This is a genomic window from Pseudanabaena sp. CCNP1317 (genome assembly GCF_034931345.1).
GTDB lineage: Bacteria > Cyanobacteriota > Cyanobacteriia > Pseudanabaenales > Pseudanabaenaceae > Pseudanabaena > Pseudanabaena galeata.
On record NZ_JAYGIF010000016.1, the window covers coordinates 1 to 48,113 of the forward strand.

51 protein-coding genes, 3 tRNA genes, 2 pseudogenes and 1 riboswitch are annotated in these 48,113 nt (G+C 42.7%); of the genes and pseudogenes, 30 read left to right on the plus strand and 26 right to left on the minus strand.

Translation table 11 applies throughout. From position 1 onward, the window contains the following. Positions 1 to 99 precede the first annotated feature (99 nt). From VB775_RS07395 to VB775_RS07410, 4 genes are all read left to right on the plus strand, one after another. Positions 100 to 243: a DUF4276 family protein gene (locus VB775_RS07395; RefSeq protein ID WP_281009401.1), complete on the plus strand. Its 144-nt coding sequence runs from the start codon at positions 100 to 102 to the stop codon at positions 241 to 243. Positions 244 to 353: 110 nt separating this feature from the next. Continuing rightward, positions 354 to 590: a 50S ribosomal protein L31 gene (gene rpmE, locus VB775_RS07400; RefSeq protein ID WP_281005337.1), complete on the plus strand. Its 237-nt coding sequence runs from the start codon at positions 354 to 356 to the stop codon at positions 588 to 590. A gap of 81 nt (positions 591 to 671) precedes the next feature. Further along, on the plus strand, positions 672 to 1,778 hold the full coding sequence (prfA, locus tag VB775_RS07405; protein ID WP_281005338.1) for a peptide chain release factor 1: 1,107 nt from the start codon (positions 672 to 674) through the stop codon (positions 1,776 to 1,778). Between the two features lie 95 nt (positions 1,779 to 1,873). Beyond that, positions 1,874 to 3,373 (plus strand): isochorismate synthase, encoded by a 1,500-nt coding sequence (locus VB775_RS07410; protein WP_281005339.1) that lies wholly within the window; start codon positions 1,874 to 1,876, stop codon positions 3,371 to 3,373. Between the two features lies 1 nt (position 3,374). On the opposite strand, the pseudogene VB775_RS07420 reads toward VB775_RS07410, so the two are convergent. From VB775_RS07420 to VB775_RS07435, 4 genes and pseudogenes are all read right to left on the minus strand, one after another. Then, positions 3,375 to 3,744, minus strand: a pseudogene (locus VB775_RS07420) (clan AA aspartic protease). Then, entirely contained in the window at positions 3,741 to 4,016 is a 276-nt protein-coding gene (locus VB775_RS07425; RefSeq protein ID WP_281005340.1) for a hypothetical protein, read from the minus strand. The pseudogene VB775_RS07420 and the gene VB775_RS07425 overlap by 4 nt, the downstream one beginning before the upstream one ends. An 80-nt stretch (positions 4,017 to 4,096) precedes the next feature. Continuing rightward, positions 4,097 to 4,582: a hypothetical protein gene (locus tag VB775_RS07430; protein ID WP_281005341.1), complete on the minus strand. Its 486-nt coding sequence runs from the start codon at positions 4,580 to 4,582 to the stop codon at positions 4,097 to 4,099. Positions 4,583 to 4,584: 2 nt separating this feature from the next. Beyond that, a complete protein-coding gene (locus tag VB775_RS07435; RefSeq protein WP_281005342.1) occupies positions 4,585 to 5,904 on the minus strand; it encodes a DUF3696 domain-containing protein in 1,320 nt (439 codons plus the stop codon). Positions 5,905 to 6,009: 105 nt separating this feature from the next. Here VB775_RS07435 and VB775_RS07440 point away from each other — a divergent pair, with 105 nt between their 5' ends. The 3 genes from VB775_RS07440 to VB775_RS07450 are packed head-to-tail and all read left to right on the plus strand — an operon-like array spanning position 6,010 to position 7,674. Next, on the plus strand, positions 6,010 to 6,825 hold the full coding sequence (locus VB775_RS07440; RefSeq protein ID WP_281005343.1) for a cytochrome P450: 816 nt from the start codon (positions 6,010 to 6,012) through the stop codon (positions 6,823 to 6,825). Further along, the gene (locus VB775_RS07445; RefSeq protein WP_281005344.1) at positions 6,741 to 7,067 is read left to right on the plus strand and encodes a cytochrome P450; all 327 of its coding nucleotides are present in this window, start codon (positions 6,741 to 6,743) and stop codon (positions 7,065 to 7,067) included. The genes VB775_RS07440 and VB775_RS07445 overlap by 85 nt, the downstream gene beginning before the upstream one ends. Continuing rightward, entirely contained in the window at positions 7,051 to 7,674 is a 624-nt protein-coding gene (locus tag VB775_RS07450; protein WP_281005345.1) for a cytochrome P450, read from the plus strand. Before VB775_RS07445 ends, VB775_RS07450 begins: the two co-directional genes overlap by 17 nt. Before the next feature lie 79 nt (positions 7,675 to 7,753). Here the strand turns inward: VB775_RS07450 and VB775_RS07455 are convergent. Then, positions 7,754 to 7,825 (minus strand) — tRNA-Ile (locus tag VB775_RS07455). A 92-nt stretch (positions 7,826 to 7,917) separates the two neighbouring features. Between VB775_RS07455 and VB775_RS07460 the strand changes: the two genes are divergently transcribed. Beyond that, the gene (locus VB775_RS07460; RefSeq protein WP_281005346.1) at positions 7,918 to 8,673 is read left to right on the plus strand and encodes a hypothetical protein; all 756 of its coding nucleotides are present in this window, start codon (positions 7,918 to 7,920) and stop codon (positions 8,671 to 8,673) included. Between the two features lie 181 nt (positions 8,674 to 8,854). On the opposite strand, the gene VB775_RS07465 is transcribed toward VB775_RS07460, so the two are convergent. From VB775_RS07465 to map, 3 genes are all read right to left on the minus strand, one after another. After that, positions 8,855 to 10,039: a LysM peptidoglycan-binding domain-containing protein gene (locus VB775_RS07465; RefSeq protein WP_281005347.1), complete on the minus strand. Its 1,185-nt coding sequence runs from the start codon at positions 10,037 to 10,039 to the stop codon at positions 8,855 to 8,857. Beyond that, positions 10,020 to 10,694, minus strand: coding sequence for an SDR family oxidoreductase (locus tag VB775_RS07470; protein WP_281005348.1), 675 nt, complete (start codon positions 10,692 to 10,694; stop codon positions 10,020 to 10,022). Before VB775_RS07470 ends, VB775_RS07465 begins: the two co-directional genes overlap by 20 nt. A gap of 88 nt (positions 10,695 to 10,782) precedes the next feature. Then, positions 10,783 to 11,628: a type I methionyl aminopeptidase gene (gene map / locus VB775_RS07475; RefSeq protein ID WP_281005349.1), complete on the minus strand. Its 846-nt coding sequence runs from the start codon at positions 11,626 to 11,628 to the stop codon at positions 10,783 to 10,785. Positions 11,629 to 11,885: 257 nt separating this feature from the next. On the opposite strand from map, the gene VB775_RS07480 reads away from it, so the two are divergent. Then, on the plus strand, positions 11,886 to 13,322 hold the full coding sequence (locus VB775_RS07480; RefSeq protein ID WP_281005350.1) for a type IV pilus twitching motility protein PilT: 1,437 nt from the start codon (positions 11,886 to 11,888) through the stop codon (positions 13,320 to 13,322). 39 nt (positions 13,323 to 13,361) lie between these two features. Here the strand turns inward: VB775_RS07480 and VB775_RS07485 are convergent, their stop codons facing one another. The 3 genes from VB775_RS07485 to ndhL form a co-directional block, all read right to left on the minus strand. Next, the gene (locus VB775_RS07485; RefSeq protein ID WP_281005351.1) at positions 13,362 to 15,041 is read right to left on the minus strand and encodes a hypothetical protein; all 1,680 of its coding nucleotides are present in this window, start codon (positions 15,039 to 15,041) and stop codon (positions 13,362 to 13,364) included. After that, positions 15,038 to 15,367 carry a DUF3007 family protein gene (locus VB775_RS07490; protein ID WP_190576837.1) on the minus strand — a complete coding sequence of 110 codons (330 nt, stop codon included), beginning with the start codon at positions 15,365 to 15,367 and terminating at the stop codon, positions 15,038 to 15,040. The genes VB775_RS07485 and VB775_RS07490 overlap by 4 nt, the downstream gene beginning before the upstream one ends. Positions 15,368 to 15,429: 62 nt before the next feature. Continuing rightward, positions 15,430 to 15,660 (minus strand): NAD(P)H-quinone oxidoreductase subunit L, encoded by a 231-nt coding sequence (ndhL, locus tag VB775_RS07495; RefSeq protein ID WP_281005352.1) that lies wholly within the window; start codon positions 15,658 to 15,660, stop codon positions 15,430 to 15,432. 274 nt (positions 15,661 to 15,934) lie between these two features. On the opposite strand from ndhL, the gene rpsJ reads away from it, so the two are divergent. The 7 genes from rpsJ to VB775_RS07530 all read left to right on the plus strand — a co-directional run bounded on the left by rpsJ (position 15,935) and on the right by VB775_RS07530 (position 21,264). Further along, positions 15,935 to 16,249: a 30S ribosomal protein S10 gene (rpsJ, locus tag VB775_RS07500; RefSeq protein WP_009625825.1), complete on the plus strand. Its 315-nt coding sequence runs from the start codon at positions 15,935 to 15,937 to the stop codon at positions 16,247 to 16,249. A gap of 229 nt (positions 16,250 to 16,478) precedes the next feature. Beyond that, positions 16,479 to 17,492 carry an MBL fold metallo-hydrolase gene (locus VB775_RS07505; protein ID WP_281005353.1) on the plus strand — a complete coding sequence of 338 codons (1,014 nt, stop codon included), beginning with the start codon at positions 16,479 to 16,481 and terminating at the stop codon, positions 17,490 to 17,492. Between the two features lie 363 nt (positions 17,493 to 17,855). Next, complete coding sequence (locus VB775_RS07510) at positions 17,856 to 18,095, plus strand: DUF433 domain-containing protein (protein ID WP_281005354.1); 240 nt, start codon at positions 17,856 to 17,858, stop codon at positions 18,093 to 18,095. Then, positions 18,092 to 18,442, plus strand: a complete 351-nt coding sequence (locus VB775_RS07515) for a DUF5615 family PIN-like protein (RefSeq protein WP_281005355.1) — start codon at positions 18,092 to 18,094, stop codon at positions 18,440 to 18,442. Before VB775_RS07510 ends, VB775_RS07515 begins: the two co-directional genes overlap by 4 nt. Positions 18,443 to 18,576: 134 nt before the next feature. Next, positions 18,577 to 19,458 (plus strand): M23 family metallopeptidase, encoded by an 882-nt coding sequence (locus VB775_RS07520; RefSeq protein ID WP_281005356.1) that lies wholly within the window; start codon positions 18,577 to 18,579, stop codon positions 19,456 to 19,458. A 166-nt stretch (positions 19,459 to 19,624) separates the two neighbouring features. Continuing rightward, complete coding sequence (locus tag VB775_RS07525; protein WP_281005357.1) at positions 19,625 to 20,923, plus strand: TldD/PmbA family protein; 1,299 nt, start codon at positions 19,625 to 19,627, stop codon at positions 20,921 to 20,923. Positions 20,924 to 21,190: 267 nt separating this feature from the next. After that, positions 21,191 to 21,264 (plus strand) — tRNA-Arg (locus VB775_RS07530). A 122-nt stretch (positions 21,265 to 21,386) separates the two neighbouring features. On the opposite strand, the gene VB775_RS07535 is transcribed toward VB775_RS07530, so the two are convergent. Then, a complete protein-coding gene (locus VB775_RS07535; protein WP_281005358.1) occupies positions 21,387 to 22,169 on the minus strand; it encodes a rhodanese-related sulfurtransferase in 783 nt (260 codons plus the stop codon). A gap of 286 nt (positions 22,170 to 22,455) precedes the next feature. Between VB775_RS07535 and VB775_RS07540 the strand changes: the two genes are divergently transcribed. Then, a complete protein-coding gene (locus VB775_RS07540; RefSeq protein WP_281005359.1) occupies positions 22,456 to 23,319 on the plus strand; it encodes an alpha/beta fold hydrolase in 864 nt (287 codons plus the stop codon). A 77-nt stretch (positions 23,320 to 23,396) separates the two neighbouring features. On the opposite strand, the gene VB775_RS07545 is transcribed toward VB775_RS07540, so the two are convergent. Then, positions 23,397 to 25,034, minus strand: a complete 1,638-nt coding sequence (locus VB775_RS07545; protein ID WP_281005360.1) for a cation:proton antiporter — start codon at positions 25,032 to 25,034, stop codon at positions 23,397 to 23,399. Between the two features lie 92 nt (positions 25,035 to 25,126). Further along, a riboswitch (Fluoride riboswitch) is annotated at positions 25,127 to 25,212 on the minus strand. A 496-nt stretch (positions 25,213 to 25,708) separates the two neighbouring features. Between VB775_RS07545 and VB775_RS07550 the strand changes: the two genes are divergently transcribed. Continuing rightward, the gene (locus VB775_RS07550; RefSeq protein WP_281005361.1) at positions 25,709 to 26,602 is read left to right on the plus strand and encodes a bestrophin family protein; all 894 of its coding nucleotides are present in this window, start codon (positions 25,709 to 25,711) and stop codon (positions 26,600 to 26,602) included. A gap of 59 nt (positions 26,603 to 26,661) precedes the next feature. On the opposite strand, the gene VB775_RS07555 is transcribed toward VB775_RS07550, so the two are convergent. Next, positions 26,662 to 27,558 carry an alpha/beta fold hydrolase gene (locus tag VB775_RS07555; RefSeq protein ID WP_281005362.1) on the minus strand — a complete coding sequence of 299 codons (897 nt, stop codon included), beginning with the start codon at positions 27,556 to 27,558 and terminating at the stop codon, positions 26,662 to 26,664. Between the two features lie 226 nt (positions 27,559 to 27,784). Here VB775_RS07555 and VB775_RS07560 point away from each other — a divergent pair, with 226 nt between their 5' ends. The 8 genes from VB775_RS07560 to VB775_RS07595 all read left to right on the plus strand — a co-directional run bounded on the left by VB775_RS07560 (position 27,785) and on the right by VB775_RS07595 (position 34,995). Beyond that, positions 27,785 to 28,534 carry a phycobilisome rod-core linker polypeptide gene (locus tag VB775_RS07560; RefSeq protein ID WP_281005364.1) on the plus strand — a complete coding sequence of 250 codons (750 nt, stop codon included), beginning with the start codon at positions 27,785 to 27,787 and terminating at the stop codon, positions 28,532 to 28,534. A gap of 152 nt (positions 28,535 to 28,686) precedes the next feature. After that, positions 28,687 to 29,208 (plus strand): phycobiliprotein lyase, encoded by a 522-nt coding sequence (locus VB775_RS07565; RefSeq protein WP_281005365.1) that lies wholly within the window; start codon positions 28,687 to 28,689, stop codon positions 29,206 to 29,208. A 514-nt stretch (positions 29,209 to 29,722) separates the two neighbouring features. Further along, positions 29,723 to 30,817 (plus strand): hypothetical protein, encoded by a 1,095-nt coding sequence (locus VB775_RS07570; RefSeq protein WP_281005366.1) that lies wholly within the window; start codon positions 29,723 to 29,725, stop codon positions 30,815 to 30,817. 2 nt (positions 30,818 to 30,819) lie between these two features. Next, positions 30,820 to 31,725, plus strand: coding sequence for an ABC transporter permease (locus VB775_RS07575; RefSeq protein ID WP_281005367.1), 906 nt, complete (start codon positions 30,820 to 30,822; stop codon positions 31,723 to 31,725). Beyond that, a complete protein-coding gene (locus VB775_RS07580) occupies positions 31,718 to 32,518 on the plus strand; it encodes an ABC transporter permease (protein ID WP_281005368.1) in 801 nt (266 codons plus the stop codon). Before VB775_RS07575 ends, VB775_RS07580 begins: the two co-directional genes overlap by 8 nt. 240 nt (positions 32,519 to 32,758) lie before the next feature. Then, on the plus strand, positions 32,759 to 33,202 hold the full coding sequence (locus tag VB775_RS07585; RefSeq protein WP_103669241.1) for an ATP-binding protein: 444 nt from the start codon (positions 32,759 to 32,761) through the stop codon (positions 33,200 to 33,202). Further along, positions 33,199 to 33,549: an STAS domain-containing protein gene (locus VB775_RS07590; protein WP_094536281.1), complete on the plus strand. Its 351-nt coding sequence runs from the start codon at positions 33,199 to 33,201 to the stop codon at positions 33,547 to 33,549. Before VB775_RS07585 ends, VB775_RS07590 begins: the two co-directional genes overlap by 4 nt. Positions 33,550 to 33,618: 69 nt before the next feature. Next, positions 33,619 to 34,995 carry an OB-fold nucleic acid binding domain-containing protein gene (locus tag VB775_RS07595; protein ID WP_281005369.1) on the plus strand — a complete coding sequence of 459 codons (1,377 nt, stop codon included), beginning with the start codon at positions 33,619 to 33,621 and terminating at the stop codon, positions 34,993 to 34,995. Positions 34,996 to 35,118: 123 nt separating this feature from the next. Here VB775_RS07595 and VB775_RS07600 read toward each other — a convergent pair whose 3' ends face one another. From VB775_RS07600 to VB775_RS07610, 3 genes are all read right to left on the minus strand, one after another. After that, a complete protein-coding gene (locus VB775_RS07600; protein WP_281005370.1) occupies positions 35,119 to 35,565 on the minus strand; it encodes a tRNA (cytidine(34)-2'-O)-methyltransferase in 447 nt (148 codons plus the stop codon). An 87-nt stretch (positions 35,566 to 35,652) separates the two neighbouring features. Continuing rightward, positions 35,653 to 36,048 (minus strand): hypothetical protein, encoded by a 396-nt coding sequence (locus VB775_RS07605; RefSeq protein WP_281005371.1) that lies wholly within the window; start codon positions 36,046 to 36,048, stop codon positions 35,653 to 35,655. Next, positions 36,008 to 36,169 (minus strand): hypothetical protein, encoded by a 162-nt coding sequence (locus VB775_RS07610; RefSeq protein ID WP_281005372.1) that lies wholly within the window; start codon positions 36,167 to 36,169, stop codon positions 36,008 to 36,010. Before VB775_RS07610 ends, VB775_RS07605 begins: the two co-directional genes overlap by 41 nt. Before the next feature lie 319 nt (positions 36,170 to 36,488). On the opposite strand from VB775_RS07610, the gene VB775_RS07615 reads away from it, so the two are divergent. Continuing rightward, a tRNA-Leu gene (locus VB775_RS07615) sits at positions 36,489 to 36,570 on the plus strand. A 212-nt stretch (positions 36,571 to 36,782) separates the two neighbouring features. On the opposite strand, the gene VB775_RS07620 is transcribed toward VB775_RS07615, so the two are convergent. The 7 genes from VB775_RS07620 to VB775_RS07650 all read right to left on the minus strand — a co-directional run bounded on the left by VB775_RS07620 (position 36,783) and on the right by VB775_RS07650 (position 43,681). After that, on the minus strand, positions 36,783 to 37,715 hold the full coding sequence (locus VB775_RS07620; protein ID WP_281005373.1) for a Uma2 family endonuclease: 933 nt from the start codon (positions 37,713 to 37,715) through the stop codon (positions 36,783 to 36,785). 134 nt (positions 37,716 to 37,849) lie between these two features. Further along, positions 37,850 to 38,749 carry a CoB--CoM heterodisulfide reductase iron-sulfur subunit B family protein gene (locus VB775_RS07625; protein WP_281005374.1) on the minus strand — a complete coding sequence of 300 codons (900 nt, stop codon included), beginning with the start codon at positions 38,747 to 38,749 and terminating at the stop codon, positions 37,850 to 37,852. A gap of 101 nt (positions 38,750 to 38,850) precedes the next feature. Continuing rightward, positions 38,851 to 39,540: a ribulose-phosphate 3-epimerase gene (rpe, locus tag VB775_RS07630; protein WP_190576877.1), complete on the minus strand. Its 690-nt coding sequence runs from the start codon at positions 39,538 to 39,540 to the stop codon at positions 38,851 to 38,853. Positions 39,541 to 39,702: 162 nt separating this feature from the next. After that, entirely contained in the window at positions 39,703 to 41,202 is a 1,500-nt protein-coding gene (locus VB775_RS07635; protein WP_281005375.1) for an inorganic phosphate transporter, read from the minus strand. 132 nt (positions 41,203 to 41,334) lie between these two features. Then, positions 41,335 to 41,880, minus strand: coding sequence for a rod shape-determining protein MreD (mreD, locus tag VB775_RS07640; protein ID WP_323216720.1), 546 nt, complete (start codon positions 41,878 to 41,880; stop codon positions 41,335 to 41,337). A gap of 17 nt (positions 41,881 to 41,897) precedes the next feature. After that, on the minus strand, positions 41,898 to 42,644 hold the full coding sequence (gene mreC, locus VB775_RS07645; protein WP_190576883.1) for a rod shape-determining protein MreC: 747 nt from the start codon (positions 42,642 to 42,644) through the stop codon (positions 41,898 to 41,900). Between the two features lie 11 nt (positions 42,645 to 42,655). After that, entirely contained in the window at positions 42,656 to 43,681 is a 1,026-nt protein-coding gene (locus VB775_RS07650) for a rod shape-determining protein (protein ID WP_094534891.1), read from the minus strand. Positions 43,682 to 43,931: 250 nt separating this feature from the next. Between VB775_RS07650 and VB775_RS07655 the strand changes: the two genes are divergently transcribed. Together VB775_RS07655 and VB775_RS07660 are read left to right on the plus strand one after the other, a co-directional pair. Further along, positions 43,932 to 44,375 carry an SRPBCC family protein gene (locus VB775_RS07655; protein WP_281005377.1) on the plus strand — a complete coding sequence of 148 codons (444 nt, stop codon included), beginning with the start codon at positions 43,932 to 43,934 and terminating at the stop codon, positions 44,373 to 44,375. Positions 44,376 to 44,455: 80 nt separating this feature from the next. Next, a complete protein-coding gene (locus tag VB775_RS07660) occupies positions 44,456 to 46,036 on the plus strand; it encodes an adenylate/guanylate cyclase domain-containing protein (protein ID WP_281005378.1) in 1,581 nt (526 codons plus the stop codon). An 87-nt stretch (positions 46,037 to 46,123) separates the two neighbouring features. Here the strand turns inward: VB775_RS07660 and VB775_RS07665 are convergent, their stop codons facing one another. Then, positions 46,124 to 46,585 carry a Fur family transcriptional regulator gene (locus VB775_RS07665; RefSeq protein ID WP_094534887.1) on the minus strand — a complete coding sequence of 154 codons (462 nt, stop codon included), beginning with the start codon at positions 46,583 to 46,585 and terminating at the stop codon, positions 46,124 to 46,126. A gap of 203 nt (positions 46,586 to 46,788) precedes the next feature. Between VB775_RS07665 and VB775_RS07670 the strand changes: the two genes are divergently transcribed. Beyond that, positions 46,789 to 47,988 (plus strand): class I SAM-dependent rRNA methyltransferase, encoded by a 1,200-nt coding sequence (locus VB775_RS07670; protein WP_281005379.1) that lies wholly within the window; start codon positions 46,789 to 46,791, stop codon positions 47,986 to 47,988. 8 nt (positions 47,989 to 47,996) lie between these two features. On the opposite strand, the pseudogene VB775_RS07675 reads toward VB775_RS07670, so the two are convergent. Next, positions 47,997 to 48,113 (minus strand): annotated as a pseudogene (locus VB775_RS07675) (transposase); the annotation flags it as partial.

The following is a 48,113-nucleotide window of genomic DNA, read 5'->3' on the forward strand; positions in this document are numbered from 1 at the left end:
AATTGTAAGTTCGATTTTTACTTTTGTGCCTTCTACACTTATTAACTTTGCCGACATTTTCTTTCTTGATCTCCTTCGTTATTCTTTCATTGTTCTACAATCTTCGTATTATGTCAAGGTCGCACCCAATACGATAAGGTTTTACATGGCTCATTAGTGGCTCTAGATATTGGATTAGAAACTATTCGCCGCGAATGTCAAATGTTTAATAGGTGGATTGAACGCCTTGAAAGTCTTGCTTGAACTCAAAAAATCACTCAAAAAATTAAGAGAGGGCAAATCGTCTTTTCTTATTTGCGTAATTCTGTGATAGTCTAGAAAAGCTTAATTTTTGATTTTTTATAGCTAAGACTATGCCTAAAGCTGGAATTCACCCGAAGTGGTATCCCGAAGCAAAAGTAATTTGCAACGGTGAAGTGGTAGCAACCATTGGTTCTACACATCCTGAGATTAATGTTGATGTATGGTCGGGCAATCACCCCTTCTACACAGGCACACAAAAGATTATCGATACCGAAGGTCGCGTAGAACGCTTCTTGCGTAAGTACGGCATGTTTGACGAAAATACTGCTGTGGAAAATCAGGTATAGCCAGCCTTGGATTAATTCAAGATTCAAGGTTTCTTTCTGGCTTACTAACTTTTCACTTTCTTTTGCGGTAACTCAAATTCCATGCCTGCTGCTTACTTAATCAAAAAGCTCGAATCTGTTGAACAAACCTTCAATGAACTGACTCGTCGGATGGGTGATCCTGACGTGGCGACCGATCACGGCGAGTTTCAGCGCATTGCCAAGGTGCGTGCTTCGTTAGAAGAGACGGTGCTGACTTACGAGACTTTTCGTAAGGCGGAGCAAGATTATAAAGAGTCGCAAGAAATCCTCAAGGAGTCTAACGACCCCGATCTCAAGGAAATGGCGGCTCTGGAGGTCGAAGAATTATCGACAAAGCTAGAAGATCTTGAAAAGAAGTTACAGGTTCTACTGCTGCCCCAAGATCCTAATGATGACAAGAACATCATGTTGGAAATCCGTGCGGGTACGGGTGGCGATGAAGCGGGAATCTGGGCGGGAGATTTGGTGCGGCTATATACACGCTATGCTGAGCGTCAAGGCTGGCGGGTGAAGATGGTCAGTGAGACTTTGGCTGAAATGGGCGGCTTTAAAGAAGCAATCATTGAAGTTCAGGGCGATCGCGTTTATAGCAAACTCAAATTTGAGTCAGGTGTGCATCGAGTGCAGCGTGTTCCTGCTACAGAATCACAGGGGCGGGTACATACTTCAACAGCAACAGTGGCGATTATGCCTGAGGTTGATGAAGTCGAGGTTCATATCGATCCCAAGGATATTGAAATGTCCACAGCAAGATCAGGCGGTGCTGGTGGTCAAAACGTTAACAAGGTTGAGACTGCTGCTGACTTGTTTCACAAACCGACGGGGATCAGAATATTTTGTACAGAGGAGCGATCACAGCTCCAAAACAAAGAGCGAGCCATGCAGATCTTACGGGCTAAGCTCTATGAAATAAAGTTGCGCGAACAACAAGCCGAAATTACATCAATGCGGCGATCGCAAGTTGGTACTGGTTCACGATCTGAAAAAATTCGGACTTATAATTACAAAGACAGTCGCCTCACCGAGCATCGTTTGGGTCAGAACTTTACTTTGCCACCAATTTTAGAAGGGGATCTAGAGGAAGTAATCCAAAGCTGCATTTCTAAGGATCAACAAGAACGTTTACAGGAATTAGCGATCGCTACAGGTGACGATCTCGTTTCATAGAACGATTTAAGTCGTGGCTTTGCCGCGCCTTAAATCGTTCTATGAAACGGTGGATTTGCGTAGGCTGAATGACCTTGTATAGTTAAAATATAATCATGCAAGTTCGTCAGAGTGTCTCCTATAGCAACATCGATTCTAAATCTCTGCACGATTGGATTGTTAAAGCGATCGCTCAAGCGCAGATCACAGGGTCACCGATTTTATTTAGTTACTCTCAAAATTGGGAGTGCATTAATCCTTTATTGTTGTTGGCAAGTAAGTCCGAAGCTCAGCAACAAAAATTTTATTGGGAACAGCCGAATGCCGATTTGGTATTAGCGGCGGCGGGTTCGGTAGCGGAAGTTTCAGTCCCTAATCATGATTTAAGCGATCGCTTTGATTGTGCCAAGAAATTTATCAAAAATCATTTAACTAATGCGATCATTGCCAAGATTGCTGATCTCGAATCTTCAGAACTTCAAATTCCTGTACATTTTTTTGGTGCATTTTCGTTTTATCGCAATGGGAGTGATGCGAGTGACTATCTGGATTTAGCAGAACCTAACGATTATCAACCAGCGATCGAATTTCCAACTTTACTCTTTTTTATTCCGCGTTGGATGGTACGACTCAAAGGTAAAAGTTGTACTTTAACTCTAAATCATTACATTCAGTCTTGGGATAAGCCCGATGAAGTATTAGAGCGTATAGAGAATTTGCGATCGCATTTACAAGAAAGCTCCCACTATGAAGCACCAACAGTGCATGAAGTGAGCAAAATTGTCGAGGTGCAGGGTCAGCAAATCTGGACAGAGATCGTCGAACGCGCCTTGGCTTTAATTCATCAAGGACATTTTGAGAAAGTGGTATTGGCTAGAGCCTTGGATGTGTTAGCCGATCGCAATTTTGATCCGTTTCAGGTACTGCATGTTTTGCGGTGTGAATATCCTGAATGCATTTCCTTTTTGTTAGATTATGGCGTGGGCAAAACCTTTTTGGGCGCGACTCCTGAAGTGGTGTTGCAATTTAAAGCTCAAAGCGATCGCCTTTGGTTACGCAGTGATGCGGTGGCAGGTTCGATTGAGCGTGGCAAAACTGTCCAACAAGATCAAATGCTGGGCAATCGCTTGCTCAATAGCGAAAAAGATATGCGCGAACATCAGATTGTGATTCGTTCGATCTGCGATCGCTTGCAAAGTATGGGCGCAGCGATCGATCCACAAGCGGAGACTAGTTTGCTAAGGCTTTCTAATGTGCAGCATTTATATACACCGATTACTGCCCAAATTGATGATCCTGATTGGTTGATTGCTCTTGATATTTTGCAGCAGCTACATCCAACTGCCGCCGTTGGAGGTGAGCCAAGGGATCGCGCAGTGTGTTTTATGCAGCAATGGGAAGCCTGCGATCGCGGTTGGTATGCTGCGCCCATCGGTTGGCTAAATGGTAATGGCGAAGGGACTTTTGGTGTCGGGATTAGGGCAGGATATATTCAAGGCGATCGGGCGAGAATTTTTGCGGGTGCAGGGATTGTGGCAAATTCGCAGGTGGAAAATGAGCAAAGTGAAACCACGATTAAGTTTGCAGCATTGTTAAAGGCTTTGGGCGCTATTTGATTTAAGGCAAGGCATCAACTCTAACTAGTCCGCCTTTGATTGTTTCAATCTGTAACTTATATCCGTAGAGTAGCGCCATGCCAATTAGAGGTTCAGTTTCTGATTCGGCAACATCAATTTCACGGTATTGACCGTCCCAAACAATCGTCGCTGCATACAAGTAATAGAGTTTCACTACCATCACCTAAAGTGACGATATCCGACGCATTCCAAGGTAGTTTGAGGTTATTAATAATCTCTGACGGTAATGTAAGAAACCCATTAAATCCAGTATCGATTACAGCATCCGTAGACTGCCAACCTCCAGTTTGACCACCTATAATAATTGGCAGAATTGCTTCAGAGCGTGCATTAACAAATCCAACCATCATGGCTTTTTCGCAAGACTCCGTGATCCGAAGTGATAGACAGCCCGATGTCCAATGCGAATAACCCAAGGTTGGGCATCAGGATATTTTGTAAATAATGTATTAGTTGCAGTCAAAACATTATCGGCAACTTCAAAAGCTCCTGTTTCAATATCGATCGCCACAATTCTATTCAAATTTTCCGCCTCAATTTTGGCGCGGATCTGAGCCTCATAGAGTTCTTGACCTCGACGAGCTATTTCTTCTTTGCTATAACGGCGTTGTCGTACTGTCATAATTTTTGCGATCGCGAATTTCTGTTAAGCCTATCCTAACCTTTCTCTCAGTTAATTTTAGAGAAGAAGAAATGAAAATCTTAGACTTTGGCGACTAACTCAGGACAGAGAAAATTGAGACTAACACCATGATTTGCCAGAGCTTCTTCGTAGTTACGCCAATCAGAATCAACGGCATTAGCGATCGCAGGTTTTGCGGGATGGGTTAAAGCCACAGCAACAAATTTGCGATCGGATAGATCAAATTTTGCGAGATCAGGCGATCTTGGAAACTCAGCAAAATCATTTTCAGCAATTTGCGTAATAGTGGCTTTTTCGCAGCGATTCGTATTTGTGTGATTCAGTAAAACCCATTTGAGAAATTTATCCCCAGCATTTGGTTGTCCACTTTGAGAATTTTTGTTCATGTATTCTTTGATGATTAACCAATGGCTATCAATTACTAAAACTCCTGTGTGCATAAGATTTTGAAGATATTTTTCACAGGATAATTCGCAGGTTTCAGAAGCTTGAGGGGCTTTTTTGCTGGCTACAAGCAGGACATTTGTATCGACAATTTGATACATTCTCACGCTCCAACATTCATCTGGCGATTGATTGCTGCCTCGGTCATAGCGACTAGATCACCCATTTCATCACCAAAGAATCCTTCGGGATAGTTGCAAATATTTCCATAGTCATCAATATCGAGAGTAACTAACTCTGAATCCCCTTGATCGTTCATTTTGCAAAAATAAAGTGCAGCATCATCATTAGTAAATCCATCTTTTTCTTCAGCCATGCGGCGTTGCAATCGTCTTAGTAAATGTTCACTATGACTTTCAATGATGATTTGAATATTGCGAGTTTTGATGACTTCGATAAATATATCAGCGAGTCCTGCTTGGGCTGAGGGATGTAAATGGGTTTCTGGTTCTTCAAATATGAGGGTTGCGCCTTTGGGTGCGTAGTAGCATAAAACTAAAATTGGCAATACTTGCGAGACTCCAAACCCAACATCAGTAATCCCTACTTCTGCGGAATTAGGCGACTTCTGAACCAATATTTCATAATCACCACGATTAGGCATAATTCTATTTAATCTAAATCCATAAATTAAGCCCAAATCTTTTAGAGATTTTGCTACTGAAATTTCAACTTCTGCATCTTTTTTGCGAGAAGCAAGTAGTGCAGCAACAGTTAATTCTCCATATTTCCCAACATTCTGAGGTCTCTCACCAGACCACTGATAAGTTCTTTTAGGATATTCTCTCAAGGGAGAAAGATAGTAAGTATTGTGAAACAGATCCTCATAAGCGCCTGTCAATATAGGAGATATAGCTAACCCATAGTTCTTAAAACTTTCTTTGCTATTTTGGGAGAGGTGTTCAGACAAAAGCTTCATCATAAAACCTCCGTCCATGGACAAATGATAAGAAATTGGTGTTATATCTTTTTGCTGTACTTGCCAAGTAATACTTTCACCATGTTTAATTGACGAATATTTAAATAAATTTATATCAATCTGATCTCTATCGATATCAATTTCGGATTCAAAGGAAATTACTGAACTAAGATTTCCGAATGAAATTCCAACTAATCCTACATTAGACTGAGAAATTAGTTTAGGCATCCACTCGAAAGCAAATTTTATTTTTTCTGGTAATTGATGTCTGTGACTAATATCGTAATTAGTACCCAGATCAACATAGCTATATTGATCGCCGCCTAAATGCAAAATACGATTGCGATCGCTTGACTCGACAGTTTGCTTTAGCATCAACAAAAATTGCAAGATCGCCGTTTTACCAGAGCTATTCGTACCAAAAAAGCCAGTCAAAGGAGCCATCCGAAACTCACCTGTATCTGCCCAAGACTTAAAATTCTGAATGCGTAGTTGCGTAAACATCGTGAGTCTATAGTTGGGTAAAGATTATTCGCATTTTTATCTTAGCGCGATTATAGATAGTAAGATGAAGCGATAGTGATATCTACATGAGTTCTAGGCGAGTCTATGACCCTATTCAGTACTATACAGATTTCTTTTGCTGCATTGCTCCCTTATACCAGCATAATTGCGATCGCGATTATAGGCATTCTTAGCTGGCGTTCTTGGCAAAAAAGACAGCGCTATCAATCGCTAAAATCATTGCCATCACCAGCAAGGCATTGGCTACTAGGTAACATTCCGCAAATATTAGAAGCAGTCAAAAAGAGACAATTCTTTAAACTCATATTTGACTGGAGTAAACAATACGGTTCTATCTATGTTTATTGGGTCGGCTATCCCGTTCTCATATTAAGCAAACCGTCAGTCATTGAAAGCACTATTGTCAATGGGATGAAAGATGGTAGCTTAATTCGCTCAAAACAAGTAGTTCGGGCTTGGAATGATATCAGTGGACCAATCTTATTAGGACAAAGCGGAACCGAGTGGCAATGGCGACGGAAAGCTTGGAATCCAGAATTCACATCTAGTGGACTTTCGGAATATATGGACATGGTACATCAAGCCTGTTCACAAATCACCACCACCATTAAAACTGCTGCCCCTGACGCAAGCATTCAAGTTGATGGACTGTTTGTAGAATTAACCATGCGGGTGATTTCCTGTTTACTGTTAGGTATTCCGATTGATCGCGAAGCTAATAGTCCAGAAGGTTCGCCTCTTGATGTGGAAAAAATTTACAAGGAGATGTCAGTGATTGGTTATCGACTTTTGCGCGTAGCAACTAGCGAAAAACCTTGGATGAATACTTACCCACACAATCATCCCGTGACTATTGGGCGGCAAGAGGCTATCTTGAAAAATTTCTCTCGCCACGTATAGATCTCGCTCTGCAACTCAGAGACAAAAAACAGATTGAGGCTGATTCAATCAGTCCTTTATTCCAAAAATCAATGCTGGTCAAAATTGCCGAGAGAGAACCTCGCTACACCAGAGAAACTCTGATTGCCGAATCAATTGAACTATTGATTGCTGGTACTGATACTACCGCGCATACTTTAACGTCAGTTCGATATCGCCATTTGCGGCGTGCTTCGCACGCCGCAAATGGCGAAAAATGGTAAGAATCGCTTAGCGATTCTTACCATTTTTCGCTGTCGTCGAACTGACGTTACTTTATCCTTTGCGGTCGGTGAGCTTGCCTTACATCCAGACATTTTTGAAAAAGCGCAAGGAATTGTCGATCAAGTATGGCAAAAGCATGGATCGTTGTCGCTAGAAAGCCTGAAAGAACTCAACTATCTTCGTGCGATCGTCAAAGAAACTATTCGTCTTTACTCTATTGCATCTGGTTCGACTTCGTTACAGGTTGTCAAACCCATTGTTGTTGAGGGAATTACTGTTCCTGAAGGCACTAAATTATTTTGGTCAATTTTAGGTGCAGGTAGAGATGCTGAGACATACGACCAGCCTAACGAATTTCAGCCAGAGCGTTGGCTTGACGAACATAAAGGTAGTCTTCCACTACCAATGGTGGGATTTGGTTCAGGCTATCATCGTTGTCTGGGCGAGCATTTAGCAATGTTAGAGGCAACAATTATGTTGGCACAACTGCTACGACACTTTAATTGGACATTGGTCAACGGTCGTTCGTCCCTAGAAAATTTGCAGCAAAATTTATTGATTTATCCACCCGATGGTATGCCAGTGCGGTTTCAGTTAAGGTCGTAAATTGCTGTACGATTTTTTGTTTCGAACCCCGCAAAGATTGTCACCTGCTTAGCAGGCAACAATCTCTGGCTTTGACTAATCCAAGGTGTCGGAATCGAACCGACATATCAACGATTATGAGTCGTTTGCTTTACCAGTCAGCCAACCTTGGGCATATTGTGATTATAGACGTAAGTATTATATGCTATCAGGCAAGCACCTTGCAGGTTGCCTAATAGCAATTATTAGCTAAAAAAGTTTGTGATGGCAACACCCCAACCCCAAAAGCGTCTCCGCAAGAAAAAAAAGCCACCTGAAAAATTTAGGCTAAGTTATAGTCTGGTGCTGCTATTTGCCATGATTGTTGTCGGTTCTGTCGCTGGGCTAGTAGCTTATAGCTTTGGTAAACAAGCACTGGAGGGCGTTAACCCTTCACCTGCGGGGATAAAATTACCTAAGCCAAGCCCAGCCTCCAAGCCCAAAGAGTCGCCAAAAGCTTCGCCCCAAAGTCAAACTGATGGTAAAACTTCTTTTTTTTTGGATGAAGCTGAAGTTATTGCGGAAATGCAAGCCCGATCGCAGCAAGAGTTAGGAGGACTGACTCGACCAGCTTTTGTAGCCAAGGCAAACATTAGCGATCGCAAAAGAATATACAAAAGGGTTGACCGCGCCTATAAATCAATGCGCGATCCTCTAGCGATTTCCGCCGATGCTGATGCAAGGATTGCGGCGAGAATTGCAGCTTTACGTCAGAGGGTTTATGCCAGCAGTCGCAGTACTTCCGATAATTTCGATCGCCCTGTTGCGAATAATGCTAATAGTTCGTCCGTATCTTTATCATCTGCCCCAGTCGAACTAACACCTATCCGCGATCGCTGGGAAGATCGGGACGCAGCTTTAGGAGGCAATCCTAGACAAGTTACTGTCGAGATTATTGAGGTTGCGCCAGAGCCGCCATCTGGCAGCATGTTTATGCCCCGTCAAACAACATCTAACGACGTTGAACTCAATCGACGCTGACATAGGCTTTCTACACTTTTCTTCTCAATATAGCTGTCGCCACCTATATCAAGTGTGAGGCGGCGCGAAGCGCCGCCTCACACTCTTTGGGCTTACAAGAATGGCGACAGCAATAAATGAAGGCGGCGCTTTGCGCCGCCTTCATTTATTTTGCAATGGTTTACTTTGCAAGCCATTTATTTTATGTAAATCTTACTTGGCGGTTCGAGCGAAATGAAAATCTCTGGGGAGAAAGATTATTAGTCGCGATCGCCTGTCTGGCTAGTTCGGCACGTTCACGTGATTTAGTCATAGCGCTTGAGCCACCAAAGGTTTCGCGCAGAGTTAAATAGTTTTGAATAATCAGGGCTTCATTATCGATAGAGCCTTGAGCCACTTGAGCAGGCGTTAAACGCGATCGCGCGATCGCATCGGCAACACAGGGAATCACATGGCTAGGACGATTGACATGGTGATCAAGCAGCAGCGCCACTGCAAATTCTGAGCTTAATAGTTGGGAAAGGGTAAAGCCTTGCAAAGTTTGGGTAGGCGTAAAATAAAAGCGATCAAGTCGGGAAATCGCGTGCAGTACCTGTACCGATTGCACTAGTGCATCCATCCCTGCGATCGCAAACCGCAGCGCCCAAAGTGGTTGCCGCATCAGGTTTTTATCGGCGGCATTAACTAGACGATTGCCATTGAGGGACATCCAACCCGTGATGCCATCTAGAGAAGTAACATCCAATCCAAATTGTCCAAAATAATATTGAAACTCTGACGGATAACGCCTTTTTAAATTATTGAGTAATGCAGGTAATTCGCCCTGTTGTCCTGCGCTACCTAATGTCCATTGAAATATCCCAAAACTGAGATATTGACTATCCCAAGTATTAATCGCGTCAAGGCTACCTTCATTAGCCGAAGTTACCAACATTACCTTAATTTCTGATGGACTCATTTGCACCTGTTGCAGCAACCCTGAGCCATAGGCGATAAAATCGCGCAGCTTAAAAATCCCTAAGCGATATAGCCCCAGATCCCTAGTTTTGGCAAATGGTTCTTGTTGTCCTGTATTTAGCAGCTTAGCAATCACATCACTGCCAACGGTGGTAAAAGAAATTGCAATTTTATTGGGGGGATAAACTCCCTGCAATGTGTTCCTGACCATCGCAACTTCAGGATTTTGGGCGATAGGTGGTCTTGCGACTATAGGAATGAGCAATCTTTGACCAATTTGTAGGCTTGCAGGGTTAGTAATTTTATTAATGCGGGCAATCTCGCGCCAATCACCATTAGCACCCAAAAAGCGTCTCGCGATCGCTGATAGTGTATCTCCAGCTCTAACAATATATTCCTGCATAGCTGTCTCACAAATCGAACGTTTCAAACTCTACAGGTTTAAACAGCATATTCCGATCAATTGCTGAAAAAACTTTATTATTTGCTCTGTCAGAAGTTATGGAACCACAAACTAACTTGGCGACATCAGCTCGATGGATAATTCCCGCAACCGTAGGATCTTCCGTCAGCACAGCGTTACCTGTCGCAACTTCGGACTTCAATCCTCCTGGGCGAATAATTGTGTAGGTTAAGCCACTAGCAACTAGATGCTGTTCAGCTTTTTCTTTTTCTTTGAGAATTGGCCCCAATGTTAGCAACACCTGCGGTGCAAGGGCGACAATACTATTCCCTGCGCCAATGGATGAAACAAGGATAAATCGCTGTACCCCAAATTTGACCGCCGCATCAATTAAATTTTTATTACCTTCACAGTCGGCACGTTCACCGCGATCGCTGGGCAAACCACCCATCGTCGTAATTACTACATCGATTGCACGACCATGTAGAGCCGATTCGATGTCAGCAGAATTTAAGCCATCACCAAGTACAACCTTTGCGCCTAGAGCTTCTAGCTCAACTGCATAGGTAGGGTTGCGAAGCAATACGGTGAGATTTACAGATGGCGGCTCATTTTCTAGTAACAGCTTGGCAATTTCGCGCCCAACCCCACGACTAGAACCAGCTAAAAAAATATTTTGCATAAATGTATTTTTATCAAAGTATTTTTATCAAAGTATTTTTTATCAAAAAGCTTTGCTAAGCAAAGCTTTTTGACCTTGATTAACTTGATTAAACTTTAGAGCGATCGGTAAAAATTTCATAACCAGTTTCAGTCACTAAAACTGTATGTTCAAACTGTGCTGAAAGCTGATTGTCTACAGTTACTGCTGTCCACTTATCCGCCAAAATCCTGACGCGCTTTGAACCAGCATTCAAAATTGGCTCGATCGCTAAAGTCATTCCTGGACGAAAGCGTACATTTGGTAACTGATGCGTCCGAAAGTTAAATACCGAGGGTTCCTCATGTAGATTCCGCCCCACCCCATGACCTGTAAAATCTTCAACAATCGCAAAACCATTAGCCTTAACGTGATCCTCGATCGCCCCAGCCAAATCGAGCATACAATTACCTGGCTTCACTTGCTCAATCCCCTTAAATAGGGCTTCTTCAGCCACACGCATTAACTTAGCAGCTTTCTCGCTAACATGGCCAACTGCTACGGTAATACAAGAATCCCCATGAAACCCATTTTTAAATGCGCCAGTATCAACCTTAACTAGATCGCCGAGCTTAATCACTTTTCTTGCATTGGGTATGCCATGCACAACTTCATTATTAATGCTAGTGCAAAGACTTGCAGGAAACCCACAATATCCCTTAAAACTAGGAACAGCACCCATTTCCCGAATTCGTTTCTCAGCATGGGCATCTAGATCCATGGTTGTCATCCCTGGGGCAATGATCTCCGAAATTTCTTTGAGTACCGTTGCCACAATGCGAGATGATTCACGCATATAGTCCAACTCACGTTGAGACTTAATTTCAATACCTTTGGTTTGTTTAGGAGTTGATTGCTTAGCAGGTTTTTTGCTTTCTGCGCTCGGTTTAGATCGCAGGGCACTGAGAATATTCATTAATTATTTGAGGATAGTATTTACAAGGGCTAATATATTTTTAGCCTATTAAGTAACAGGATTGGTTATTTTTAGGTCAAATAGCAGAATTTGAATAAGTAACTCGACATAATTAAAAAAACAAAACCAAAAACTGCACCGCCCGCAGCGCGGGCGGTGCAGTTTTTGAGGTTTTATATTTAATCAGATATAGTTACTTAGCAAAAAGCTCCTCATCAAACCTGATCTCCAACTACAGCACTTTTCGAGGTTCAACTATGACGCAATCTGGGATACCTCCCGTACCACCACCTTCCTCTGGTGGTGGTGTGCCACAGCCACGTACAAACCCCGCCGCAACCGCCCAGCAGCGTGTCGCACCTCCCACCAATCCTCAAGCACCTCCTAACCCTCAAGCGCAGGCTGCGCAGCAAGCCCGTGTGGGACTAACTCCCGCCCAACAGCAACAAGCAATGGCCGCACAACAAGCCCGTGCTGCTGCTGCTGCTCGCCAAGCTCAGATGTCAATTCCCACAGACACTCAAGTTACGAGTGTGCCACCACCACCAAATCCCCGTCCGCCAATTCGTCCAGGTCCACCGCCAAACTTACCAGGACTAGGTGTACCCGCGATTTTGCAGCGTAGTACAGGGCAACCCACCCTTGCCCAGATCGTCAAAGATGCCCATGAACAAGGGTGTTCTGATATCCATGCTGGTGTGAATGAACCAGTCCGTTTTCGGAGTCGCGGCTTAATGGTGACACAGGAACAGTATCCAGTCCCAGACAAGCAGACCTTTGACACTTGGTTGACGGAAATTATGGATGACAAGCAAATCCAGCAATTTCGGGACACCCTAGAGTTTGACGGAGCCACTCAGTACGAATTTGCCCGTTGTCGGATCAATGTTTTTGATTCGTTACGTGGCTCAGCGATGGTGTTGCGACTGATTCCCCTCAAGATTTTGTCGATTGACCAGCTTGGTTTGCCAGAGGTATTCCGTGAGCTTTGCTATACGCACAAAGGTTTGATTCTGGTAACTGGCCCTACGGGTTCAGGTAAATCAACTACCTTGGCGGCGATGGTGGACTTCATCAATACGGAAATGCAGAAGCATTTAATTTCCATTGAAGATCCGATTGAATTTGTGCATCAAAGTAAAAAAGCGCTGATTAAACAACGGGAAGTTGGTATCCATACCCTCAAGTTTGACAATGCTCTGAAAGCTGCTTTGCGCGAAGATCCCGACATCATTCTGATTGGGGAAATGCGTGACAAAGAAACCGTGAACACAGCGCTAAAGGCTGCTCAAACAGGACACTTAGTATTTGGAACATTACACACCAATAGTGCTGTGAAAACGATTGAGCGGATTCTCAACCTTTATGAACCTGAACAGCAAGGTCCGATGCGGATTCAAGTCTCAGAATCTTTGGTGGGAGTTATTGCTCAATCATTGGTGCGTACTACCGATGGGAAGCGAGCCGCAGTTCATGAAATCATGATCAATACTGATGCGGTGCGTGACTACATCAAGCGAGGTGAAGTGGATGAAATTGAGGCGCTAATTCCTAAATGTACCTATGAAGGAATGGTCAATATGAACCAGTCACTCTATAAGCTCTACGAAGATGGTCGGATTACCGAAGAAACTGCCGTAGAGAACTCTCCGAAGCCCAATGAAATGGCACAAATGCTACGCGGTCGCATGTAATAGTAAATGCCCCTAAGGGGCATTTACTATTTGTATTTACTATTTTAGGATGATTACTTCGCCCCGATCGCTTGCAGCTTTAAACTCTTCACCAAAATTACAATGGGCTAGCTCACCGAGTTGAATATTGTGCTCAAAGTCTGGTAATGATGCATTGATTTCGAGCGATCGCAGACAGAGTGAGAGACGAGTTATTTCAATGGACTCTTCAACAACATCACAACCAAAAAGATTGTGTTGCAAGATATGCGTTATTACTTCTGTTGGTGTTTGGTGTGCGATCGCTTCTACATTATCTGAATTGACTGAAAACTTAGTTAATAGATAATGAATGCGCTCATGTTCAGAAAGCAAAAATTCTAGAGCCGTTGCGAGAAATACACCTGCACCACATTTAGGATGGACAATTTTAATTTTTAATAAACGTTCTTGATATTCTTGGCAGTAAGCCAAAGTGTCTTGCGTAAATTGTTGATCTTCATGGTGATGATTCTTGGCGATTGAAAGATGCTGCTGCAAGGTGCGAATTACTGATTCACTATGTAAAATTGCTTTGCAAGGTAATTTAGGTGTGCGACGTTTACTGAGATTACTTAAATCTTTACGATACTGGGATAGCTCTTTAATTGATTCATCAAACAGACAAGTCATAATGTGGCGCGTGATATCTTCGTTAAAGTCAAAGCGGGCAATTTCTTTAATCTGACGACATAGCTCATCACCCACAAACAGAGCTTGATCTAAAATGCGATCGCTCACAAATAGACTAAATGGATAAGCGTTAATGGGGATGTGATAATTCGCATTACCATTTTGAACCCAATTAAATATGGCTTTATAGTTTTCCCAAATTGGTTGCACAATGTAAGGGTTTTTAAACTCGTAAGCATCCTTAATTAAATTTTCAGGTAATAGCTGTCGATCTTCACAATAAGCGACAAACAAGATTCGATTCAAAAGCTTTTGGGCTTGATAAATGGCGATCGCGATCGCATCTTCGGGTTTGATCTGGAGAGGATTTTCGGCATCTTCAACGGGATGGGCTAAGAGTTGCAACCGATAGCGGAAATCTTTAATCAGTTGACTACGAATTTTGTAATAGTGACTGTAGAAATTTTTGAGAACTTCAGACTCTAGTTGATGCGATTCTTCTAGTAAATGGGTGGTACGCGATCGCTCTTCACTATTGGCAATTCCCCTCAGCAGAGTCCGCCTCGACAATAAAAAATAAAAGGATTTGAGTTGTTCTAGATCTGCCAAAGATTCCCAAGCAAATCTCTGGCAAAACAAACTTGATACATCGCGATGATAAAGACATATTTCTCGATAATCCAAGACGATTAGCCATTCAGTTGCTTCATGCTCTGGATCGGGCTTAACGATCGCCCCTTCTTCGGCAGCATTAACTCGGATTTCGGCAATTACATTGACTGAGGTTTCCGTAAAAAAACCGAGGGCAGGATGGGGATGTAGTTCTAATTCCCATGTGCCTCCATTGTTTTCAAAAGGAGACTTATATCCCAAAATATCAACAAAAATATCATGGAGAAACTGCGCCTCGGCAAGCAGATTGGACGGTTCTCCATCCTTGGCAAAACATAGCCATTTTTGGATTATTTGAAAGCGATCGCCCAAATCTCTTGGAAAGCCAAAGGAACTAATCCGCTTGGCAAGTGGCTTAGGATGAAATAGAGAATAGTAAGGCGATCGCTGATTCATTCATCTTTGACGGCATTTTGAGCTAATAAATTTTCGGCAGCTACTTCTGCTAGTAAAGTTTCTCGCTCTTCAGGAGACATTTCCTCTAACTTCTTGGTGAGCACTGCTTTTTTGTACTCATCTAGCTGCTGATTGTAAGTCATCGTCTTTGTGACAGCCCGAAACACATAGGTGGAGATCCAAGCGATTAATACACCTACTAAAACCACTTGACTCCAAACACCCGCATTAGTCGCATCCAATCCAGAGGAGCGAAACAGCCAAAAGGCAACTCCACCAAATCCAAAAAAAGCAAGGGTAATTGCTAGGGCATCAATGCGGCGCATATTTTTAATCTCTGAAATATTTTTCGTTAAACTGAGCAGGAAGCGCTCAGTTTAATTCAGGCTCAAATTTGCCGTGCTGTGGGTCGAAAGTTAAAGAAGGGAGAAAGTAGTAACAGTCCTGGAAAGAAGAAAAAGGCAAGAAAGCATAGAAATACTCTTTCTACAGATCCTGTTTTGTACCAACGCGCCTTGAAATAAAACAACACGATTAAGGGGATCACCAGTAAATATGTACCTGCGATCGCGGCATAGACAATTGCAGCCAATATGGGGGCAGAAAGAAGCAAAGACATATTTCTAGCTAGATAAAATTGTGTGGATGTATCTATCTAGCAATTGTAACAGGATAGTAATCGACAAATCGAATATGAAACTGATTTTGGTGTTTCCCTCGCCTTTGGCACGGGAAACACCAAAATCAGTTTTTTGAAAGCCCGCCGTAGGTGGGCTTTCAAAAAAACAATCTTTAAATAATGCGAATCGCCGATCAAATTATTTGATTTTAGGTTGGTGCGGTGGTAATATAAGAAACGCTGAAAATTTTACCCGAATAAATCCCTAAGAACTGTGGCACCTCAACAACAAAAGATTCGGATTCGTCTCAAAGCTTTCGATCATCGCCTGCTAGATTCATCCTGCGAAAAAATCGTCGAAACTGCTAATCGTACAAACGCTGCGGCTGTTGGTCCTATTCCTCTGCCAACCCGTCGTCGTATCTATTGCGTTCTCAGATCTCCTCACGTAGACAAAGACTCCCGTGAGCATTTTGAAACCCGTACCCATAGTCGGATTATTGATATTTACCAACCATCGGCAAAAACTATTGATGCATTGATGAAGCTTGATTTAGCGGCTGGTGTGGACATCGAAGTTAAGCTCTAGAGTTCAACTTTCAAGTTCAACACAAGCAAAATTTCAGGAAAGCCCAGACTTATGAAAGTGGCTAATTGGTGACGAAAGTGTTACTGAGTTTAATGCTTTCATAACTCTGGGCTTTTTAATTTTGTAGGGAATGGGGCGCTTCGCGCCCCATTCCCTTTTTAGATTTTGGATTTGGTTTACACTAGTTTGGAAGCTGCTAAGCTTCAAAATCTAGCTCTAAGGAATGAAGATGCTGAAAAAGCTAAAGATTAAATACCTTTTGGCATTTTTGTTGGCGGCGATCGCCACAGTAATGTCGATAATGCTCGGACATGGGTGGAGTCCCGCTGATGCTCAAAATCAGCCACAGGTTCAGGCTCAAACCCCATCTGCGGAAACTAGTATTAAAACTGTAAGCTTGCAAAATGCGGGGTTACAACTGCAAGAGATCGCTCAAGGAATTTATGCCCTAGTTGCTAGCACTGATTTCCCACCTGCGAGTCCTGCGGTAGCGATCGCTAATGGTGGTTTTGTGATTGGTAGTGATGGAGTGTTGGTGATTGATCCATTCCAAACCCCTGAACTAGGAGAGCTGATGATCTCCACCGTCAAATCATTGACAGATAAGCCAATCAAGTATGTTTTGAATACGCATTATCACTCTGATCACACAGGAGCAAACTCAGTTTTCGTGAAGCGGGAGATCCCTGTGATTGGACGCGGCGTAATTCGCGAATATATTCAAAGCGGTAAAAATAATACTGGTGGTATTACGCCGCCGACGGTGATTATTAATAGTCAAACAGATCTTTGGCTAGGCGATCGCCAAGTTAGGATTGAGCGCGTAGATGGACATTCGGCGGGAACCGATCTAGTAGCCTACATACCTGATGCCAAAGTCCTATTTTCAGGGGATATGGTATTTAATAAGCGGATTCCTTACACTGCTGATAGTGATATTCGTCAATGGCAAGGAAGTCTGTATCGCTTAATTGCTACTTATCCTGATGCAAAGGTTGTCCCAGGACATGGGGATGTCACCGATGTAACTGGTTTACAGGCTCAACAGGCTTATTTCAGTTGGTTAGAGCGCACGGCTTTGGAATGGAAAGGTCAAATTTTGTCTAAGGAGCAAGTGTTAGAAAAATTTGCCAAGGTTCCTGATGCTTACAAAGATTACAAATTTAAGGCGATATATCCTCTTAACTTAGATTCAGCCTATGAGCAGTTTACTCGTAGTGCCACGATTCCTTTGATTCCATAGTTTGTTCTACTTAACATCAGAAGACAAGTAAGCGCAAGCCGAAATTTCTATCTTTTTGATTAGCCGTACAAGTAATGATCACTTGTACGGCTTTTTATTAATAATGTCAGTTTAAAGTGTGGCAAAACTATCAACAGGCGATCTTATCAAGGCAAAATTAAAAAGGAAAAAGGAAAAAATGGATGATGATATTTATCGCGATTTAGCTGAAGTATAATAAATTCAAGTGTTTAGCTGTCCAAAGACATGACACCAAAAACCTTTCCAGAATCTAAAATTAACCTCGTCAAGCGATCGACCGATCCCAACACAGCACTAAGTCAAAACTGGATTAACAAACCTTGTAAAACCGAGTAAACAATTATGGCGTGGAAAGATCGAATTACAACAGATCCATCTGTCTGTCATGGTAAAGCCTGCATCAAAGGAACGAGAATCATGGTATCAGTCATTCTCGACAACCTCGCTGCCAGAGTCAGCCAAGCTGAAATCTTGCAAAGTTACCCTACCTTGACCTCCGAGGATATTTTTGCCGCTATTAGCTATGCTGCCGAATTAGCCCGTGAGCAAATCGTCTTACTTCCATTACCAGCAAGTGCATGAAATTTAAGATTGACGAAAATCTCCCCATAGAATTAGCTGATTTACTGCAAAATGAAGGCTATGACGCATCGACCATCTATTCTGAATCCTTAAAAGGAGCAAAAGATCCTACTGTCATCGCTGTATGTCAACAAGAACAACGAGTTCTAATTACACTAGACTTAGACTTTGCCGATATTCATCGATATCCCCCACAAAACTATGTAGGGATTATCGTCCTAAGAGTTTACAGGCAAGACAAACCATATTTGATGTCATTCTTTCAGAAACTAATCCCAGCGATCGCTCAACATCCATTAAAAGGACATTTATGGATCGCAGAAGAAGGGAAACTTAGAATTCGATAGCGATTCTTTATGTGATTTTTGAGAAGCGATGTAGCCTAAAAACTGTGAGAATATGGAGAAGCGCGGCAGAACTATCAACTTATAGCGATCGCCAATTCGTACAATAAAGTAAAGCCTCACAGGAAATAACTGCTATGCTCACCCGCTATCTGAAATTGCCTTTGCTAATTGGTCTGAGTTTACTAGCGGCGATCGCCTCTGTTATTTTCACCGTATCTCATGCTGATGCCTTGCAAGCAATGCTTAGACCCAATACTCCCAAACTTGGCGATACGGTATCGGTTTGGATTGCTACTGATAAACCTGCAACCACGCCGCCAACAGTATCGGTAAATAACCAACAATATCCTGCCTTCCCCATGACTCAAAATCGTTGGCGAGCATTTATTCCCACGACTCCACTCGATAAGGCTGGGCTGAGACAAGTGATAGTCAAGGCTGATGGTTTACAACAAACTTTGCCAATGCAGCTAGGCGATCGCAAATTTCCGACTCAAAGTATTTGGATTAATAATTCGGGTAGTGGATCAGAACCTACAGATTATGAATGGGACAAAGTTTCAGCTTTTAAAAAATTAGTGACCCCTCAGAAATTCTGGAATGGTGCATTCCTCAGACCGAATGACGGTGAAATTACGGCAGGTTTTGGGATTCAGCGTTATTACAATGGTGTATTCGCTGATGACTATTACCATCGGGGTGTGGACTATGCAGGAGGCACTGGTTCCCCTGTAATTGCCCCAGCCTCTGGATATATCCGCTTAGTGGGAACTGTATCTCAGGGCTTTATTTTGCATGGAAATACGATCGGGTTAGATCATGGTCAGGGCGTGGCAAGTATCTTTTTGCATCTTAGCAAAATCTATGTGAAAGAAGGAGATTTTGTGAAGGCTGGTCAAGTGATTGGCGCGGTTGGCTCGACGGGTGCTGTCACTGGTCCCCATTTACATTGGGGGCTATATGTCAATGGTGCAGCGATCGATCCTGTTGCTTGGCGATATGAAGGTGTCGAATAGCTGTCCTGATAAGCTTATAAAAGATTTGCCCTCATCCCCCAGCCCCTTCTCCCAAAGCGGGAGAAGGGGAGCAAGATAACTTTTCTTGTTCCCCTCTCCCTTCTTGGGAGAGGGGCTAGGGGTGAGGGTCTTAGAAACTTCTGCGAAATATAAGCCAGAGATCGCTATGACAATTAACCCTGAACAATTATTAGAACTTGCTCTCAAATCGGGAACTGAAGCAGCCGAAGTATACGCTTCAAGCTCAGTTTCCCGACCCGTATTTTTTGAGGCAAATCGGCTGAAGCAGCTAGAAAGCATTGACTCAGAGGGTGTGGGGTTACGGATTTGGAAAGATGGCAAAGTAGGCTTAGCGATCGCCTATGGAGCCGTAGAGCCTGAAGATTTGGTTCAGCAGGCGATCGCCTTGAGTGCGTTAAATGAACCTGAAGAGATCTTATTGCGCGAATCAACTGTTACTGACTATCCCCAACTTTATGGACAGGAAGTTACTGTTGAGCAGATGGTGGATTGGGGAAAACAGGCGATCGCGCAGGTTCTCGCTCATTACTCTGAGGCTGTGTGTGGTGCGGATTGGGATTGTGGTCGCGAAACGGTACGCATCCTCAATAGCAAAGGTTTAGACTGTGGCTATACTGATATTACGGTAGATGGCTCTCTGAGTGCAGAGTTAACGAGGGGAGATGACTTTCTCAATGTTTGGTATGGTCAATCGGAACGGGGTAATTTACCACCTGATGCGATCGCCAAAAAAGTTTTGCAATATCTCGATTGGGCGAAAAAAAATGCTCCTGCTCCATCGGCAAAATCGCCTGTGATCTTTACGGGCAAAGCGGCAGATTTGTTATGGGGTGTAGTGGCGATCGCTATGAGTGGGCGACAGGTGCAGCAAAAGGCGACACCTTGGCTAGACAAAACTGGACAGCCTGTAATTTCTGATATTTTCACGGTCACCCAACATCCTAATTTTGGCGTTTATAGTTCTCCCTTTGATGATGAAGGTACACCAACACAGGAAGTTACTTGGATTGATCGCGGGATTTTGCAAGGGTTTTATGGTGATATACGTACTTGTAAAGAGTTGGGAATTAAGGCGACAGGCAATGGCTTTCGCGGAGATTTAGGCAATTATCCTAGTCCTGGATTGTTTAATTTGGCGATCGCGGCAAGTCAAACGATCCAAGGTGACATTTTGGAACTCGCGGCAACCTTAAAAAATGGCTTAATCGTCGATCAGGTCTTAGGTGATGGTATGGATCTGTCAGGGGATTTTTCGATCAATGTGGATTTGGGCTACCGCGTTAAAAATGGCAAAATTATCGGACGGGTCAAGGATACGATGCTATCGGGAAATGTCTATACTGCGCTCAATCATGTGGTGGCGGTAGGCAGCGATCGGCAATGGCACGGTTCGCTATATGTACCTGCGATGATTGTTGAAGGGCTATCAATCACATCTCGATAAGTCACAACATAAAGCATTTACCGATCAAACGAACCACAAGAAAATTTTTGAAAGCGTTGCAAAGCAACGCTTTCAAAAATTTTCTTGGTTTGGGTTTGAGCGCAAAGCGCTGTAAAAGTGGCGACAATTTTGTGAATTAAAAACCAAACCCTGTAAGGGTTTTAAAGACACAAAATGGCGTAGCCATTTTGTGTCTTGGTATAATTCACGAGCAATTGCTATAATGTCTGAGTCACTTTTGTGAATATATTCGTAATTTGATCAAGAGAGACTGTAGCTCAGTTGGATAGAGCGATCGCCTCCTAAGCGATAGGTCATCGGTTCGATCCCGATCAGTCTCGTTAATCACAGCGCTTTGCGCTCAAACCCAAACCAATAAATCTGTTAAAAGTGTTGCTCTGCAACACTTTTAACAGATTTATTGGTTTGGGTTCAGATAAAGTACCGCGCTGCGGCACTTTATCTAAACTCGATCAATGCTGATGCGATCGTCAAAGACAAAACATTCACCTTCCCAAACACTTTCTTCCTTTGGTACTTCTTCTATATATTTGAGAATGCCTCCCTGAAGATGATATACCTCGCTAAAACCTTGAGACAGCATATAGGCACTAGCCTTCTCACATCGAATTCCGCCTGTGCAGAACATAGCAACTTTTTGATGTTTCTCAGGGCTTAGTTGTGCTTGTACATAGTCAGGAAACTCACCAAAAGTTTCTAGATTAGGATTGATCGCCCCTTTAAATGTGCCAAATTCCACTTCATAGTTATTGCGTGTATCAATCACAATCACATCAGGATCAGCAATTAATGCATTCCAATCTTGGGGTGCAACATAAGTACCAACTCGATATCTAGGATCAATATCTGGCACACCTAGAGTCACAATTTCTTTTTTAAGCCTTACTTTCATCTTTTGAAATGGAATTCCGTCACAATAGGATTCCTTATGCTCTAAGTTGTGAAGACGGGGATCGTTACGCAAATGGTCTAATAAAGCATTGATCGCTTCGCGACTACCTGCGATCGTGGAGTTAATCCCTTCCTTAGCTAATAGGATCGTCCCTTTAAGTTTGAGAGCATTACAAAACTCCTTGAGTGGAGTTCGCATGGTTTCGTAATCTGATAATTCTGTAAAATGATAAAACGCAGCCACCACAAAAGGTTCTATCGGCTCTTGCTGATTGGCTTGAACTGCCTGACTAATTTGTGATTGCAGACGATTTACTTGTTTGATCCTAGTCATTTGCCCAGAAACTTGCTTACAGACGGATTACTTTCTCTATAAACTAATATAGCGCTTTACGTTATCCATAGGAAAACGCTATATGGCAAAGAAAGTTTTGCTTAGGACATAAAATCCAAATAAATGAAGGCGGTGCAGAGCAACGCCTTCATTTATTTGGGTTTTGATTTGTCCTAGCTATTTCTTTCTTTGTTATACCTATGGAACAAGGCGCTTAAACTACTTGTCTTGCTATATTATTGGATCAGCGATCGCATTTTGTTTGTAACTATAGGCTTTTCTCTATATGTCTAGTGTCATCATTCAAGGAGCCAAACACAGCTATAGCCTCACTTCTCCTGCTCAGTCGAAGCATAAAGCTCCTACAATTGCCTTTTTGCATGGTTGGATGCTAAGTAAAGCTTATTGGCAACCATTGATTGCTCAGTTACAACCTGATTTTCAATGTTTAGCCTATGATCTACGGGGGTTTGGACTTTCGGAAATTGGCGATCGCGATGAATACTCGCTAATTAGCTATGCGAGGGATTTAGAAGAATTGCTTGATCGTTTAGAGATTTCTCAAGTTTGGTTGGTGGGGCATTCTCTCGGTGGTGCAATTGCTCTATGGGCTGCTAATTTATTAAGCGATCGGGTTTTGGGTGTGGTTTGCCTGAATGCGGGTGGGGGCATTTATATCAAAGAAGAGTTTGAGAAATTTCGTACCGCAGGTAAAATTCTTTTAAGATTGCGTCCCCAATGGCTGAAGAATCTTCCCTTAGTTCATGCCCAATTCGCTAAAGATAGTGTTTACAGCACCTTAGATCGTGATTGGGGGAGACAAAGAGCGATCGATTTTGTCTCTGCCAAATATCCATCCGCGAGAGGAACTTTGCTGGGTTCTACTAGTGAAGTAGAAGTTCACAAATTGCCGCAGATCGTATCGAAGTTGAGACAACCAGTTTATTTTGTTGCTGGTGCAAATGACAAAATTATGGAACCAAAGTATGTAAGCCATCTTGCTAGTTTTCATCATTCTTTTAATAGCTATGGTGAGAATGTATTTGAACTCCCTAACTGTGGACATATGGCAATGCTGGAGCAGACAAATCTATTGCATAGTCTGTTATTAGATTTATTAGCCAAACCCGTTACTTCAAATTGTCTCTAGTGGATAGGATGCGCGAAGCGCATCCTATCCACTAGAGACAATTGGCGGCGCTAAGCGCCGCCAATTGTATTTTGGGTCTAGCTATAAATAGATTGCTCAGAACGTGATTCTACTAAAATCACAGGGATAAGACTTGTTTCTAAAACTGCTTGAGAAACGGAACCCACTAGCACCTGTTCCCAAGGTTGATGTCCTCGCTTGCCAATTACGATATCCGTTACTTTGCGAGACTCCGCCACACGAATTATCTCTTCGGCAACTGTGCCTGTGACGCTCAAAAACTCATAGCGAATATCTGATAACAGATTTTGTGATTTTCTTTGCAAAAGCGCGATCGCCTGTTGATCGCCAAGATTATCCACATACAACACAATCACCTCGCCATCACTGCGCCTTGCTAGGTCTGCGGCTTTAGTTAGAACATCTGTTGCTAGGGCAGAGTCATCGACAGCGGCAAGGAAAACTGGACAACCCGAAATCGCTACTTTGGTGAGATCGACTTCGCCACGTTCTAGAAGTTTGGGGGCAAAGGTAGGAATCGCCCATGCCCCCAAAGGAGCAGTGACTAAAATCGAAAGCGCGGCGATCGCTAAAATTGTCTCACCTCCAGCAATTCCCTGCGCCAAAGGAATTGCCCCAATAGCAGCCTGTACTGTCGCCTTGGCGGAGTTAGCTGGCAATAAAAACAACTGCTCTTTCCATGTCCAATTACTCCCTACAGTAGACAGATACCAACCTAGCGATCGCCCGACCAAAGTTCCAATTCCTAATATCAACAGCCCTATTAGTAGATTATTACCTAAAACATTCAGTTGAATACTTGCTCCTAGTAGCACAAATAAAATTATTTCGGCGATCGTCCATAAACTATCAAAGCCACCCCGTAGTCTTCGAGCTAGAGGTGCATCTAGTTCTATTAAGAAAAATCCCATCGCCATCACCGCCAAATAGCCAGAGAAAACAGGAAGATGGTCAGCTAGTACTACCAACCAGAGAGCGATACTTGCGGAAACTAAAGAATCTTGAACAGCATTTTGAGTCCAATTCTGCTTGATTAATAGTGATACTAGCATTCGAGCTGATGCCCATCCCATTAGTACACCTAATGTAATTTGGATGATGACTTGAAATGGAAGTAATTGCCAAGGGGTGAGGGTAATCCCTAGTAATGTGATACCCGTTGCTGTGCTTTGGGATAGAAATGTGAGCAGTAGACTAAACACCAGCAATAGCATCACATCCGACAAGGCACTACCTGTGAGAATCGCATCGGGAATCCCTTTAGTGACTCCCCAACCCAAGCTTTTCAGTCGTAGCATCGCGGGTACGATGACAGCAGGAGATTCTGCGCCAATAATGCAGCCTAGTAATAGCCCCGTTAAAAAATCAAACTGAAGTAACCACATGGACGCAAAGGCGATCGCGATCGCTTCACAAGCCGCAGGTAAAAATCCCAGTCTTAAGGCGACAGTTCCCTGTTGAGCGAGTTTTTCACGATCAAGTCCCAACCCTGCTTTCATCAAAATCACCATCACGGCGATCGTGCGGAGGGACTTGGCCGCACCTAGCACTTCGGAACTAATTACATTGCCTACCTGCGCTCCTAAAAGAACGCCCACCAGTATCATGCCAACAAGGGCAGGGACTTGCAGCCGTCGAGCGATCTGCCCGACAAAGAAACCCATCATCAAAATCCAAATAATACTTTCTAACATCACGTCACGTTGATTTTGAAATGTTGAACGTGACTTGTAGAGGAAAGATTGATCTAGGCATCCGCGCAGCCCTACCTTTCCGCCACAAGTCGGAATAAGTAGGAGCCATCAGCCTAAACGTTATAAAAGCAATTTATAGCGTAAAGCGGTTTCGGCAAGCTCCATTGCCATCTCTACTTTTATACCATTGAGTGAGACAAAAAATGTAGAGGCAATTCATAAATTGCCTCTACATTTTTCAAAAGAAACCTAAATAAACGCCAAGATTCCCGATTTTTTCTAAATTTGCAAGTAGTTTTTATCCCAAACCACAAAATAGCTACACCATTTTGTGGTTTTAAACCTCTTACTGGGTTTGGTTTTTAATTCACGAAAGTGTGACAACACTTTCGTGAATTGGTATTACTTGCTCAGACAAAGACAGGGATATTAACCTATAATTTCAAAGCTTTCTTGCATATATAGCAATCCTAAATAGGTTGTGAGAGTGCGCCCCTTCGGGGCGCACTCTCACAACACTCAAAATCTTACAACTCATTTAGGAGCGCTATAGCAATCCTAATTCATTTGTGAGAGTAAATAGTTTGGGATAATGTGCCACTCTGTGGCGCATTATCCCAAACTATTTAGGGTTGCTATAGCTGTAGCAATACAATCCTAGATCTCGATCTCTAATGAAAAAAAAGGATAACTGGTTTCATATTGCCCTACGTTGGAAAGGCTCGGTAGTTCCAGAAGTCTTGCCGCGATCTCTACTATGTGGACTATTTGGGGTTGTTGTTTATCTGCTTCACATATTAAAGCTGAGGGTCTCACTCCCTATTTTTGGTAGTATAATCCCCAATATTGTGCTGGGCTTATTACTTGTATTTCGCACCAATACAGCCTATGAACGCTTTTGGGAAGGACGAAAAGCATGGGGAACCCTTGTAAATACGGTGCGAAACCTATCGCGACAAATTTTAGTAGCAATTTCAGAGCATCATCCAAGAGATCGTCAAGCTAAAGTTGCGGCAGTTAAGTTATTACCAGCTTTTGCGATCGCCTTAAAACTACATTTGCGATCGGAACCAATTAATGCTGAACTCGAAGCTAACCTCTCTTCTGAACAATTTCATCGCCTCAAAACGATGAATCATCCACCCCTTGAAATTGCCTTTTGGATTAGCGGCTATCTTCAAGAACAAGCCCAACAAAACAAGCTTGATCGCTACCAGCTTAGTGATATGATTCGACTTTTGCATCAAATGGTTGATGTCACAGGTATTTGTGAGCGGATTCTTAGAACCCCAATACCCCTTGCCTATTCTATCCATTTAAAGCAATTATTGATGATTTATTCCCTATCACTTCCATTCCAAATGGTCGATCAATTAGAATGGATGACTGGGCCAATCGTCGCCTTGATTAGTTTTACTCTCCTAGGAATTGAAGAAATTGGTATCCAAATTGAAGATCCCTTTGGTCATGATGCCAATGATTTACCCCTAGATAATATCTGTAATAACATGATGCAAAATATTGAAGATTTACTGTTGGTCAGCATGGATAAGGAGTCGGTAATTTAACCAAGAACCAATTTGAGATGGCGATGCAAAGCATCGCCATCTCAAATTGGTTCTTGGTTTTATACAATATTTAGCAAAATATCATTAATCATCTCTGGCACTTCATCCTGCGGACAATGCCCCGCATTAGGAATGTCAATAAATTCCTTGATACAATCAAATCTTGTAAAAGACTTACGACCTAATTCTATCGGCTCCCAAGGATCGCGATCGCCCCATAACACGATCGCCTCACAGGGTAAAACCGCCAGTAGATCTTCAGGTCTTGGACCCTGAGAATAACGCACAAAAGCCATAAATACATCAACAGCATTGGGATTTTGAGCAGGCTTGATTAAGATTTCAATTAACTCATCGGTAATAGCACTCCGATCTACATAGGCTTGCGACAAAATTTGTTTTACCGATCGCGGTTGGCGTACTTGATCGAAAAACAATTTGGCGATCGCCCGATTACCCAAGATATTTTGAACAGTCTTTACTCCTAAGCGTTTCAACCAAGGCATAGATAATTGATTTTGTTCTTGTAATAGACGTAATGAACAATTAATTAAGACTGTTTTGGCAATCATCTCAGGCGCATAGATCGCCGCTTGCATAGCCACCACTGCGCCGATCGAATTACCCACCAATATGGCGCGATCACCCACCACTTCATGCACAAAATCGGCAACCTGATGCCCCCAAGTCTCGAAGGTATAGGGCAACTCACTCGGTTTTGGCTGTGCCGAAGATCCAAACCCTATTAAATCAATTGCATAAACTCTAAATTTTTGTGCTAGGACTGGCACATTTTTGCGCCAATGCCCCACCGAAGCACCAAAACCATGAATGAGGACAATTGCAGGTTTATCTTTTTCTAATCCTTGATCCTCTAATCCCTCCGCGCAATAACCAATCTTATAGCCGCGCCATGTCCAAAAGCGATCGGCAAACTTACGGTAATCAAAAAACATGGCAACAACTTAATTTATGGGCTAGAAAGAGGTAATACAAGGGTTCGTCTTCTTTCTGAAAAGTAAACTTATGTGAAGCAATTAGAACTAGCTAATTTCGCCTATCCTATCATTGACTAGAGATTAGCCTCTCGTAATTATATTTAGCTTATTTAGCCCCAAACTCATTGTATGTTTGGGAATAGGTATTTTTATAACTTTTCGATAACATTTTGGAGATTTAAACGTGGCTCTTCCTTTGTTGAATTACGCTCCAGCTTCGCAAAATTCTCGCGTTGCTGGTTTTACAGTCGGTAGTGATAACACACCTCGCATTTATAACACTGCAAACTTACTCTCTAGCAGTGATCTAGATGAGTTGATTGAAGCTGCATATCGTCAAATTTTCTTCCATGCTTTTGCAACCGATCGCGAAGTTACTCTAGAATCGCAATTGCGTTCTGGCAATATCTCGGTCAGACAGTTTGTGCGTGGACTAGTACTCTCCAAGACTTATAGAAGCAGTTTTTATGACAAAAACAGCAACTATCGTTTTGTAGAGCAAACTGTACAGCGTGTTCTTGGTCGTGATGTTTATAGCGAAAAAGAAAAAATTGCTTGGTCAATCGTAGTTGCGACCAAAGGTATTGAAGGCTTTATTGATGCATTGCTCAACAGCGATGAATATCTTGAAGCTTTTGGCGATGACATCCTGCCTTACCAACGTCGTCGGGTTCTACCTAGCCAAAGAATTGGCGAAGTGCCTTTCAACCTCAAGTCTCCTCGCTACGATGCATACCATCGCGCACAGTTGGGCTTCCCTCAACTTATCTGGCAAAATACTGTCCGCAGCTATGTGGTTACCGACAGAGCGCCAAAAACAGGCGATCCAGCTTTGTTCTTGAATATGGCTCGTAGCATTTCGGCTACTCCTTCTACCTCAACCCCTGTATCTGCTCAAAACCTTGACTACGAACGTTTAGTTCCTCGTCGCTAAATCTCACTTAAAGAGCAAGTTGTAAAACGTCTTACTCTTTAAAACCCAGAAAGCAAAGGGGGCGCTAAGCGCCCCCTTTGCTTTGACTGCAAATTACTATAAAATTTGTTGGTCTCCTTAAGTCTTGTCTTTATTTTTCACTATTTTCACAAATGGATATTCATCAATTTCTCGAACTCTTTGTCGGTCGCTGGCGATCGCAACGCAGCGATCATCAATTTAGTAAGGGAAATGGTAGTGATACTCGTTCTGTGATTGAGATTACTGCCTTAAATGTTGATGATCCAGAATTGATGGCAATTTGCCAGAAGTATGACATTGATCCAAATACTGTCATGCATCCGATGAAGATGTCATGGGAAGAAGAATCCCTAAGCAGTAATAAGCCCAAAGGTAATGCTTTAATCGTGCCTGTCCCTAACAATCTCGATTCACCCCAAAAAGGCTTGATGTTGACCAAACAAGGTAAGGGTGTCTATGAGCTTGGTGCAGATGAAGCTCTCACAATTCATACAGTGACTGCTCAAAATGTGATCGAAGAGCGCATTTGGTATGGAAATCCTAACTTAAGATTTCGCGTGGCAACATTGTTACAGGGCGATCTTGCTAGCGATCGCTGCGTCCAATCTTCTAAGTTTTATTCGGAAATTCGCAGTATTCCACCAAAGGCATAAAATATAGCTGTAGTCACTTGTATTAGTACAAATCAAAACCCAGTAATAGAATGGCGGCGCGAAGCGCCGCCATTCTATTACTGGGTTTTGCCGCATTTACTTTATGTCTTTAAGAGATGTGATACTAATGTCCAGACTTCTAAGCCGATAAAACCTGCTAAAAAGATAAAAATTGCAATATTTAAACCAGCTTTAATTTTTTCCATATGCTTACTTTATTTAGACTCTGTAAATAGGTTTAGAAAGACGTAGAACGAACATTACTTAGCCCGCCCAATCCTAAAGCACTCAACCTCAAACCAAGATATTTTTGGAAAGTGGTGCTTCGCACCACTTTCCAAAAATATCTTGTGGTTTGTCTGATTGATAATTGTTGTGATCTATTCCAGCCTGTCATATTTTGATGAATTAAGTGCTTAAATAAACCAAATAATTTTGACTAGAAAAATCATCCCTTTATTCTAGTTGAGTTAAACTTAACCGTTATTACATTCAAGTGTGAGGATGTACTGCTGTGAATTGGGTCAAAAGGTTTAGTATTCTCGGCTCTGTAGCGATCGCATCTTTGACGATCACCCAAGCCGCCTCGGCACGTTTTGTGATTTTTGTTGCAGGTAATGATGCTGCAACACTACAGAGAGTTCGCACCGTCTCCCCAACTGCTTTTGCAACCAAAATCAACGATCAACCTGTAATTCAAGCAGGTACGTTTAACTCTGAAACTAGTGCTGATAGCCTCGCGATCGCCTTACAACAATCGGGGTTATCTGCTCAAAAGTATTTTAGAGCTTCAGGCGGAAAGGAAGGTAATGTTCAAGTTCCTTTCCCAGAGACCACCTCATCCTCAGTAGTCTCTTTGCCTAACCCCCAACAGGTTATCATCCAACCAAGTTCTACCGTCCAACCAGTAAGCTTTCAGGTGGACTCTCAACCCCAAGTATTTAGCTCTGTACCTCAACCAGCGATCGCCTATAACCAAAACCAATATCAGCAGATCACAACCAATACTGTCGTTCCTCAAGTACAGACACAGCAAGTGCTTGTACCTCGTTGGCAGCAAGTACTAGTTCCAGAAACTCGCCAATTTGTAACCCAGACAGTTGTACCCCAAACCCAAATTGTGCAATCAGGTTATTTGCAACCAACTGCTTACACACAATCAGCAGCAACCTCTTACGTGCAACCGAGTGTGCAAGCGACAGGTTATACCCAAACCACTGGTTATGTGCAGCCTCAGACAGGATTTATTCCTGCGGCATCTGCAACAACAGTAATGCCAATGACCTACGATAACTCTATTGTTGCACCTAGTAACTTTGCAGTGCAGCCTCAGCCAATCTCTACCTTTACAGGTACAACCACCAACGCCCCTCAGCTACCTCAGGCTGCTCAAAATTCAGCTTTCCGCTACGTGGCGGCTGTACCTGCAACTGCAAACAATCAATTTTTGCTGTCACGAGTGCGTCAATATGTTCCTAACGCCTTTTTCTCTAACTCTGGGCGGGGTACTTATATCCATGCAGGTGCTTACCAAAGTCGCGATTCAGCAGAAGCAGTATCTCGCTATCTGCGATCGCAAGGTGTTGACTCACGAGTTCTTTACTTCTAAATATGCCTGTGAATAGCACTTCAGACATTACCCCTGATCCTAGCCAGAAATCAGTACGTCGCCTCAAATGGCTTGAGCCTGTCGCCTTGCTTTTTCCCAGTGGCTTTTGGCTGATCGCATTTTTGATTATTCCAACGGCTTTTATTTTAATTCAGAGCCTTGTCCCTCTAGGTAAAACTGAGTTTGGGCTAGATAACTACCAAAGAGTATTTGAGTACGTTGGTGGTAACTTTATCTATCTAGTCGTCGTATGGCGATCGCTGCTTTATGCAATGATCACGACGGGATTTTGTCTGGTTTTAGGCTTCCCTGTCGCTTACTGGCTGGCGGTGATTGCGCCTAAGCGCTGGCGCAATATTTTGCTACTGCTATTTGTCTTACCCCTTTGGACTTCATCCCTATTGAGATCCTATGCATGGATTACAATTTTGCGTCCGACAGGAGTTTTAAATACCTTTCTTAACTTCATTGGGCTATCAGGGATCAATGTTTTAAACAAGGCGGAAGGAGTAATTATTGGCATGATTTACACCTATCTGCCCTATATGGTTTTAGTGCTATATACTTCGCTAGAACGTCTAGATTTACGCCTACTTGAGGCGGCGGCTGACCTTGGGGCTAATGCCAAACAAACTTTCTGGCAAATTACGGTTCCACAGGTTTCATCGGGGATTATCGCGGGATCGGCGCTGGTATCAATTACTAGTTTTAGCGATTACATTAACCCCCAACTACTAGGTGGGCCTGGTAGTCGCACGATCGCCTCAATTATTGAGTTGCAATTTCTAGGTGCAAGTAGCAACCGAGGGTTTGGCTCGGCTCTGAGTATGGTGCTAATTCTTGCTGTAACAATTGTGATTGCTTTGCTGATTAAATATGGCGATCGTAGGGTGGTAAGTGATGGCTAATCAAATCAATGTCCCGACCGTTAAGCGTTGGCAAACTTGGTATACAGTCCTTGCCTTCTTTTATATGTACTTGCCGATCGCTGTTCTCACGATCTTTAGCTTTAATCAATCCCCTTCACCATCAAAATGGACTGGGTTTACTTGGGAGTGGTATGCCAAGTTTCTCCAAAATCCAACTCTGCTTGCAGCCTTAAAAAATAGTCTTAGTGTGGCGCTAACTGCGGTATCGATCTCTGCTGTATTAGGTACGCTGACGGCTGTCGGGTTAGCCCGCTATTATTTTCCAGGCAAGAGTTTATATCGTGGCGTTACTTATTTGCCATTGATCATTCCAGACATTGCGATCGCCGTAGCCACTCTCGTATTTTTTGCAGCGATTAAATTACCACTTAGCCTAGTTACAATCGTAATAGCTCATATTGTTTTTTGTTTAGCCTATGTCGCTGTAGTCGTTTCCAGTCGTCTTGCGACGATTGATCCCAAACTTGAAGAAGCGGCTCTTGATCTAGGCGCTACTCCTGTCCAAGCTTTTTTACGAGTATTGTTGCCCCAGCTTTTACCAGGGATTGTGTCAGGCTGTCTGCTCGCGTTTATCCTGAGCATGGATGACTTTGTAATTGCGTATTTCACCGCAGGCGTGGGATCGACTACGCTACCGATCGCTATTTTCTCATCACTACGGAGTGGGGGGGTCACGCCCGAATTAAATGCTCTCAGCGTATTACTAATTATTGCGTCAGGATCAATGGCGGCGATCGCTGAAGCAATCAGAAGTTGGGGCAATCATGATTAGGTATAGATCGTATCCAAGAGTTTAGTGTTGCAGCGCAAATCGCCGCAACACTAAACTCTTGGGTTTTAAAATCTAGTTGTAGACTGGGAAGGGAGTATGAAAATTGATATCAAAAACTTGGAAATTATGATACTTTTTTGAAAAGCTTTATCAAAAATTAACTGGTTTTGCAAACATAGGTTAAAAACGTGTGGTATATTACATTTGGCAAAGCTAATCAAAGCTACAGAATGACTCCCCATGAGTGAGAAGCCTTTAAAGCTGCGAATCTCAATTCCACCCGTTGAGGGAATCGAGGACATTCCCATCGCAGCAGTCGAAGTACTCGCTACAAAAATGGGGTTTGATCCTGATGCTGTGCAAGATATCGTACAAGCTCTTACGGAAGCTTTAGTTAATGCGGTTCTTTACAGTACATCTGATCTTGACGTAGAAGTTGTAGTTTTCGCGGCAAACACCAGCCTAATTGTAGAAGTCCATGATCGTGGATCGGGTTTTGATATTGATAGTGTACCTCCGCCTGATTTTGATTTGATATCCGAGATTGGTGTCAAAAATGGCGGGTTTGGTATACATATGATCAAAGCGCTGGTTGATAAGGTCGAGATCGAATCTACCAATCAAGGTACAACAGTCCGTATGAGTAAGTTCCTGTCTATCCCCAAACCCATTCTCCAATCATGACTCATTCCTCATTTTTACAAGATGAACTCAAGATCGTCGAACAAATTGATGGCGATCAAGTTATTCTCAAACTGAATGGTGCTTTGAGTGTAACCACGGTTCCCTATTTTAGACAAGCCGTGCAACCATTTATTGACCGCAAATTATCAGCGATCGTTTTGGATTTTGAAGGAGTGACCAAGATCGTCAGTAGAGGCGTAGGCGCAGCGATCGATATGGCAGTGCAAGCTAAGAAGCAAGGCGGTAAGTTACGCCTAGAAAATGTTGGTAAATACGGACGCTCTCTTTATATTCAGGGTGTGCATTTAGTTGCTGAAGTTCCTGAATTAGAAGGATTTGAACCATAAAAACCAATAAATTATAGGTGTCGCGGGGCGACGCTTATAATTTATTGGTTTTTATTTTAGGAAATAAATATGAAAATCGTTAGCCGCACATCGTTGGGCATACAATGTGTTTTCGATATTGGCTTAGAACAAGATCACAATTTTTTATTAAATAACGGCTATATTGCCTCTAACTGCTTTAATAAATCCCATAGCGTCGCCTATGGATATGTAACCTATCAAACTGCATATCTTAAAGCGAACTATCCCGTTGAATATATGGCGGCTCTGTTGTCTTCGGTCAGTGGCGACCAAGACAAAGTTCAGCGATATATTGCTAACTGTCGCAGTATGGGGATTCCTGTGGTCCCGCCTGATGTAAATAGTTCAGGTGAAGACTTTACTCCCCGTGGACAACAGATTCTATTTGGCTTAGCCGCAATTAAAAATCTTGGAGCAGGGCCGATCGCTTCAATTTTACAGGCTCGTCAAGATGGGGCTTTTACATCTTTGGCGGATTTATGTAGCCGCCTTGATTCGCGATCGCTAAACAAAAAAGCTTTAGAAGCTTTAATTCAAACTGGGGCTTTAGATTTACTAGAGCCAAATCGCCATCAGTTGATGAATGATTTGGATATCACCATGGAATGGGCTTCGCGACGCGCTAAGGAACAAGCGTCTGGACAAGGCAATATTTTTGATTTTTTTGGTGAAAGTAGCCAGACGAAAACCTTTGATACTGCGCCAACCACAACTCGCGTTCAAGACTATTCATCCCAAGAAAAGCTGAGGATGGAGAAGGAATTGTTAGGTTTCTATATTTCCGATCATCCCCTCAGTGTGGTCAGCCGTTCCGCAAAATTAATGGCTCCGATCAATCTCTGTGATATTCCCGATTCGACAGAAACCAAAATCGTGACGGCGATCGCCTTAATTCTTGACATCAAAGAAGTTGTCACCAAAAAAGGCGATCGCATGGCTATTTTGCAGCTAGAAGATCTGACTGGCAGCACTGAAGCTGTAGTTTTCCCGAAAACCTTTGATAAAGTGAAGCATCTTCTCGAAAAAGATAAACGTTTGATGGTGTGGGGAAAAATTGATCGCCGCGATGAGCAGACACAATTAATTATTGATAATATGCAGCCAATTGAGTCCGTAAGGATGGTGCGGGTTGAACTGACTCGTGAACAAGCTAGCGATCGCCAAGTCTTACAACAACTCAAAACCGCCTTAAATCCTAATCCTAATTATGGTAATTCCAATCAAGGCAATTCTAGCTATGGCAACTCTAGCTATGGCAGGAACGAACCTGACAACTCTGGCAAAATCCCTGTAATTGCGGCGATCGAATATATGCCAAAGTTAGTACGCCTAGGCAATCAATTCTGGGTCGAAGATGAAGAAACGGCTGTTAAAGCTTTACAACAAGCAGGCTTCAAAGCCACCTACGACGCACTAGTTACTTAAAATTTACAACGCTTTGCGCTCAAACCCAAACCAAGAGATTTCTTGAAAGTGTTGCGAAGCAACACTTTCAAGAAATCTCTTGGTTATTGCTGTAAAACGAAGAGGGGCATTGCCCCTCTTCGTTTACATTCCTAATTGTCGTCTGGCTTCAAATAAGCCGAGGGCAGCACTCACAGAGAGATTAAGGCTACGAACCTTCGGATGTTCCATAGGGATATAAACCGCAGGATTATTAGCAAGGACTTCTTGGGGTAAGCCACTGGATTCACTGCCAAATAATAGCCAGTCACCATCTTGGTATTGAAATTCTCGAAAATGTTTTGCTCCACGCGCACTAAAGCAAACCCACCTTGCTCCATTGGATGCTTCTCGCAAAGATTCGATATGAGGATGCACAGTTACATCTACATATTCCCAATAGTCTATGCCTGCTCGCTTGAGTTGTCGATCGCTAATTTCAAAGCCCAGAGGCTCAACTAGATGCAAATGTGTATTCGTAGCAGCACAGGTGCGGGCAATATTGCCAGTATTGGGTGGAATTTCGGGATAGATAAGAGCGACTTGCAGCATTGACTATAAATATATTTAAAGACTGTGTTGTTTACACAGTCTTTAAATATAAAAGAATTACGGCACTTCGTGCCGTAATTCTTTTTATTAGCGTGGAGTGCGTTCTTCGATATCTTCTAGGGTTTGGAGGACTAGACGTTTAGCTTGAAGTTTCCACCCCCATTTTTGTAAGGCGATCGCTGCCCCTGTGCCAACAACAGTTGCAATAAAATCTAAAGGCTGTTCCATTGATATACCTAGCAACAAGCCTAGTCCTGCAATACCCCAAAAAGGGAGAGAGACAGATTGGCGATTGTTTTCTACGATTTTGCTAATGTCGTCGGTGGGCATAGCTGCGAGTAACTCAGCTTTTGCCTGTTTTTGTTCAGCCCTATTGAGGGATAAGCCGATTTTTTGGCGTAGTTTTTCGATTTTGCGGGCGTTTGTGCTGTACTGCACCAACTCATCTTCCGCCAGCATAATTAAACGCTCTAGTTTTGCCATTGGTAAATATATCGAGATAATTAAATGAGAGGTACTTCACTAAGTGTCTCAATCTAAGCATCATAGCGATCGCGATCGCAATTACCAAAAGTAATACCAAGTTAAGAAATGGCGTAGCCATTTCTTAACTTGGTATTACTAGTAGACTGCCAAAGGAAATTTGCGGGGTTATCGAAACGAGCAAAGCTCGTTTCGATAACCCCCAACTAGTCAAAGTTCTAGTGGCGGACTACTAGATTTGGTTTTTAATTTACGAAAGTATGGCAACACTTTTGTAAATTGGTGAGTATCTGTGCAAAATAAATTACCAAACTCGTAAAGTTGCGCCCCGCAGAGGCGCAACTTTACGAGTTTGGATTTGTAATTACGCTACAAAAAAGCTTCAAAAAATATTTGACAAGATACACCATTCTTGTTGTAGAATATAAGTCTTGAAAAAAGGGCGAGTGGCGGAATTGGTAGACGCATCAGACTCAAAATCTGACGACTTCGGTCATGAGAGTTCGATTCTCTCTTTGCCCATAAAAAAGCAGTTCACATAGTGAACTGCTTTTTTTATTTTTGATAAACTGATGTTACGTGGATAGAATTCCTACGATCATCTGAGTCTAGGGCTGGCACGGTGGCATAGCCCCTACAAAAATCTAAATTATTGGAGTAGGGGCAATCCCCCCGTGGTTGCCCTGTTACGCTACCAGCAAGAGATTCATCATCTGAGTTCCACGTAACATCAGTTATAAAGATAAATCTGGATCAATACCTAGAGCAATAAGGCGATCGCGTAATTGTTTTATTTGTAATTCCGCAGCATTAGCACGTTGGCTTTCTTGTTCAGCACGTTGGCTTTCTTGCTCAGCACGTTGGCTTTCTTGCTCAGCACGCTGGCTCTCTTGCTCAGCACGCTGGCTCTCTTGCTCAGCACGTTGGCTTTCTTGTTCAGCACGTTGGCTTTCTTGTTCAGCACGCTGGCTCTCTAGTTCAGCACGTTGGCTTTCTTGAATAGTAAGGTGCTTTTGATTTTGTAGCGCAAATAGTAGCTCAACAGGCATTAGTAATTTTTCACCTGTGTCTAGCTGATAAAAATTAATAAGATGCTCTTCGACCTCTAGGCGCAAGCCCAAAACCTGACTACATCCATCCGTAATTGGGTAATAGATATTGTCATCATCGCGTTCTCTGTAATCGAGTCGATAGCCACGCAGCTTTTCGGGTATCCACTCACCCTTAGGATCAAAAAGCCAATATTCTTGTACCCCTATATCCTCATACAGATTCCTTTTAAATTCCTTATCTTTTGCCTGAGTTTTAGGTGAGGTAATCTCAAAAATGATGCTGGGAACCTTACCTGTCTCCCAAATTTTATAATTGTCGTATGGTACTTGTGGAATCTCGAAGATTACCATTACGTCAGGCGACACTCTCAGCTTGGGAAAGCCTTGGGCATAGTAAAGAAATTGGTCAGCAAGGACAACTGGCGATCGCTCCTGAAAAGCGATCGCTAAATAATTTCGTAATACGCCAACAGTGGCAATAATCGCATCAGCATGAATAGAAGTTTCTGCCAAGGGTTCACCATCCTCGGAAGGGTAAAAGATTTCGTGTGTGGGATTGCTTTCTGGTGTTTTATTCTCAGTGGTTGCAATATTAGAAACAGTGGCTGGAGTCATGACACAAGCAGTGCTATCTGCACAAGCGGCAATGTATCTAGGTAATTGGTAATTGTTATTAAAATTATAGAGCAATCCTAAAGGATTTGAGAGAGTGCGCCCCGAAGGGGCGCACTCTCTCAAATCCTTTAGGATTACTGCAAAGCAAGTTTTTGTAAGACTGAACTTGTGGAAACGATATGACGATCTAAGCCCAGAACTTTTGGCTCAATACCGATCGCTAGTCCAATCAACTGCGGTAAATGCAAAATCGGAATCCCTAATTTGTGACCAATCACCTTTTCAACTTCAGGTTGACGGGAATCAAGATTGAGATGACAAAGCGGACATGGCGTAACAATGCAATCTGCGCCTGCGGCGATCGCGGCCGTTAGATGTCGTCCTGCCATTGAGAAAGATTCTTTGGGGGCATAGCTAGAAATTGGCCAGCCGCAACATTGCACACGTCCTTCGTAATACACAGGAGTTGCGCCGACAGCACGAAAAATATTTTCCAGAGATTCGGGTTTGAAGGGATCGTCGAAACGAGTGACCGTTTGTGATCGCAACAAGTAGCAACCATAAAAGGAAGCACATTTAAGATTAGCTAAGGAACGAGTTACTTTAGCGGCGATATTTTCTAAGCCATAGTCGCGGATCAGAATCCAGAGTAAATGCAAAACTTCCGTAGAACCTTGGAAATTATGTCCTTGAGTATTCAGCAACGCATTTACTTCGTCTTTGCGTGCGGAATCTGAGCTTTTAAGCTTATCGTTAACACGACCGAGTACACCCTGACAGGTGCTACATTGCGTCATTACTGTGAGGTTTAATTCTTCGGCAAGAGAAATATTGCGGGCATTGATCACGTCCTCCATCAGTTCGTCGGTTTCCTTGAATGTGCCAGAACCACAGCAGGTTGCCTTAGTCAATTCTACAAGTTCAATTCCTAAGGCTTGAGCGATCGCTGTTGTTGATGCATGTAGCTCTTTGCAAGCACCCTTAGCAACACATCCTGAGTAATAAGCGTATTTCAATGCTTTAGTTTCTGTCATTTCTCTGATTGCAACATCTTTCCCTTTCGCTTCTAAATTACCACCAAAATTACCACCAAAAAAGAGAGGCAGCGCATTGCGCCGCCTCTCTTTTTGATTAATTAAGCTGTGACTAGCTCAGGACGCTTACTGTTGCGAATACCCTTAATCGCTTCAGCGTAGTCAGGAGCGTTAAATACTGCGGAACCAGCGACGATCGCATTCGCACCAGCTTCTAGAACTTGCCAAGTGTTGTTAGCCTTGAGACCACCATCAACTTCAATCCAAGGATCAAGTCCGCGATCGTCACACATTTGACGCAACTTGGCGATTTTAGGAATTACGTTAGGAATAAAGCTTTGTCCGCCAAATCCGGGGTTTACACTCATAATCAAAACCAAGTCGCATAGATCGAGAACGTACTCAATAAAGCTCAAAGGGGTCGAAGGGTTGAGGGAAACACCAGCGAGTTTACCAAGTTCCTTGATTTGGCAAAGATTGCGATGTAGGTGAGGGCAAGCAGTATGCTCTGCATGAACGGTGATGATATCCGCACCAGCCTTGGCAAAGTCAGGCACATATCTTTCTGGCTCAGCAATCATCAAATGCACATCTAAAATCTTTGTAGTAACAGGACGAATAGCCGAAACTACCAATGGCCCAATGGTAATGTTTGGCACGAAGCGTCCATCCATCACATCAACGTGAATCCAATCTGCACCCGCCGCATCAACTGCACGAATGTCGTCACCTAAACGGCTAAAGTCAGCAGACAAGATTGAAGGGGAAATAACTGTGGACTTTTTAGGCATATGATTTACGGGGGGCTTAGCTTTACAAAGATCTAAAAAACAGCAGATAAAGGTAATTTTAACTACAGTCTTATATTAATTATTAATTAAATTTAGCAGTTTTGATCAATTAAAGGGTAAAAAACAGGAATCGTGCTAAGCACAATTCCTGTTTTTTACCCTTTAACTCAAACCTAGAAACTGTTGATGAACTGCAAATAGACTAATAGTATATGTTCCAAGTCCAAGCAGTATACAAACTGGTAATGTTAAAAACCAAGCTAGTAGCAAGTTTTTCAAAGTATTACTCTGAACACCAGCCCGATTTGCAACCATCGATCCAGCGATGCCCGATGAAAGTATATGGGTAGTGCTAACGGGTAATCCGAAATAATCGGCTGTGCCAATCGTGGTCATGGTGACTAGTTCCGCGATCGCACCTTGAGCATAGTTAAGAGGCTCTTTCCCAATCTTTTCGCCGACAGTAACGACAACCCGTTTCCATCCAATCATTGTTCCTGATCCGAGGGCAAGGGCAATGGTAATTTTTACCCAATAGGGAATGAATTTGGTTGTTTGATCTAATTGATCGCGATAGTCGGTTAGTAGATAAGGCTCATCAAGATTAGCTAATTTCTCTTGTTTTTCTAATTTAGTAATTGCACTAGCAACAAGATAAATATCATTTCTAATTTGGGCGCGATCACGCTCTGACAGATCTACAAAATTACTGCTGATTGACAAACTATTGCTAATTAATTGACTTTCTGAAGCTAGCGATCGCCAAGTATTTTCATTTAGTTGACCTTGTGGTTTTAAGAAGTTCGTAAGTTCTATTTGACTATTCTCAAAAATCAAATCATGAACTGAAGCTTTGGGTATCTGTGCTGTAAACACGGGAATAACAGCTTGTGATGTCGCAACCAATTGGGCGATCGCTTGCGGACTAGTATGCATATTTAAAGAGAAAGTACTTGGTAGTAAAATCACTAAAATCAGCATCATTAAGCCCATTCCTTTTTGACCATCATTAGAGCCATGGGCAAAACTGACTCCCGAACAGGTCAGAATTAGCAACGTCCTAATCCCCAAGGGTGGAGCATCCTCTGCTGGTGCGGTATAGAGATTTTCTTGTTTAATCAGAGCTTTGGCAATGATAAATAATAATGCAGCTCCACAAAATCCGATCAATGGTGAAATAAGAAGAGAAAGCAATACTTCCTGCACTTGTAGCCAATTGATGCCATCCCACCAGTTTTGTTCTGTAGATAAAGCTGAATTCGCTAAACCGATTCCCAAAATTGCACCAATTAAAGTATGTGTACTGGATACAGGTAATCCCAAATACCAAGTTCCCAAGTTCCAAATAATTGCGGAAGTAAGTAAAGCCAAAACCATTATCAAACTTTGGTTTGAATCAGCTTTAACGAGTAATTCCACAGGCAATAAAGCCACAATTGCAAAAGCGACTGCACCACTTGATGTGATCACACCTAATAAATTGCAAATTCCTGACCAAATAACTGCGTATGTTGGCTTGAGTGTATTTGTATAAATCACAGTTGCTACAGCATTAGCGGTGTCGTGAAATCCATTCACGAACTCAAAACCGATCACTAAGGCGATCGCAAAACCTAAAAGTAAATATTCCATTGTTTCATTGCCCACTATAGCTGTAGTCACTTGCATTAAGACAAATCAAAACCCAGAAAACGAGTGGCGGCGCGAAGCGCCGCCACTCGTTTTCTGGGTTTACGTCCTAACTAAACTTGCAACAAAATAAGGTTTGTTACTTTAGCGCAAATCCCAGCAAAATTAATCTTCTTGCTTTTCGAGCGATCGCCACCAACGACTGAGGGGAAAGTAAATTGCAGGTGACCATAAACTACTCAAAATTGCCGAACTAAGGGCAATCCGTTGTTGTAAAGCCCAAACATTATCCATTTCGGCTCCCATAGCCGTTAATTGCACTGCGTGCATAGTTTCAACAATTACCGCCATGCCAAACACAATTAACGCGATCGAAATAAAGTCCTCTTGCATATATCGCTGTTTCTGCAAAAGTGAGGTTAGTCCTCCAGCGATCGCTAGTCCCAAAGCATGAGTTGGTGAAACATACATGTCCGCAAAGGTCATACTATCCTGTATAAATCCTATGGCAATCCCTGCCATTACTGACAAAAATACAGGACGATTGACGCTCCAAGCCACTAGCCAGATTAGTAACCAGTTAGGGGCAATTCCCATCAAGGTCATACCTGGAAATCTGGTATACATCGCTAAGATGCAAATTAGCAGTGAACCAATGGTCACAGCCCAGTTTAAAAACTTTTTGGAGAGGGAAACTTTGCGATCGAGCATTATTTCTGATGACTGGGTTAAAGCTTCTCTTGGAAAGGATATACCTCTACATAATCCAATAATCCCAAAGGAGTCGAAAACTCGACGATCGCTTCAGGGGCTGGTTGCTTATCAAGATTTATGGATTTAATCCGACCAACGGGCACATTTTCAGGAAATAGAGTACTAAATTGTGAAGTATGCACAATATCTCCAACTTTTACGTCAGGATCGCGCTCAAAAAAGTCTAGGGTCGCTGTATTTTGGCTTTGCCCCTTCAGCATTCCACTAAAACGACTTCGACTAACGACTACACCAACCTGGCTATTTGGATCACTGATTAGCAAAATCTGACTACTGTTGGGGGAAACATGGGTAACACGACCAACTAAACCACCAGGTGCTACCACTACAGCACCTGATTTAATCCCATCATTGCTACCTTTGCCAATTAAGATTTGATTCCACCAAGAGTCAGCCCCACGACCGATAACCGTTGCCCAAATACCGACATCTCTTGGGGTTACTCTCACCTTCAAAAGCTCTTTCATTCTCTGGTTTTGGGACTCTAACTCAGTCAAGCGATAGCGAAGCTCGCGTACTTGAGCATCTTGCAATAATTCTTGCTTAGATACACTTGATTGAAAAGGGCGGCTGAGAAACTGATAGGTTTCCATAATCGCTACACCTTGAGTTTGGCGGATAAACCACGCAAGCCCAATTCCAGCAGTAACCACAACAGTTTGAAAGCTATAGCGCTCCCACCAACTACGGATTGAATCCATGAAAAATTTACCTATAAACTTTTCAAGCGACTGGTTAAGACACGACCAAGATTTTTATAATCTTCTAAAACGCGACCAGCACCGATTACCACACAGTCCAAAGGAGCTGGGGCAATATGAGTGATAATTCCAGTCTCATGACTAATCAGGGTGTCAATACCATTCAGCATGGCTCCACCACCAGCCAACATGATGCCGCGATCAATAATATCAGCAGCTAGTTCAGGAGGTGTACGCTCTAGCGTTCGCTTCACTGCTTCAATAATCACAGAGAGTGGTTCACTCATGCTTTCGCGAATTTCCGAAGACTTTACAGTGACGGTACGAGGCAAGCCTGATAGCAGGTGTAAACCTCTTACCTCCATCGAAGTTTCTTCTTTAATGGGATAAGCCGAACCAATTTTAATTTTGATTTCTTCAGATGTACGTTCCCCGACAACGAGGTTATGTACTGTCTTCATGTACTTCATGATGGCTTCGCTGAGTTCATCACCCGCAACACGCACGGACTCACTCAATACAATTCCCTGCAAGCTCATGACGGCAACTTCGGTAGTACCACCCCCAATGTCAATGATCATGTTCCCCGTTGCTTCAGTTACAGGTAGTCCTGCCCCGATCGCGGCGGCGATCGGCTCATCAATTGGGTAAACTTCACTTGCGCCAGCTCGACGGGCGGCATCCATGACAGCACGCCATTCCACGCCTGTTACACCACTAGGAATGCCGATCGCAATACGTGGATTAAAAACACCCTTCTTAACTTTCTGAATGAATGAGCGCAGCATCAACTCAGCCGAGTCAAAGTCAGCAATTACGCCATCTTTGAGGGGGCGCACGGCAATGATGTCACCAGGTGTGCGACCGATCATTTTATTGGCTTCATTTCCGACTGCATAGGCAGTCTTATCGCGTTGATCGATCGCGACAACCGATGGCTCTTGCAGAACAATACCTTCACCAGACACATAAATTAATGTGTTGGCAGTACCGAGGTCAATGCCGATGTCTTTCGTAAAATGGCGTAATAAACCCACAGTAAACTCTTCCAGTGGTCAAACTAGCTATATCGTCTTAACATTTTATTACGATTGTTGTCACTTAGTCTAGTCTTCTTAACTATTCCGAAAGTCTTGTATTTGCATATGCAGCCAATTTTTGGTGTTTCCAGTGCCTTCGGCACTGGAAACACCAAAAATTGGCTTTTTGAAAGCCCACCAACGGCGGGCTAAAATTGAGATTGCTTTGTTATTATGATGGGTGTAAGTAAAAATTAACGATTATCCAATGAGTGAATGGCTAGAACATACCGTCCAAACTGAAGTGTCTATTCCCGTGGAATATGCGTGGTCGTTGTGGTCAGATTTACAGGCTATGCCCCGTTGGATGAAGTGGATTGACTCTGTGGTAGTCACTGCCGATCCTGAAATATCTGCTTGGAAACTCGGCACAAACGGCTTAACTTTTACTTGGAAATCTCGAATTCTGAAGCAAATTCCCAACCAAATTATTCAATGGGAGTCGATTGGTGGTCTGCCAAATCGTGGAGCTGTAAGATTTTATGGTCGTCCTAATAATACGACGATTGTGAAGTTAAGCATTGCCTATGCAATTCCTGCGATCGGGCAGCTTATGGATAATTTATTTCTAGGACAGATTGTGGAGTCTACTCTACAATCTGATTTAGAACGATTTCGAGGTTACGCTCAAGAAAATTTTCAGAGCAATTAATGTCTCAACACCCGTAAAAGTAAAGGCAGCGCATTGCGCCGCCTTTACTTTTACGTTCAGCATATGGACTTGATTAGACAATGAGTACAGAGCAACCAGAATTAAAGTTTGGAAATCTCAATCTTTGGATTGTCGGCTTTTCACCATTGTTACCGCAGCTTATTGGGAGTGCTTTCAATATTTGGTACAACACAACGCGGGTGCAGCCATTATTGTCGTCTATTCAACAACAGTTTTTTACTAACACAGTGCTGGGTTATAACGCGATCGCTTATCCAATAGCGATCGCTGTTTGGACTTACTGCTTAATGTCTGTACATAAGCCAATCAATGCTTTGATCCATCGCCAGACTATTTCTCAAAGACAATTAACCCAGCTACGCCGTCGAGTGATTAATTTGCCGTGGTGGGGAACTGGAATCGCCGCAGTTTGTTGGTTTGCTTGCATTCCTATCTTTTTAACAATATTGCAATTATCACCCGATCCATTAAATCCTTTAGTCTTGCTGTATCTGCCGATTTCATTGACTATTTCAGGGCTGATTGCAGTTACGCAAAGCTTTTTTATGATCGAGTTACTTAGTCAAAAATTACTTTATCCATTTCTTTTTAAAGATATTAAAGCTCACACAATATTAGGAGCTTATGCACTTTCTCTGAACCATCGAGGACTTTTGGTAGTTATTTCAACAGGCATTTGTCCTATTGTTTCATTGTTACTTCTCATTTCCATACCTCCTCCCGCCGATTGGCAAAATCTTTGGTTTGCTCTAACCGTTGGCATAATTGGAATTATCTTTGGTCTCATTAGTGCCTTAATGCTGGGACATACTGTTCTAGAACCTGTAATGGCTCTGAAATTCGCTTCTCAAGAAGTTGAATTGGGTAATTTTACAACTCGGATTTTGTTGAAACGAGCCGATGAATTTGGGACATTAATTGACGAATTTAATGAAATGGTTTTGGCTCTTCAAGAAAAAGAATATCTACAAGCTATGTTTGGTCGTCATGTTGGACAAAAAGCTGCCCAGCAGATTTTGCTGCAAAACCCTGACCTTGGGGGCTACGAGCAGAAATTAACAGTGATGTTTATTGACTTGAGAGATTTTACAGCTAGGAGTAGTGTTTGTTTACCACAAGAATCTGTGGCTTTGTTGAACCGTTTTTTTACAGTCATGGTCAAAATCGTAGAACAACAGAATGGAGGTATGGTAAACAAATTCTTGGGGGACGGTTTTATGGCTTTATTTGGTGTTGGAGAACCTGACGTTAACCATGCTTGGCAGGCGGTGAGAGCGGGGCAAGAAATGTTAGAGAGTTTAACAATAATTAATCAACAAATTACCCAAGAAGGGCAGTTGTCTCTAGCAATGGGTATTGGTATTCATACGGGCGTAGCAGTTGTTGGCAGTATTGGCTCACCAGAGCGATTGGAATATACAGCTATTGGTGACACTGTAAATATTGCTTCCCGAGTGGAGTCTCTGACTAAAACATTGCAAGTTCCGTTATTGCTTACACACAGCACTCGTCAATCTCTACCAAATCATTTACTTAGTCAAGAATTACCTGCTCAGATGGTAAAAGGACAGTCTCAACCGATTAGAGTTTATATGCTTGCTAAAGCTAACAGCGATCAAGCGAACCAAGAAATTTATTAAAAGTGTTGCTTTGCAACACCTTTAATAAATTTCTTGGTTCGCATTTCATCAAGAAGAGAGGCGGTACTTATTACCACATCTCTTCTTTTAGAATATAGATCGTTGCCCTTCGGGACTGACACCAATAATTGTTAGTTGGCAATCTAGGACAGAGAAGCCATACTTGTCAGCAACCTTTTTACTTATTGTCAGAATTTGATCGTTTTTAAACTCAATCACACGATTGGTTTTAACGCAGACTAAATGGTGATGATGGTGAGGCTTGGGCTGATTAATCTCATAATGTTTATGATCTTCGGTGAGTTCGAGTTCTCGCAAAATCCCCATCCGCGCCATCATTTTCACGGTGCGATAAATTGTCGAAAGACTAATATTTTCGCCTTGCGATTTTAGCCGTTCGTAAAGATCCTCAGCACTGAGATGCTGTCCCTCTGGTAAGGTTTGAAATGTACTTAAAATCACCTCGCGCTGCGGTGTCATGCGACAACCTTTTGAGTTGAGTTCAGCCTTGAGGGATTCAGGTGAATAGGTGGTCTCCGCAGAAGTCATAGCATTATCAATAACGATAGCTTCTTGAGAATAACATAAATGGCATTAGCAGACAGCAATTCTCAGCAAAACCAATGTTAGTGTTTTCAGCGCCTGCGGCGCTGAAAACACTAACATTGGTTTTGCCTAAAAGTAGAGTGGGCATTGCCCACCCTACTCCTTTCTATGTTATGTTTAGCAACCCTACTTAAAAGTTATTAGCCATGACACCGTTGCCCCGTGCGATTATTTATCGTAAAAAAGTCGATGCGGTTCAGCGTTTTCACCCTTGGATCTTTTCAGGGGCGATCGCCAAAATGCAAGGACAAGTCAATGATGGTGACTTAGTAGAAGCCTATAGCGAAGATGGCAAGTTTTTAGCAATCGGTTTGTGGGGTATGGGTAGCATTGCGATTAAGGTGCTATCGTTTCAGCCTGTGGAGTCGATGCAAAGTTTATTGCGCGATCGCCTACAACAAGCTTTTATTCTGAGAAAGCAACTAGGGTTAATTGATAATCCAGAGACAAATTGCTATCGATTGATTAATTCGGAAGGTGATGGTTTAGCAGGATTAATTATTGATGTCTATGGAGAGACAGCGGTTTTGCAGTGCCATTCACTGGGGACATATGGATATCGGCAGGAAATTGCAGAAATATTAAAAGAAATTTATGGCGATCGCTTGCAAGCTGTTTATGACAAAAGCTCGGCGACTCTTTCGCGCAAATCACAAACTCAGTCTCAGGATGGGTTATTGATCGGTGAGAAATCTAATGATAGTGCCGAAGTTTTAGAATATGGGCATCGCTTTATTGTGGATTGGGAAAGGGGACAAAAGACAGGCTTTTTCTTAGATCAACGCGAAAATCGGCGCTTGTTTGGTAAGTATGCCACAGGCAAAAAAGTTTTAAACACCTTTTGCTATTCGGGCGGATTCTCTGTTTATGCAGTGGCAGCAGGAGCGCGAGAAGTACATTCGATTGATAGCTCAGTCAAGGCGATGGAATGGACAGATCGCAATATTGCGGCAAATTTTGATACTGAGCGTCAAGCAACTCATACTTCCTTTACAGGCGATGTGTTTGATTTTCTGAAGCAATGCGATCACGATTATGATGCGATCGTGCTTGATCCACCTGCTTTTGCTAAAAGTTTATCGGCGCGACATTCAGCAATGCAAGCTTATCGACGGTTGAATTTGCAAGCCATGTCTAAGTTGAAAAGTGGTGGTTTACTATTCACATTTTCCTGCTCTCAAGTAGTGAATGTGGAGAATTTTACAGGAGCGGTGACTGCTGCTGCGATCGAGTCAGGTCGCACCATCAAGGTTTTACATCATTTAACCCATCCCGCTGATCATCCTACGAGTATTTTTCATCCTGAAGGGGCGTATCTTAAAGGTTTAGTTTTGAGCGTTATCTAATTAAAAAAACTGCGATGTCTTGAATGCTCAATCTGAGAAATGTTTTTGAGTTGGTCATTGACGGACTCAATAATTGCGCGCTTACGCAGCAAAATCTTATCAATCAACTTGACCAAACAGTTTTT

What these genes read in the sequence shown, in the direction of transcription:
- rpmE (WP_281005337.1), top strand. Translation starts at nt 354, where the DNA reads ATGCCTAAAGCTGGAATTCACCCGAAGTGGTATCCCGAAGCAAAAGTA.
- VB775_RS07590 (WP_094536281.1), top strand. Translation starts at nt 33,199, where the DNA reads ATGACTCATTCCTCATTTTTACAAGATGAACTCAAGATCGTCGAACAA.
- VB775_RS07545 (WP_281005360.1), bottom strand. Translation starts at nt 25,034, where the DNA reads ATGTTAGAAAGTATTATTTGGATTTTGATGATGGGTTTCTTTGTCGGG.
- VB775_RS07595 (WP_281005369.1), top strand. Translation starts at nt 33,619, where the DNA reads ATGAAAATCGTTAGCCGCACATCGTTGGGCATACAATGTGTTTTCGAT.
- VB775_RS07670 (WP_281005379.1), top strand. Translation starts at nt 46,789, where the DNA reads ATGACACCGTTGCCCCGTGCGATTATTTATCGTAAAAAAGTCGATGCG.
- VB775_RS07450 (WP_281005345.1), top strand. Translation starts at nt 7,051, where the DNA reads ATGGCGAAAAATGGTAAGAATCGCTTAGCGATTCTTACCATTTTTCGC.
- VB775_RS07600 (WP_281005370.1), bottom strand. Translation starts at nt 35,565, where the DNA reads ATGCTGCAAGTCGCTCTTATCTATCCCGAAATTCCACCCAATACTGGC.
- VB775_RS07580 (WP_281005368.1), top strand. Translation starts at nt 31,718, where the DNA reads ATGGCTAATCAAATCAATGTCCCGACCGTTAAGCGTTGGCAAACTTGG.
- VB775_RS07620 (WP_281005373.1), bottom strand. Translation starts at nt 37,715, where the DNA reads ATGACTCCAGCCACTGTTTCTAATATTGCAACCACTGAGAATAAAACA.
- prfA (WP_281005338.1), top strand. Translation starts at nt 672, where the DNA reads ATGCCTGCTGCTTACTTAATCAAAAAGCTCGAATCTGTTGAACAAACC.
- VB775_RS07550 (WP_281005361.1), top strand. Translation starts at nt 25,709, where the DNA reads ATGAAAAAAAAGGATAACTGGTTTCATATTGCCCTACGTTGGAAAGGC.
- VB775_RS07575 (WP_281005367.1), top strand. Translation starts at nt 30,820, where the DNA reads ATGCCTGTGAATAGCACTTCAGACATTACCCCTGATCCTAGCCAGAAA.
- VB775_RS07510 (WP_281005354.1), top strand. Translation starts at nt 17,856, where the DNA reads ATGGCGTGGAAAGATCGAATTACAACAGATCCATCTGTCTGTCATGGT.
- map (WP_281005349.1), bottom strand. Translation starts at nt 11,628, where the DNA reads ATGAATATTCTCAGTGCCCTGCGATCTAAACCGAGCGCAGAAAGCAAA.
- VB775_RS07470 (WP_281005348.1), bottom strand. Translation starts at nt 10,694, where the DNA reads ATGCAAAATATTTTTTTAGCTGGTTCTAGTCGTGGGGTTGGGCGCGAA.
- mreD (WP_323216720.1), bottom strand. Translation starts at nt 41,880, where the DNA reads ATGCTCGATCGCAAAGTTTCCCTCTCCAAAAAGTTTTTAAACTGGGCT.
- VB775_RS07505 (WP_281005353.1), top strand. Translation starts at nt 16,479, where the DNA reads ATGCTGAAAAAGCTAAAGATTAAATACCTTTTGGCATTTTTGTTGGCG.
- VB775_RS07485 (WP_281005351.1), bottom strand. Translation starts at nt 15,041, where the DNA reads ATGAATCAGCGATCGCCTTACTATTCTCTATTTCATCCTAAGCCACTT.
- VB775_RS07555 (WP_281005362.1), bottom strand. Translation starts at nt 27,558, where the DNA reads ATGTTTTTTGATTACCGTAAGTTTGCCGATCGCTTTTGGACATGGCGC.
- VB775_RS07655 (WP_281005377.1), top strand. Translation starts at nt 43,932, where the DNA reads ATGAGTGAATGGCTAGAACATACCGTCCAAACTGAAGTGTCTATTCCC.
- VB775_RS07540 (WP_281005359.1), top strand. Translation starts at nt 22,456, where the DNA reads ATGTCTAGTGTCATCATTCAAGGAGCCAAACACAGCTATAGCCTCACT.
- VB775_RS07440 (WP_281005343.1), top strand. Translation starts at nt 6,010, where the DNA reads ATGACCCTATTCAGTACTATACAGATTTCTTTTGCTGCATTGCTCCCT.
- VB775_RS07605 (WP_281005371.1), bottom strand. Translation starts at nt 36,048, where the DNA reads ATGGCAAAACTAGAGCGTTTAATTATGCTGGCGGAAGATGAGTTGGTG.
- VB775_RS07525 (WP_281005357.1), top strand. Translation starts at nt 19,625, where the DNA reads ATGACAATTAACCCTGAACAATTATTAGAACTTGCTCTCAAATCGGGA.
- VB775_RS07515 (WP_281005355.1), top strand. Translation starts at nt 18,092, where the DNA reads ATGAAATTTAAGATTGACGAAAATCTCCCCATAGAATTAGCTGATTTA.
- ndhL (WP_281005352.1), bottom strand. Translation starts at nt 15,660, where the DNA reads ATGTCTTTGCTTCTTTCTGCCCCCATATTGGCTGCAATTGTCTATGCC.
- VB775_RS07660 (WP_281005378.1), top strand. Translation starts at nt 44,456, where the DNA reads ATGAGTACAGAGCAACCAGAATTAAAGTTTGGAAATCTCAATCTTTGG.
- rpe (WP_190576877.1), bottom strand. Translation starts at nt 39,540, where the DNA reads ATGCCTAAAAAGTCCACAGTTATTTCCCCTTCAATCTTGTCTGCTGAC.
- VB775_RS07430 (WP_281005341.1), bottom strand. Translation starts at nt 4,582, where the DNA reads ATGTATCAAATTGTCGATACAAATGTCCTGCTTGTAGCCAGCAAAAAA.
- VB775_RS07435 (WP_281005342.1), bottom strand. Translation starts at nt 5,904, where the DNA reads ATGTTTACGCAACTACGCATTCAGAATTTTAAGTCTTGGGCAGATACA.
- VB775_RS07535 (WP_281005358.1), bottom strand. Translation starts at nt 22,169, where the DNA reads ATGACTAGGATCAAACAAGTAAATCGTCTGCAATCACAAATTAGTCAG.
- VB775_RS07480 (WP_281005350.1), top strand. Translation starts at nt 11,886, where the DNA reads ATGACGCAATCTGGGATACCTCCCGTACCACCACCTTCCTCTGGTGGT.
- VB775_RS07520 (WP_281005356.1), top strand. Translation starts at nt 18,577, where the DNA reads ATGCTCACCCGCTATCTGAAATTGCCTTTGCTAATTGGTCTGAGTTTA.
- VB775_RS07490 (WP_190576837.1), bottom strand. Translation starts at nt 15,367, where the DNA reads ATGCGCCGCATTGATGCCCTAGCAATTACCCTTGCTTTTTTTGGATTT.
- VB775_RS07410 (WP_281005339.1), top strand. Translation starts at nt 1,874, where the DNA reads ATGCAAGTTCGTCAGAGTGTCTCCTATAGCAACATCGATTCTAAATCT.
- mreC (WP_190576883.1), bottom strand. Translation starts at nt 42,644, where the DNA reads ATGGATTCAATCCGTAGTTGGTGGGAGCGCTATAGCTTTCAAACTGTT.
- VB775_RS07460 (WP_281005346.1), top strand. Translation starts at nt 7,918, where the DNA reads ATGGCAACACCCCAACCCCAAAAGCGTCTCCGCAAGAAAAAAAAGCCA.
- VB775_RS07425 (WP_281005340.1), bottom strand. Translation starts at nt 4,016, where the DNA reads ATGACAGTACGACAACGCCGTTATAGCAAAGAAGAAATAGCTCGTCGA.
- VB775_RS07665 (WP_094534887.1), bottom strand. Translation starts at nt 46,585, where the DNA reads ATGACTTCTGCGGAGACCACCTATTCACCTGAATCCCTCAAGGCTGAA.
- VB775_RS07610 (WP_281005372.1), bottom strand. Translation starts at nt 36,169, where the DNA reads ATGGCTACGCCATTTCTTAACTTGGTATTACTTTTGGTAATTGCGATC.
- VB775_RS07625 (WP_281005374.1), bottom strand. Translation starts at nt 38,749, where the DNA reads ATGACAGAAACTAAAGCATTGAAATACGCTTATTACTCAGGATGTGTT.
- VB775_RS07565 (WP_281005365.1), top strand. Translation starts at nt 28,687, where the DNA reads ATGGATATTCATCAATTTCTCGAACTCTTTGTCGGTCGCTGGCGATCG.
- VB775_RS07585 (WP_103669241.1), top strand. Translation starts at nt 32,759, where the DNA reads ATGAGTGAGAAGCCTTTAAAGCTGCGAATCTCAATTCCACCCGTTGAG.